This window comes from Streptomyces sp. NPDC001020 (genome assembly GCF_053599115.1).
Genome location: NZ_JBSFLQ010000023.1, coordinates 1 through 56,947, shown reverse-complemented (window position 1 = coordinate 56,947; position 56,947 = coordinate 1). Strand labels below are relative to the sequence as shown.

Annotated in this window: 49 protein-coding genes and 8 pseudogenes (1 of these 57 cut by a window edge); 33 read left to right on the top strand and 24 right to left on the bottom strand. The window is 67.6% G+C overall.

Translation table 11 applies throughout. The features are described 5' to 3' along the window. Positions 1-155, bottom strand: the 5' portion of a protein-coding gene (locus ACWDEX_RS22355) for an SsgA family sporulation/cell division regulator (protein ID WP_450465508.1). It extends 316 nt beyond the left edge of the window; only the first 155 of its 471 coding nucleotides appear in the window; the start codon lies at positions 153-155; its stop codon lies off the left edge, out of view. 511 nt (positions 156-666) lie between these two features. On the opposite strand from ACWDEX_RS22355, the pseudogene ACWDEX_RS22350 reads away from it, so the two are divergent. The 3 genes and pseudogenes from ACWDEX_RS22350 to ACWDEX_RS22340 all read left to right on the top strand — a co-directional run. Then, positions 667-876, top strand: a pseudogene (locus ACWDEX_RS22350) (hypothetical protein); the annotation flags it as partial. Between the two features lie 101 nt (positions 877-977). Continuing rightward, the gene (locus ACWDEX_RS22345; RefSeq protein ID WP_450465507.1) at positions 978-1,208 is read left to right on the top strand and encodes a hypothetical protein; all 231 of its coding nucleotides are present in this window, start codon (positions 978-980) and stop codon (positions 1,206-1,208) included. Between the two features lie 65 nt (positions 1,209-1,273). Next, positions 1,274-1,579, top strand: a complete 306-nt coding sequence (locus tag ACWDEX_RS22340) for a fic family toxin-antitoxin system, toxin component (RefSeq protein ID WP_450465506.1) — start codon at positions 1,274-1,276, stop codon at positions 1,577-1,579. Between the two features lie 767 nt (positions 1,580-2,346). Here the strand turns inward: ACWDEX_RS22340 and ACWDEX_RS22335 are convergent. The 4 genes from ACWDEX_RS22335 to ACWDEX_RS22320 form a co-directional block, all read right to left on the bottom strand. After that, entirely contained in the window at positions 2,347-2,658 is a 312-nt protein-coding gene (locus ACWDEX_RS22335; RefSeq protein WP_450465505.1) for a replication initiation protein, RepL2, read from the bottom strand. Further along, entirely contained in the window at positions 2,655-3,107 is a 453-nt protein-coding gene (locus tag ACWDEX_RS22330) for a MarR family transcriptional regulator (protein ID WP_450465503.1), read from the bottom strand. The genes ACWDEX_RS22335 and ACWDEX_RS22330 overlap by 4 nt, the downstream gene beginning before the upstream one ends. 1,247 nt (positions 3,108-4,354) lie before the next feature. After that, positions 4,355-5,518: a ParB/RepB/Spo0J family partition protein gene (locus ACWDEX_RS22325; RefSeq protein ID WP_450465501.1), complete on the bottom strand. Its 1,164-nt coding sequence runs from the start codon at positions 5,516-5,518 to the stop codon at positions 4,355-4,357. Further along, positions 5,515-6,780, bottom strand: coding sequence for a ParA family protein (locus tag ACWDEX_RS22320; RefSeq protein ID WP_450465500.1), 1,266 nt, complete (start codon positions 6,778-6,780; stop codon positions 5,515-5,517). The genes ACWDEX_RS22325 and ACWDEX_RS22320 overlap by 4 nt, the downstream gene beginning before the upstream one ends. A 286-nt stretch (positions 6,781-7,066) precedes the next feature. Between ACWDEX_RS22320 and ACWDEX_RS22315 the strand changes: the two are divergent. From ACWDEX_RS22315 to ACWDEX_RS22305, 3 genes and pseudogenes are all read left to right on the top strand, one after another. Continuing rightward, positions 7,067-7,190, top strand: a pseudogene (locus tag ACWDEX_RS22315) (transposase); the annotation flags it as partial. Between the two features lie 33 nt (positions 7,191-7,223). Next, positions 7,224-7,817, top strand: a complete 594-nt coding sequence (locus ACWDEX_RS22310; protein ID WP_450465499.1) for an IS110 family transposase — start codon at positions 7,224-7,226, stop codon at positions 7,815-7,817. Next, entirely contained in the window at positions 7,759-7,998 is a 240-nt protein-coding gene (locus ACWDEX_RS22305) for a hypothetical protein (protein ID WP_450465580.1), read from the top strand. Before ACWDEX_RS22310 ends, ACWDEX_RS22305 begins: the two co-directional genes overlap by 59 nt. Before the next feature lie 136 nt (positions 7,999-8,134). Here the strand turns inward: ACWDEX_RS22305 and ACWDEX_RS22300 are convergent, their stop codons facing one another. Together ACWDEX_RS22300 and ACWDEX_RS22295 are read right to left on the bottom strand one after the other, a co-directional pair. Further along, the gene (locus ACWDEX_RS22300; RefSeq protein WP_450465497.1) at positions 8,135-8,344 is read right to left on the bottom strand and encodes a hypothetical protein; all 210 of its coding nucleotides are present in this window, start codon (positions 8,342-8,344) and stop codon (positions 8,135-8,137) included. Between the two features lie 14 nt (positions 8,345-8,358). Then, positions 8,359-8,418 (bottom strand): annotated as a pseudogene (locus tag ACWDEX_RS22295) (hypothetical protein); the annotation flags it as partial. A gap of 377 nt (positions 8,419-8,795) precedes the next feature. Here ACWDEX_RS22295 and ACWDEX_RS22290 point away from each other — a divergent pair. Together ACWDEX_RS22290 and ACWDEX_RS22285 are read left to right on the top strand one after the other, a co-directional pair. Further along, a pseudogene (locus tag ACWDEX_RS22290) lies at positions 8,796-9,237 on the top strand (transposase); the annotation flags it as partial. 354 nt (positions 9,238-9,591) lie between these two features. Continuing rightward, positions 9,592-10,370: pseudogene (locus ACWDEX_RS22285) on the top strand (hypothetical protein). Between the two features lie 525 nt (positions 10,371-10,895). On the opposite strand, the gene ACWDEX_RS22280 reads toward ACWDEX_RS22285, so the two are convergent. From ACWDEX_RS22280 to ACWDEX_RS22270, 3 genes and pseudogenes are all read right to left on the bottom strand, one after another. Further along, positions 10,896-11,054, bottom strand: coding sequence for a hypothetical protein (locus tag ACWDEX_RS22280; protein ID WP_450465579.1), 159 nt, complete (start codon positions 11,052-11,054; stop codon positions 10,896-10,898). A 3-nt stretch (positions 11,055-11,057) separates the two neighbouring features. After that, positions 11,058-11,114: pseudogene (locus tag ACWDEX_RS22275) on the bottom strand (hypothetical protein); the annotation flags it as partial. An 8-nt stretch (positions 11,115-11,122) separates the two neighbouring features. Next, complete coding sequence (locus ACWDEX_RS22270; protein ID WP_450465578.1) at positions 11,123-11,419, bottom strand: N-acetyltransferase family protein; 297 nt, start codon at positions 11,417-11,419, stop codon at positions 11,123-11,125. Between the two features lie 581 nt (positions 11,420-12,000). Between ACWDEX_RS22270 and ACWDEX_RS22265 the strand changes: the two are divergent. The 4 genes and pseudogenes from ACWDEX_RS22265 to ACWDEX_RS22250 all read left to right on the top strand — a co-directional run. Then, positions 12,001-12,681 (top strand): annotated as a pseudogene (locus ACWDEX_RS22265) (transposase); the annotation flags it as partial. A gap of 744 nt (positions 12,682-13,425) precedes the next feature. Continuing rightward, complete coding sequence (locus ACWDEX_RS22260; protein WP_450465496.1) at positions 13,426-14,544, top strand: bifunctional DNA primase/polymerase; 1,119 nt, start codon at positions 13,426-13,428, stop codon at positions 14,542-14,544. Beyond that, positions 14,541-16,088: a DNA primase family protein gene (locus ACWDEX_RS22255; protein WP_450465494.1), complete on the top strand. Its 1,548-nt coding sequence runs from the start codon at positions 14,541-14,543 to the stop codon at positions 16,086-16,088. Before ACWDEX_RS22260 ends, ACWDEX_RS22255 begins: the two co-directional genes overlap by 4 nt. Positions 16,089-16,272: 184 nt before the next feature. After that, positions 16,273-16,656 carry a DUF6009 family protein gene (locus tag ACWDEX_RS22250; RefSeq protein ID WP_450465492.1) on the top strand — a complete coding sequence of 128 codons (384 nt, stop codon included), beginning with the start codon at positions 16,273-16,275 and terminating at the stop codon, positions 16,654-16,656. Between the two features lie 189 nt (positions 16,657-16,845). On the opposite strand, the gene ACWDEX_RS22245 is transcribed toward ACWDEX_RS22250, so the two are convergent. From ACWDEX_RS22245 to ACWDEX_RS22235, 3 genes are all read right to left on the bottom strand, one after another. Beyond that, positions 16,846-17,790, bottom strand: coding sequence for an alpha/beta fold hydrolase (locus tag ACWDEX_RS22245; protein WP_450465491.1), 945 nt, complete (start codon positions 17,788-17,790; stop codon positions 16,846-16,848). 225 nt (positions 17,791-18,015) lie between these two features. Then, positions 18,016-18,780: an MBL fold metallo-hydrolase gene (locus tag ACWDEX_RS22240; RefSeq protein WP_450465490.1), complete on the bottom strand. Its 765-nt coding sequence runs from the start codon at positions 18,778-18,780 to the stop codon at positions 18,016-18,018. A gap of 169 nt (positions 18,781-18,949) precedes the next feature. Next, positions 18,950-19,255, bottom strand: a complete 306-nt coding sequence (locus tag ACWDEX_RS22235; RefSeq protein WP_450465489.1) for a hypothetical protein — start codon at positions 19,253-19,255, stop codon at positions 18,950-18,952. Positions 19,256-19,582: 327 nt separating this feature from the next. On the opposite strand from ACWDEX_RS22235, the gene ACWDEX_RS22230 reads away from it, so the two are divergent. Then, the gene (locus ACWDEX_RS22230; RefSeq protein WP_450465488.1) at positions 19,583-20,326 is read left to right on the top strand and encodes a MarR family transcriptional regulator; all 744 of its coding nucleotides are present in this window, start codon (positions 19,583-19,585) and stop codon (positions 20,324-20,326) included. Between the two features lie 48 nt (positions 20,327-20,374). Here ACWDEX_RS22230 and ACWDEX_RS22225 read toward each other — a convergent pair whose 3' ends face one another. From ACWDEX_RS22225 to abc-f, 4 genes are all read right to left on the bottom strand, one after another. Next, positions 20,375-22,528 carry an AfsR/SARP family transcriptional regulator gene (locus tag ACWDEX_RS22225; RefSeq protein WP_450465487.1) on the bottom strand — a complete coding sequence of 718 codons (2,154 nt, stop codon included), beginning with the start codon at positions 22,526-22,528 and terminating at the stop codon, positions 20,375-20,377. A gap of 704 nt (positions 22,529-23,232) precedes the next feature. After that, positions 23,233-23,817: a hypothetical protein gene (locus ACWDEX_RS22220; RefSeq protein WP_450465486.1), complete on the bottom strand. Its 585-nt coding sequence runs from the start codon at positions 23,815-23,817 to the stop codon at positions 23,233-23,235. A 432-nt stretch (positions 23,818-24,249) separates the two neighbouring features. Further along, a complete protein-coding gene (locus tag ACWDEX_RS22215) occupies positions 24,250-24,813 on the bottom strand; it encodes a CGNR zinc finger domain-containing protein (RefSeq protein ID WP_450465484.1) in 564 nt (187 codons plus the stop codon). Positions 24,814-25,014: 201 nt separating this feature from the next. Next, positions 25,015-26,649 (bottom strand): ribosomal protection-like ABC-F family protein, encoded by a 1,635-nt coding sequence (gene abc-f, locus ACWDEX_RS22210; protein WP_450465483.1) that lies wholly within the window; start codon positions 26,647-26,649, stop codon positions 25,015-25,017. Between the two features lie 474 nt (positions 26,650-27,123). Here abc-f and ACWDEX_RS22205 point away from each other — a divergent pair, with 474 nt between their 5' ends. The 3 genes from ACWDEX_RS22205 (at position 27,124) to ACWDEX_RS22195 (ending at position 30,535) form a co-directional block, all read left to right on the top strand. Continuing rightward, positions 27,124-27,846, top strand: coding sequence for a molybdopterin-dependent oxidoreductase (locus ACWDEX_RS22205; RefSeq protein WP_450465482.1), 723 nt, complete (start codon positions 27,124-27,126; stop codon positions 27,844-27,846). Then, a complete protein-coding gene (locus ACWDEX_RS22200) occupies positions 27,794-28,522 on the top strand; it encodes a cytochrome b/b6 domain-containing protein (protein WP_450465481.1) in 729 nt (242 codons plus the stop codon). Before ACWDEX_RS22205 ends, ACWDEX_RS22200 begins: the two co-directional genes overlap by 53 nt. A gap of 393 nt (positions 28,523-28,915) precedes the next feature. After that, positions 28,916-30,535 carry a tannase/feruloyl esterase family alpha/beta hydrolase gene (locus tag ACWDEX_RS22195; RefSeq protein ID WP_450465480.1) on the top strand — a complete coding sequence of 540 codons (1,620 nt, stop codon included), beginning with the start codon at positions 28,916-28,918 and terminating at the stop codon, positions 30,533-30,535. 336 nt (positions 30,536-30,871) lie between these two features. Here the strand turns inward: ACWDEX_RS22195 and ACWDEX_RS22190 are convergent, their stop codons facing one another. Together ACWDEX_RS22190 and ACWDEX_RS22185 are read right to left on the bottom strand one after the other, a co-directional pair. Further along, complete coding sequence (locus tag ACWDEX_RS22190) at positions 30,872-33,619, bottom strand: AAA family ATPase (RefSeq protein WP_450465575.1); 2,748 nt, start codon at positions 33,617-33,619, stop codon at positions 30,872-30,874. Positions 33,620-34,309: 690 nt separating this feature from the next. Beyond that, positions 34,310-35,374 (bottom strand): alpha/beta fold hydrolase, encoded by a 1,065-nt coding sequence (locus ACWDEX_RS22185; protein ID WP_450465479.1) that lies wholly within the window; start codon positions 35,372-35,374, stop codon positions 34,310-34,312. A 462-nt stretch (positions 35,375-35,836) separates the two neighbouring features. Here ACWDEX_RS22185 and ACWDEX_RS22180 point away from each other — a divergent pair, with 462 nt between their 5' ends. From ACWDEX_RS22180 to ACWDEX_RS22155, 6 genes are all read left to right on the top strand, one after another. Then, positions 35,837-36,697 (top strand): Bax inhibitor-1/YccA family protein, encoded by an 861-nt coding sequence (locus ACWDEX_RS22180; RefSeq protein ID WP_450465573.1) that lies wholly within the window; start codon positions 35,837-35,839, stop codon positions 36,695-36,697. A 152-nt stretch (positions 36,698-36,849) separates the two neighbouring features. Then, positions 36,850-37,815 carry an RNA polymerase sigma factor gene (locus ACWDEX_RS22175; protein WP_450465477.1) on the top strand — a complete coding sequence of 322 codons (966 nt, stop codon included), beginning with the start codon at positions 36,850-36,852 and terminating at the stop codon, positions 37,813-37,815. 529 nt (positions 37,816-38,344) lie between these two features. Next, a complete protein-coding gene (locus ACWDEX_RS22170) occupies positions 38,345-39,196 on the top strand; it encodes an alpha/beta fold hydrolase (RefSeq protein WP_450465476.1) in 852 nt (283 codons plus the stop codon). Positions 39,197-39,245: 49 nt separating this feature from the next. Beyond that, positions 39,246-39,692 carry a VOC family protein gene (locus ACWDEX_RS22165; protein WP_450465474.1) on the top strand — a complete coding sequence of 149 codons (447 nt, stop codon included), beginning with the start codon at positions 39,246-39,248 and terminating at the stop codon, positions 39,690-39,692. 156 nt (positions 39,693-39,848) lie between these two features. Next, positions 39,849-41,291, top strand: coding sequence for a dihydrolipoyl dehydrogenase family protein (locus tag ACWDEX_RS22160; RefSeq protein ID WP_450465472.1), 1,443 nt, complete (start codon positions 39,849-39,851; stop codon positions 41,289-41,291). Between the two features lie 196 nt (positions 41,292-41,487). After that, on the top strand, positions 41,488-42,111 hold the full coding sequence (locus tag ACWDEX_RS22155; RefSeq protein ID WP_450465470.1) for an HAD family hydrolase: 624 nt from the start codon (positions 41,488-41,490) through the stop codon (positions 42,109-42,111). A 116-nt stretch (positions 42,112-42,227) separates the two neighbouring features. On the opposite strand, the gene ACWDEX_RS22150 is transcribed toward ACWDEX_RS22155, so the two are convergent. After that, positions 42,228-43,145, bottom strand: coding sequence for a TIGR03619 family F420-dependent LLM class oxidoreductase (locus tag ACWDEX_RS22150; RefSeq protein WP_450465469.1), 918 nt, complete (start codon positions 43,143-43,145; stop codon positions 42,228-42,230). 603 nt (positions 43,146-43,748) lie between these two features. Between ACWDEX_RS22150 and ACWDEX_RS22145 the strand changes: the two genes are divergently transcribed. Next, entirely contained in the window at positions 43,749-44,222 is a 474-nt protein-coding gene (locus ACWDEX_RS22145; RefSeq protein ID WP_450465467.1) for a Dps family protein, read from the top strand. Positions 44,223-44,256: 34 nt separating this feature from the next. On the opposite strand, the gene ACWDEX_RS22140 is transcribed toward ACWDEX_RS22145, so the two are convergent. Beyond that, a complete protein-coding gene (locus tag ACWDEX_RS22140) occupies positions 44,257-44,916 on the bottom strand; it encodes a TetR family transcriptional regulator (RefSeq protein WP_450465466.1) in 660 nt (219 codons plus the stop codon). A 137-nt stretch (positions 44,917-45,053) separates the two neighbouring features. Here ACWDEX_RS22140 and ACWDEX_RS22135 point away from each other — a divergent pair, with 137 nt between their 5' ends. Beyond that, positions 45,054-45,938, top strand: coding sequence for an SDR family NAD(P)-dependent oxidoreductase (locus ACWDEX_RS22135; RefSeq protein WP_450465464.1), 885 nt, complete (start codon positions 45,054-45,056; stop codon positions 45,936-45,938). Between the two features lie 12 nt (positions 45,939-45,950). Next, a pseudogene (locus tag ACWDEX_RS22130) lies at positions 45,951-46,040 on the top strand (GNAT family N-acetyltransferase); the annotation flags it as partial. Between the two features lie 167 nt (positions 46,041-46,207). Here the strand turns inward: ACWDEX_RS22130 and ACWDEX_RS22125 are convergent. Next, positions 46,208-46,498, bottom strand: a complete 291-nt coding sequence (locus ACWDEX_RS22125) for a nuclear transport factor 2 family protein (RefSeq protein WP_450465463.1) — start codon at positions 46,496-46,498, stop codon at positions 46,208-46,210. Between the two features lie 954 nt (positions 46,499-47,452). Here ACWDEX_RS22125 and ACWDEX_RS22120 point away from each other — a divergent pair. From ACWDEX_RS22120 to msrA, 5 genes are all read left to right on the top strand, one after another. Beyond that, the gene (locus tag ACWDEX_RS22120; RefSeq protein ID WP_450465462.1) at positions 47,453-48,592 is read left to right on the top strand and encodes a radical SAM protein; all 1,140 of its coding nucleotides are present in this window, start codon (positions 47,453-47,455) and stop codon (positions 48,590-48,592) included. 133 nt (positions 48,593-48,725) lie between these two features. After that, a complete protein-coding gene (locus tag ACWDEX_RS22115) occupies positions 48,726-49,745 on the top strand; it encodes an alpha/beta hydrolase fold domain-containing protein (protein WP_450465461.1) in 1,020 nt (339 codons plus the stop codon). Positions 49,746-50,458: 713 nt separating this feature from the next. Continuing rightward, positions 50,459-50,953 carry a hypothetical protein gene (locus ACWDEX_RS22110; RefSeq protein WP_450465459.1) on the top strand — a complete coding sequence of 165 codons (495 nt, stop codon included), beginning with the start codon at positions 50,459-50,461 and terminating at the stop codon, positions 50,951-50,953. A 355-nt stretch (positions 50,954-51,308) separates the two neighbouring features. Further along, positions 51,309-51,950 carry a hypothetical protein gene (locus tag ACWDEX_RS22105; protein ID WP_450465458.1) on the top strand — a complete coding sequence of 214 codons (642 nt, stop codon included), beginning with the start codon at positions 51,309-51,311 and terminating at the stop codon, positions 51,948-51,950. A gap of 270 nt (positions 51,951-52,220) precedes the next feature. After that, the gene (gene msrA, locus ACWDEX_RS22100; protein ID WP_450465456.1) at positions 52,221-52,733 is read left to right on the top strand and encodes a peptide-methionine (S)-S-oxide reductase MsrA; all 513 of its coding nucleotides are present in this window, start codon (positions 52,221-52,223) and stop codon (positions 52,731-52,733) included. 4 nt (positions 52,734-52,737) lie between these two features. On the opposite strand, the gene ACWDEX_RS22095 is transcribed toward msrA, so the two are convergent. Beyond that, positions 52,738-53,556, bottom strand: coding sequence for a hypothetical protein (locus ACWDEX_RS22095; RefSeq protein ID WP_450465455.1), 819 nt, complete (start codon positions 53,554-53,556; stop codon positions 52,738-52,740). A gap of 380 nt (positions 53,557-53,936) precedes the next feature. Here ACWDEX_RS22095 and ACWDEX_RS22090 point away from each other — a divergent pair, with 380 nt between their 5' ends. Next, on the top strand, positions 53,937-54,311 hold the full coding sequence (locus ACWDEX_RS22090; protein WP_450465453.1) for a hypothetical protein: 375 nt from the start codon (positions 53,937-53,939) through the stop codon (positions 54,309-54,311). Between the two features lie 121 nt (positions 54,312-54,432). Here ACWDEX_RS22090 and ACWDEX_RS22085 read toward each other — a convergent pair whose 3' ends face one another. After that, a complete protein-coding gene (locus ACWDEX_RS22085) occupies positions 54,433-55,032 on the bottom strand; it encodes a TetR/AcrR family transcriptional regulator (RefSeq protein ID WP_450465451.1) in 600 nt (199 codons plus the stop codon). Positions 55,033-55,300: 268 nt separating this feature from the next. On the opposite strand from ACWDEX_RS22085, the gene ACWDEX_RS22080 reads away from it, so the two are divergent. Both ACWDEX_RS22080 and ACWDEX_RS22075 read left to right on the top strand, forming a co-directional pair. Next, entirely contained in the window at positions 55,301-55,681 is a 381-nt protein-coding gene (locus ACWDEX_RS22080) for a nuclear transport factor 2 family protein (protein ID WP_450465450.1), read from the top strand. A 140-nt stretch (positions 55,682-55,821) separates the two neighbouring features. After that, on the top strand, positions 55,822-56,793 hold the full coding sequence (locus ACWDEX_RS22075) for a quinone oxidoreductase family protein (RefSeq protein ID WP_450465448.1): 972 nt from the start codon (positions 55,822-55,824) through the stop codon (positions 56,791-56,793). The last annotated feature ends 154 nt before the right edge of the window (positions 56,794-56,947 follow it).

Genomic DNA, 56,947 nt, shown 5'->3' with positions numbered 1-56,947 from the left:
GACACGATCATGGGGGTGCCCGGGTCGAACCGGAAATCCGCACGTACGGGCTGCCTCGGGACTCCGTTCAGCACCCGACGGATGGCCAAGGAGAGCGCGGGCGGTTCCTCAGGCGCCGTCTGTCGTACCCGAAGGCCGGACTGTTCGCCGTTCATGACGGGGATTCCCTTCCGTGGTGCGAGGCCGTTGCCCCGACTCTCCTCCACGGAGGCGCCCCGCGGCATCAGTCACCTGACCGTGGGAACCGATCAGGTGAGGGCCACCCGCCGCCCACCGCACTGCTGACGGTTCCTGGCGCGTCTGATCCGCGACGCCCGGCGGAGCTCGGCACACAACTGCCGAGCCCCCGTCCCGCTCGCCTGACGCCTCTTCCCGGCCGGAGGGAGGAGGGAAGCAGTCCACATCCACATCTCGCGGTCTCATACCGAGCAGCGGGAGTCACACACTTGGTGAACGCGAACGGAGGGCGGCGGGTTCACGAGAAGTCGCGGTTTCCTTCACTGTCGGGCCGCCGGCGCCCGTCGGCGCCCCTGCTCGACGCCACCCGGGAGCCGCCGGTCGGCTTTCAGCAGAAGTACGTGCTTCCCGGCCCGTAGCCCGACATGGCCGCTTCAGCCGCCCACAGACCCGCCCCGCTGCCCGAACTGCGGACTCACCAGGGAGCGCCGCCGCACCTACACCGGGCAGCATGTTCTCCTCGAGCCCACGCCCCCAATGCCCGCGCACCTCGGACCTGGTGGACATCGCTGGCACATCGACGGCAACGACATCGCCTGGAAAGGCGGCCTCGACGAACCGCCTGGACGAGATCCGGCCTTGGCAGTGGCTGACCGAGGTCCGCGACGACAACAAGCGCCTCGCACGGCAGAAGGATGAGGCGAGCCGTCCCGAGGAGCTGCCTGACGTTGGCTGACCAGTCCGGCCGTCCCGCTTCCGAACCTGCTGTGGCGCCACGGGGCCGCTGCTACGCTGCCGCCATGGCGATGCGCATCGAGGTTCCGGTAGACGACGCGGCCTACGCTGCGCTCGAGGCAGAGGCCGAACGCGCCGGGCTCACCGTGCCCGAGCTCGCCGGGAAGGTCCTCGCCCACGACGCCGTCCGGCGCCGCTTCGTAGCGGCCGTGGGCGATTTCGTCGACGCCTGGGGCCCGGCCTTCGACGAGGAGTTCGGAACGGCTGGCGCCAGCGGTACCGGTGCCGCCGCGTGATCCTCACGATTGACCGCCCCTGGCTGCTTGACGCCGCACAGCGGTACCTCCGGACGGATCCCGACGTGACTGACTGGGGAAGTCTGGCGGCCGCCGTCGCGCGTCACGCCGACGAGGTCATGGGAACCCCCGTATACCTCGAGCCGCACCATCGGGCGGCCGCCCTCATGCACCTCCTCGTACGAGTGCCGGCGCTGGAGGCCCGGAACGAACTCTTCAGCGCGGCCGTCGCCGCGGCGTACCTGACTGCGTCAGGTATGACGGTCACCGTCGAGCCTAAGGACGCCGTCGCCCTGACCGCCCGGGTCCGGGCCGGGCTCGGCGTCCGCGACCTCGCATACGAGATCCGACGGGACTGGCTCGCAGGCTGACTCCGTGGGCGAGAGCACTCAAACCTCGCGCGGGTCGGCGGTGACGACCCGAATCCAGCGAGCTGGCTTCGCCCCCTCGCGATATGAGCGGTGACGTACAACAGGCACTGAGACCCGCGCGGCTCAAGGAGTACGAGGAGTGCTCCCCGCCGACGCGCCTCACCGTCCAACCCGGCCCAGATCAATCCGAGCAACAACGTGTCCAACTCGTCCCGTACCAGAGGATCAACATGGTCGCGGACGGATTCCCACCGCTGCCCAGCCCAGAAGTGCGCCTTGAACGAGCCACAAGTGTGGCAGGAACTCGTGTACGGCGAAGAAGGCGCTGTTGGGTCCCCGTGGCCACTCCCAGTCGCCCTCGACCGTCGGCGCGTCGTGATCCCACAGCCCCGTCTCGTCTGCATACCAGACGTTCCTCAGCCGCGGCAGCCGCTCCCGGGGCGGAACCCGCGGTCGATGTGACAGCGCTCGGCGTAGAACACCAGAGCCGCCTTCGCAGTGAATGGTTCGCTCGCGAACTCACCCCGGTCGGAACGAACACGGTTCCGGGAGAATCGCTCTGAGCGAAGAATCGAACTGTTCGATTCGAGTGAGCTCTCGCACTGACAAGTCCGATGGATACGACTTGTCCACTATCTGGTCGTGGCCCTCACGATTGGCCGACCAGCGATGCGCCAACTCAGGACATTGACCACACGGCAAGAATGGCGTCCTGAGGATCGTGCCTCATTGACGTGACGTACATCAGGTACGATCCGCGGGACGTCTCAGGTTGCGCGCCGGAGAGGAACGACGACGCTCTCCCCCAGTCGTCCCGGAGCAAGCCGGTAGTACTTGATGTGGCCCAGCTTCTCGGTCTCCTCAAGCCAGCCCAAGCCGATGACCTGCTTGCGCGTCCTGGAGAAGACCGGAGGAGCCATACCTACCAGCTTGGCCAGCTGTGCCGCAGTCTCCAACACCGCGCCGGAGCGGTCAGTCGGATGCAGGGCATACAGCATGACGACGAGGCGCTGGTTGGCGGTCATGCCGGCCGTTGCCTCCAGCAGCCTGAGGTTCTGCTGCTTGTCGTCGCTGGTCACTTTGCCTCCCACCGCGCAGGGGTGTTTTCGTCGAAGCCCGGGATGTACGGCGGATTGCAGGTCTTCACCGCTTCACGCTGCTCAAGTCCCGTTCCATGAAAGGCAATGTACGGGCTGATGCGGTAGAAGTTGTAGTTGCCGATACGGCCACGAACGATCAGGATGCGGTGTTTGGCCAACTTTCTGTTGATCTTTCCGACTGCATCCGTCGACATGCCCACTCGCTTGGCGATGTCGGCTCCGGTAGCTCTCAGCGGCTCCATGCCCTCAGGCGATACGCCGATCCACCACAGAACGAGGAACTTCTGGCTGGGCGTGAAAGCCGTCGACTCCGTGATGGCCTCTACCCGAGCTTTGTCCACCTGTGTATGCCTGCCGGAAAAGGCATACGGCGCATAGGGGACGGGCTCGCCGGTATCGGCGTCAACCAGTCTGCGTACTGCTCCCACAGGCCCTCCATGTGTGGGGCGTTGCTGCACTCTTCGTACGGGGCAGCCATCGGGCCGACCATATGAACCTAACGTACATGAGCAGGAGGTCAATCGACTCCGCCTGTAGGCCGTGTCGCTTGATCGGCACACCACGAGCGGCTGGTCATGCCTCGCAGTTCAGGCGCGCTCACGAGGCCTGGCCGTAAGGCAGAAGGCAGTCTGATCGCACAGCAGCACAGCTCCCTCCCCTACGGCCATTGCCAGGTCACCGGAGACGGCACGCAATCCTCTGCCCCCGCACCGACGAGCCGCCGCGGGGGCAGAGACATGTACGTGACGTCAATCTACTGCTGCTGTAGAACAGCGATGCCAGTTCTCTCAGACGGGGTGCCAGATCTCAAGGACCGCCTGCCGGATCCTCAGCACTGTATGGCAGTTGTCAGAACAGTGGTCACAGATCGAAAGAACCGAGTGACACGTCCGGGAGAACCGAGTACCCAGTTCCAGCAGCCGTCCACAACGGTCGGCCGAACTGCCTGGCAGTCCGCAGAATCTCGGTCGAAGTAGGCATTTCCGCAGGTCAGAGCACGTTTTGGCGCTGCGCTCTCTACTCGTGTAACTGGCGCGCCGTAGGCCACTCCCCCACCGGTGCTTTCAGCTCGGTGCCACGCCCTGGCGGAAGTCGTCGCTCGACCCCTCAGGTCAGGCGCCAAGGCCGGTATCCAGTCCGCGAGCCTCGATGATCCGCCACCACTCGTGCCGCACCACCGAAAGCCGGCCAGTACGCGCCTGCAGACGACAGTTCAGGCGCGCGTATGTCTCCAGCAACCCCGTGCCGGGCTCAGCCACGCCTCTGTGTTGTGGACGCCCGACAAACCGCAGCGGCCGACGGACCTCAGCCGTACGTCGGGGCACCGCAAGCCCGCCAGGGCTGAGGAGCTACCGACCCCCTGCCTGCTTGAAGCGGTAGTGCAAGGACGACCCGAGGTGGCACGCGCGTGGAGAGCGCTCGCACGGCCGGGGGGGGGCCGAACACGAGCGGCAAGAGCTGACCGAAGCCGAGGTCAACCGCCGGATCGGGGCCATGTGGAACAAACACCCTGCGACAGCGAGACCGAGGCATTCTGGAGCGAGTTCCTGCGCTCGCCTACGCGAACGCGATCTCAGCAGCATCCGCCTGGTCTGGTGAAGCAGAAACCCCTGTGGCCGACACGAGAGTTGATCGTGCCGGCCGCAGGGGTTCAGTGTGTTCCGCCAGTAAAGGCCTATGACTCCCCGCGCTCCTTGCGGTGCTTGATGAGGATGTCCAGCATCCGGTCGAACTCACCGTCGCTCATCTTGTGAATGAGGTGCATCGCGATGAACATGCCGTCGTGGTAGGGGAGTTGCCGAGCCGGTGACACGACTGCCTCGGCCAGGTCGGGCTCCGGCACAGAAGCACTGTCGGACCGAGGAACAGGAACAGTCTCCGCCGACTCGCCACTCCCCCCTCGCGAGGTGGCACCTGCCGGTTGGGCGTCCTCAGCCTGTGTCACAGGAGTGGACAGAACCAGCGTGGGTTGGCTCTCGACCTCATCCATGCGAGCAGACGGGACAACCGCCGAAGTGTCGGACCTTTCGGAGATCTCGGGCTCTGCGGACTCCGGCGCTGATGTCGTCCCCGCAGCGGCTTTCGGCTTCTCAACTCCCGTCGTCACCGCGGCAGGCGCCCGCCGTTCCGCTTCCTTGCGGGCGCGTTCGGCTTTGAGCTGCTCAAGAGCCATTTCCTGCTGGTCCTGGGGTTCCTTGGCCACAGCCCTCAGGAGCTCAACAGGCTCCTCGCCAACGACCGCCTGTAGTTCAGGAGTCAGGTTCAACAAGGCCAGGCGCTGCGATACCCAGCCCTGAGACTTCCTCAGCCGCTTGGCGAGCTTGACCTGTGATCCATGAAGGGCGAGCAACCGCTGCAGGGCACGAGCTTCATCCAGCGGGTCCAGGTCTTTGCGGTGAATGTTCGCGACGAGCGCCGACTCGAGGATGGCTTCGCCGTCGCTGCCCTGAGCGTCGTCGACCATGACGCTGAGATGTGTGAGACCGGCTTCCCGGGCAGCAGCCAGACGGCTGCTGCCATCGACGACGACGTGGGTCGTGTTGGGCTCCAGATCCCCTTCCCGTTCGGGATTGGCCTTGATGTAGGCATCACGGTTCATGACGGTGATGGCCTGCTTCTGGCCGTGCTCCTGGAGACTGCCCGCCAGTTCGGTGAGATCACCGAGTGAGGTACGGGGATTGTCGGGATTGGGGCTGATACGGGAGACAGGAAGTCGAGTCGGAGGAACAACGCCTTCCGTGGGCACCCCGGTAGCGGCGCCGATCGCCGCACGTCGGGCGCTGACGGGCCGGGCACCGCCTCCGAAACGTCCAGCTCCGAGCTGGTCGGCCTTGCTCACGAGATCTCCCGGGCCAGCGCACGCATGCCGACTGCCTGCTGCGAGGCGGGAGCGTAACTCAGCAGGGGCTGCTTCATGCGCACAGCTTCTTTCTGTTCCTTCAGGTCACTGATGAGACCGACCACACGTGGATCCTTTATGTCGATCCATCCCTGCAAGGAGGATGTGGCGATGTATCCGCGCCGGCCGTCATAGAGGTTGACGACGATGCCCAGGTAGTCGATGTCGATTCCGAGGTCGTTGCGGAGGTCCTCGATCTGATTGGTCAGCAGGTCGTAGGCGTCCGCGGAACTGTCCTCGGCCTGGACCACGATGAGGGCGCCGGATTGGCCGGGTCGCTCACCATCGCGGCGGCGGCCGTAGTAGGCGGCGGCGTCCATGCTGAGGCCCAGGCTGGGGGGACAGTCGACCAGGATGACGTCGTAGTCGGCCTCAAGTGGCATCAGCGCCCGCTCGAGGGCTGCTTCGCGAGCGCGTACGGCGGAGAGTCGTACGTCGAGGAGGAACGCGTCGTGGCAGGCGGGCAGCAGGTGCAGTCGTCCACCGAAGTGCTCGTCCTCGATGGAGACGATCAGGTCCCTGAGCTCCCCCTTGGGATCGCCCGCCATGTGGTTGGTGAGGCTGTCGCCGTTCATGGGCAGCGGTGCCGCGCCCAGCTGATTGGTGAGGTGGCATTGCGGGTCGAAGTCGACCAGCAGGACGCGCAGCCCGAGCCCTGGAAGCTTCTCGATGTCGAGTGGGTCGTTGCCGGAGTCTGCCGCGTCGCCTTCTGTCTTGCTGGCGCGAAGGGCGGTGGCCAAGGCTTTGGCCACTCGGGCGGGATACAGCCTGTTGGAGTCTTCCGACAGCGCCTCCCCCACACCGGCGGTGATGGCGGTCTTCCCGACGCCGCCCTTCTGGTTGCAGACCACGATCCGTCGAGTGACGTCGGGCCGCTGCACATCGGGAGCCGGGTTGGTGTCGAGCCAGAGCTGGACGGACTGGGCGAGCCCCTGGATAAGGGAGACCTTCCGGTCCTCCGCCATACTCCGGAAGTCCTCCCACTGCCCAGGAGGAAGGAAGGTGGAGAACGACTCGGCTCCGGCCGTGTCGACCGGCGCAGTCCCTGAGGCAAGGCCGCACCAGGCGGAGATCCCCTGCTCCACTGCGGCCTGGATCTCGACGCCGAGTTGGGCGGTTCTGACTTTGAGATTCTGCCGGAGCCATCCCGGCAGCTTGGAGACGACCTTTGCTCGGTCGCTCGAGGTGGCTGGCATACGCATGACGCTACCTTACTAACGCACTAGATCATCTGTTGCATCGACACGTTAGTTAGCACGACTTGGCGATGCGCTGACGCTCTCCTATCCCTATTACGGCGTAATAGGGAAGCCGGGTTCACAGGTCGGTTGCCTCCACAGCCCGGCAGCAAGTGTCCTGTCTCCGCGACAGTGGCCAGGCCTCACTTGCCTGGCCACGTTCGGGAACAGAACCACCCGGGACTACTTCCGCCTCGTTCCGCTCCCGCCTACTAGCATGCGCTGTCTTCCTGCTCGCTCAGTTCCGGCTGTTCGCAAGGTGCACGAAGACTTCGAAGCGGAGCTGACGAAGTTCAACGGCGAGAGGGACCACCTACACCTGCTGGTGCTATCCGCCGAAGGTCACGGTCTCCAAGCTCGTGAACAGCCTCGAGTGGCGTCTCCGTCCGCATTGACATGCTCCTCGGGTGACCGAGGATTCTGGCGGTCCCACGGATTGCTGTGCCGTTGCCGTTACGCGGCACGGATTCCCTGGGGTTTCCCTGGCTTCCTTGGACAGCACAGCGAGCACTCGGTGCCTGGCTGCGCGACTACTCACGCCAAAATCACCGGCATCGGCTGGTACTTCGAACTCGTCGACCCAGGCACCTGTCCCGCCTACGACGCGCGGGCTATTACGCCGTAATAGCCCGCGCGTCCTCCTCGGCCTGGCTGCCGGCGAGGGCAAACACCACGCCACCGCCGTCACTCCGGCCCGGGATAATGCCTTCGCCAAACGGCTACCCAACAGCGAACCCGAGCTCCGCGAGGTCTTGGGCAAGCTGCGGGCCAAGCACCGGGCCGGGCTCATCTTGGTCGACCAACCGGCTTCCATCGAGGCTCTGCCACTCGCGGCGGCCCGGGACATGGTTCCCTGGTCGTCTACCTGCTCGGACCGACGATGCAACGGGTCGTCGCCCTCTGGTCGAGCGAGGCCAAGACCGACACCCGAGGCGCGCCTTCGTGATCACCGACGCAGTCCGCGTCATGCCATACGCCAGCCGGTCGCCGTCGAGTCGTAGCGCGTTGCCGCCAAAGGCCCCGCAGATGGCCGAGTGCTTGGTCGAGGACAGCTTCACCGCTCTGTGCAAGCAGACCGTTGGGTTTCCCGGTATTGGCGCGGCCGCAGTCATCGTCAGCAGCCTGGTTGGCTCGCTCACCACCATCCTCGACCAACACAACATGCTGGCCGGCCGGGTCTAGGAACTGCTGGACAGCCCCCCTTCTCTGCCTCGCGAGACGCCGGGCCGACGTGCTCTTCGCCATGCTCCTCGACGGAACCTTCTACGAACCACACCCAGCAGCAGCGTCATGACCAGGCAGGCAGTCGAACCGGCACCTACCGGGTCTCTCCAGCGCCAGGAACATGAACCGCCACGTCGTAATTGGCGATCAGACCGGCCAGACCACGCGGACTCACACCCTTCACGTTCTGCTGCCCGGGATCGGCGCCAGCCGCCAGCAGCACCCGGATCGTCGACGGATCACCCCGATAGTTGAACACCGCAGTGAAGAGAGCCGTGTTGCCGTTGCGGTCGCCCGCATCCACGGTCGCCCGGCCGCCAGCAGTACCTCGGCAACCTCTGCGCCCTGGGACTGCGCGGCGAAGTGCAACGGAGTCATGCCCGCCTTGTCCGCATGACCGGGATCCGCCCCACCCTCCAGCGCCTCCCGCAAGCCCGAGGGGGAGTAGCACGTGGGCACGGTGGAGGATCGGGCGGCGCATGCACGGCGCGTACAGGCAAGGCTCCGCCTGAAGGCGGGCCGCGATCTATTACGCCGTAATAACTGATGTGAGGCCGAGAGGCGCTTCTCCGGCAACCTGCCCTCATGGCACAGCACACCGACTCCCCGAGATTTTCACCCGACCGTGGCCAGCCCGAGCGGACAGACCGCGTTCCAACGCTTCGGGGGCTCTGCCCTGCGTACCTATTACGGCGTAATAGGCGCGGTAGAGGCCTCTCGATCCGAGTCTCTGAAGCAATAGCTCGGTCCCCAAGTTGTGGGAGTTGTTCCAGCGGGTGGTACCGGAGGCGCCGTCGCGACCTCAGGGGGTGGCCGGCGTCGGTACGGTGACCGGGAGGTACTGGCCGCGATTGTGTTCGTAGCCACGCCGGGTTGTACCTGGCAGCAGGTGCCGTCGGCGTCGTTCGGGCCGTCGGGGGCGACGGCCCACCGCCGTTTCACGGAGTGGACGAAGGCCCGAGTGTGGGCCAAGCTCCACCGCCTGGTCCTCGACGAGCTCGGCGCACGCGGCGAGTTGGACTGGTCCCGCTGCTCGATCGACTCGGTGAACATGTGGGCCCTGAAAAAGGGGGAACCCGACAGGTCCGAATCCCGTCGACAGGGGACCAGGCCCTGATCCCGCTCGTGAAGGGCATCCCGCCGATCCGCTCGCGCCGCGGACGCCGACGGCGCAAGCCCGCCAAGCCTTATGCCGAGCCTGCACCCTCATCTGCTGCCGCAGGCTCTGCAGGGCACGTTCAAGTGCCCCCACGGGCGTAGAACGCCTTCGCCGCCCCACAGGTTGGCCGCCCATTTGTCGTCCTGCGTGCGTTTCACCGGCCGCTCCTCCTCGGTGGCAGGGGCAAGGGAGAACGGGGTGCAGCCAGCCGGGGGACGCAGGTGCCACGGTACGAGGCGTGGGGGAGGTGGCTAATCATCGGCCTGGCCGTCGGGATGTGCCCGTCAGAACCTTGACCGGGTGCCGCTTCGACGGAGGATGGGGAAGAGAGCGGGTCTGCGTGGTGAAGTGTGGGCCTCTGATAACTCCGACAGCAGGGAGCGTTTCTTCCGATGACCACACAGCCCGCATGTCCTGAGCGCAGCGGTCCCGAGACCGCCTCGGTCATGGATGTCTCGCCGTTCAAGCTTTCTCTCGTCAAAGCGGTGTTCAGGGACGTGACCTCGATGCACGTCTCTCGGTCGGCCGCGTGGGCCGCCGCGTCGGTGACGCGGACAGTGCTGACGGAGATCATCGACGGCGCGAGGAGAGCGGCGGAGGCGGAGGCCCGGAAGAAGCTGATTCCCGGGGACCTTCTCTCGGCGATCGACCGGAACGTCGAGCTCGAGGTGGGGAACAAGTGGTACGACCACAGCCCGACGTTTCAAGGCCTGACCGGCGTCCTGTACGACGCGGAGGGTGTCATGGTGCCTTCTCGTAAGCGCAGCAGGTCGCGCAAACCGAGTGCTGTGGTCGGCGCCCACAGGTTCGAAGCTGGGGTCAAGAAGCTGCTGCGGAGCCAGGGGGCGACGGCCCTCCCAGCGGTGGTCCGCGACCTGGACGGAATCGCGAGCGTGTTCCTGACGGACCTCGCCCGGGACGCGGCCATGGTCGTCCGCGAGGGCGGGGTCAAACGTTTCGGTACAGTCACCCTAGTGATGTCGGGCGAACCGGCCTCACCCCCGTTCCTCAAGGATTCCCCCGGGCCCTGTCCGCCCGCAGGGGGGACGGGCGGACCATTGGCAAGGATGACATCCTGGCCGCCACTACGATTCAGTTGTTCGGCGGCAACCTCAGACAGCGAGCCCTCACCGAAGCACGCGAGGCGACACAGAACACTTCGGTCGGCTGAGCGGGTGCGACCAACATCGCCGCATGAGATGGCCTCTTAAGCCGTGGCCTTGGGTTTTCGTTTGGTCGGGCGGTCTTGGAGGTGGGGGTGATGGTGACCGCTTCGGCCGGCGGGGCGGCGGGCTGGGGCAGGTGCTGTGATGAGCGCGTTTGAGGCCCCAGTTGGACCTCTTGCCCTTGACGACGCGGGGGAACGCACGAAGTCTGCGGACCGATAACAGCCGTCGGATGATCTCAGCGAGGGTGCGCTCCCAGGAAGCGGCGAGACGCTCAAGGGAAAAAGCCGCCTGGGCGGGGACCTGGCGGCGCACAACACGTAGAGAGCGGGTGAAGGACAGCCGGTCGGGGGCGATCCCGGCCTGGGCGGCGGCCTGGTGCATCACCTGGCGGGGTGCATAGTGGACCAGGAAGAAGCCTAGACCTCTTGCTCGACGCCGTCGGGGTACTTGGAGCGCAGGACCACGTCCGGGTCGCGCTGGTGGACCTTGATCTCGTCCAGCACTCCCTCCACTTCCCACCGCTCGTGTTACACAGCCCCCAGTTCGGCCGCCGGTGCCTGGCCGGGCGAGGACCGTGGTGAGCACAAGCGGATCGGGCCGATCTCCTCGTGGCCGAGCGATCGTTGCATCATCACGGTGTCGATCCAGCGGCCGTGCTTGTAGCCGACGCCGGCCAAGCCGCCCACGTTGGTGAAGCCGAAACAGCGGTGCAGCGCGACGGAGGCAGCGGTACCAGTATCGGCGATGACGGCGATTATCTGGCGTACATGGGTCTGAGAGCAGACGGCCAGCAGGGCGCTGCCGAGGCCTTGGTCCGTCCGGTCGGAGCAAGGTAGATCGATTTTTCGACAGTGTGCCGATAGGCAGGCTTGGCACGCCAAGGAACCGCGTAGGCATAGCCGACGATTTCGCTGGACGGCTCGGCGACCAGAAAGGGCAGCCCCTGGGCGGTGAGGTCGTCCAGCCACTGGGGCCAGACGACCGTCGGCGGCGGAGTCTCCTCGAAGGGGATCACGGTGGGGCGAACGTAGTGCGTGAAGATCTCGGCCACGGCGTTCAGAATGCGGGGCGATCGCCTCCAGGACGCGCGCCAGCCGGTCGTCGTTGAGCAGGGCAGTTTCTATCCCGAACACCTCCTGCACCGGCCAGACCCGGGCCCAAGCCCTGCCCCTGAAAAAAAGCGCCACCGGCGAGGTGAGCCGATTCGCGACCAGCGCCTCGATCACCTGCCCCCGCGTCAGGTGCGCTCGCTCCGCCGAGGGGCACAGTCAATCGACGATCCCAGCTACGTCCAGCCGGCACAGGAACTCGGCGACAGGCAGAGCGTTCAGACGTCTTTTCCACCACGGACGTCACCACACACTCCAGACGCTGGCGCTCGGACCGAGGTCGCTGGGACCGGGAAGTCATCGACACACCAACTCAACGAGACCAGATCGGCTTTGGACACCACTCCAACGACCAGATCATCCGATTCAGCGACCTGCGAAGTACGCGCCTAGAGCAGGCTCAGGCCCGAGCAATGCTCAGGACCTGTGGATCAGCTCGGGAAGGACGTACCTTCCCGAGTGATTGGTTGATAGGTCACCGAGCAAGACCAGTGTTCGCAGCACCGGCCGGGAAAGCACCTCCCTGCTCAGCGTAGTGAACGACGACGGCACCACCGCCAACGGCTCCTCCCTGATCGACGAGATCGTCCGGGAGGGCGCAAGAAGGATGTTGGCCGCCGCACTGGAGCTGAAGTCAACGCCTCTGTAGTCGAGTTCGCTGACCAGCGGGACGAACTTGGCCGTCGCCTGGTCGTGCGCAACGGCTATCACCAGCCCAGGAAGGTCACCACCGCGGCCGGCATGGTCGAGGTGAAGGCACCACGAGTGAACGACAAGCGCGTCGACGAGGCCACGGGCGAGCACAAGCGGTTCCGACAGTCGCAAGGAACTGGTCGCGCTCGAAGGCGGCTACCGCGAATCAGGCGAGTCCTGGGCGGACCTGCTGCGCGGCTGCGCCCGCCGAGGGATGCGCGCTCCGGTCCTGGCGGTCGGCGACGGCGCTCTCGGCTTCGGGAAGGCCCTGGCCGAGGTCTTCCCCGCCTCCCGGCACCAGAGATGCTGGGTGCACAAGACCGCCAATGTGCTCAATGCTCTGCTGAAGTCGGCCCAGCCCGGCGCCCGCAAGGCGCTTCAGGACATCTACAACGCCGAGGACTGCGACCACGCGGTCAAGGCGATCAAGACGTTCACCCAACTCTACGGCGCGAGGTTCCCCAAGGCCGTCAAGAAGATCACCGACGACGAGGCCGAGCTGCTGGCGTTCCTGGTTGAGGCGAGTGGCTCCGGACATGTCTCCCCTCCGAGGACCCTACGTAGTGCACAGCCCCCTGCTCTGAACACGAGAGCAGGGACTGAAAAGGTTCACACCGATCTACGGCGACGCCGCTTCAAGCGGCGGAGGAACCGGGGCGGACCGCGGTGCGGGCGGAGGAAGGGATTGAACCGGGGGACTGAAGGGGTCGAGAGACTCTCGGTCCCTGCTCGTCAGTCCCTGGGTATTTCCGCAGGTCAGAGGCGTTTTCTGGTTCCGTGAAGGGACTGTAGGGACTGAAGAGCGCAATTATGACGTAGACACAGGTTATGTATGTTCATATGCGCGCGCGCATACAACCACATATCAAGTACAGCTCATAATGGGCGAGTTGAGTCCCTCCAGTCCCTTCTGCGCTAGGAAAAACCGCCTGACCTGCAGAAACGTCCAGTGACTGAGGAGGGACTCCCCGCTCCGACAGCCCCTGTTGTTTAGTCCCTGAGGCGCTTCGGTCCCCCGACCGCTGCCAAATCGCCGAGTCTCGCGTGCGACCCGTGCCGTGTCCTTCGGTCCCTCGAGCCCTCTGGGTGCGAAACCCCCCAAGGGACCCAAGGGACCCAGGAAACTGGTAGAAACGGCACGCGGTCCCGGTGGACCTACTTTTTGACCTGATGGGCCATACACTCTTCTCGCATAGAGTCCCTTCGGTCCCTGACTGCGCGTCTGCCAGCCAGGTTTCCGTACAGTGAACGAGCAATGAGACGTGACGAGGACGGACCCGTGCCGCGCGAAGGTGAGAACCGCGAGAGTGCTGCCCGCGTCGAGCCCGCACCACCCCATGCAGCCGCCCGGTGGTGTGCTGCCCAGGGCTGGCCTGTGCACCCTCTGGCGCCAGGACGCAAGACCCCGGCAGGGAACTGTGCCGACTGCAGGAACAACAGGCACGACCCTGCTGACTGTGTCTGCTTGCCTGCGGGACGCCCTTGTCATGGCTTCCATGCAGCGACCACCGACCCGCACCTCATCGACCGCTGGTGGACCAGCAGCCCCGCAGCAGGAGTGGGGGTGGCCTGTGGTCCCGCAAACCTCGTCGTCGTCGACATCGATGCGCACGCCGCCCCCATGGCCGACCGATCGCGTCTGCTGCCCGGAATCCGGATTCCCGAACAGGTGAACCTCAACGGACTGGCTTCGGGTTTCGACACGTTGGCATTGCTGGCCGCTTATCGGGGCGCCGCCGACCCCGCACAGGACACCACAACGCTGCGTGTGCGCACCCCCTCGGGCGGCTTGCACGTCTGGTACAGCAACCCGGACCCTTCGACCCGCTTCCGCTGTTCGACAGGCTCAGGTCGCAACGCGGCGCTTGCCTGGCAGGTCGACGTGCGTGCCGACGGCGGCTACATCGTCGCTCCCGGCACGCAGACCCAGCAGGGCGTCTACCGGGCCGAAGGAACGGCCCGCAAGCCGGCCGTGCTCCCTGACTGGCTCAGGGCCGAACTCGTGCGCACGGGGCACCTCGTCGAGCCCCGGCCCGCCGCGGCACCCTGCGGCGAACCAGAAAGTACTCGTGCCCGTCGCGGAGCGCGGAAGGCGGCCACGGCCCACCAGGTGCTCGACCCGATGATCGCCGAGGTGGCCGGATGCGCCTCCGCTCCGGAGGGGACGGGGTTCTCGGAGAAGCTCAACCGAGCGGCATACACGGCCGGTGGCCTGGTCGGAGCCGGACACCTCGATCGCGCAGCCACGCGTGAGCGGCTTGTCCGTGTCGCCTGCTATGCCCGCCCCTGGCAGCAGACCAGGAATGAAACGATCGTCGACGAAGCGCTTGCCGTAGGGGCCGCTCGCCCTCTCCACCTCAAAGGACGTCCATGAGCAGCAGCGCCGAAGGCTCCCAGCGTTTTGATGCACAGGCTGTCGCTCAGCAGATACTCGACTTTCAGCTGGCGGAAGGAGCCACGCCCACTCGTCTGCCCACTCAGGCGACCTCCGAGATGCCTTCCCCGGTCCCTCGGCAGGCTGCCGTCAGCATGGCGCCACTGCCACCGTCGTTGTCGGACCGAGGCAACGCGAGGCTCTTCGCGCAACTCCACCGCGACCAGTTCCGCCACGTCGAGGGTCTGGGCTGGTTCGCCTGGGACGGTCACCGTTGGAAGCGGGGTGGGGGAGAGAAGGCAGCGCTCTGGGCAGCAGGGGAGATGGCCGAGGAGATGCCCGACAGCGACCCGCGCGGTGTGTTCAGCGACCGTGAGATCGCCCAGCACAGGCGGCGCACACTGTCCACGACGGGAATGAAAGCCTTGCTCACGCAGGCGAAGGCCTCGCCTGATCTCTCGGTGGATCCGGACAGCCTCGATGGCGATCCGTACGCTTTGTGCACTCCCGCAGGGGTAGTGGACCTGCACACCGGGTACCTGCGCAAGGCCGACCCCACACGTGACTTCCATTCCCGTGCCACCAGCGTCGCTCCCCAGAGCATGGAGACCCCGCGCTGGCATCGCTTCCTCGCCGACACCTTCGGGGACGACGACGAGGGCCGCGAGATGATCGACTTCTTGCACCTGCTGCTCGGCTACTCCATCACCGGTGACGTGGGCGCCCAGGTGTTGCCGTTCCTTCACGGCGAGGGCAAGAACGGTAAGTCGGTCCTGCTCGACATCATGATCCAGATCCTGGGTGACTACGCGGACGCCGCTCCGCCCGGCTTCCTGATGGACCGTGGCGCCTTCTCCGAACACTCCACGGAACTGACGGAACTGCATGGCCGCCGCCTGGTGGTCTGCAGCGAGCTCAAGCCGAACGACAAGTTCGACGAGGCCCGCGTCCGGCTTCTGACCGGCGGTGACAAGATCAAGGCCCGGCGGATGAGGCAGGACTACTTCTCGTTCACCCCCACCCATCACCTGTGGCTGCTGGGCAACCACCGTCCCGAGGTCTCCACGGGCGGCTTCGCCTTCTGGCGCCGCATCCGCCTACTGCCCTTCACCCGGACCGTGCCGGCCGCGCGCAGGATCGACAACCTCGCCTTCGAACTCGTCCGAGACGAAGGCCCGGGAATCCTGCAGTGGCTCATCGAGGGTGCGCAGCGCTATCTGGCCACCAGAGACCCTCTGGAGGGCCCCGACAGGGTCCGCATCGCCACAACCGCCTACGCCACCACAGAGGACCACATCGGGCGTTTCCTGGCCGAATGCTGCACGAGGGACGGTGACGCCGGCCGGGACCTTCGAGTGGAACAGGGCCTGCTGTACACGGAGTACAGCTCGTGGTGCAACGCCGGCGAGGGCATCAGGCCGGCGACCCCCCGGACCTTCGCCAACCGCGTCCGGCAGGAGGTGGGCGTGGCGACGCCGGCCGACATGATCAAGTCGAACGGCCGGAAGTACTACCCTGGCATCGCCCTGCTGGAGCACGCATGACGGCTGTCGTACACGGGCCATCGACACCACGCGACCTACACCCTTGTCGTCGCGCGCTCTACGATGGTCGGCAGGCCCCACATACGCCACGCACAGGGCGGTGCACGGGTCGGAGTGATATCGACAAAGGCCCGGCCACGTCTCCTTGGCCGGGAAGCACGCCGACGAAGGAGGGGCTGCAGCCATGAGTTCGCTGTTGACCGAGAGCGACCTCAGCCACGAGGAAGAGGTGGTGTGGCTGGAGAACCTCGAGGGGCTGGACTACGTCCGTCAGGCGCTGGACAAGACCCGGCGCCGCAACACCAAGCCTCCCTATGCCCGCGACGGGCGCATGGTGGGGTACGCGCTCCTGGATGACAACGCGACCCCCGACCCCGACAGCGGCCTGTACAAGCGCCGGGTTTTCTTCCTGCTGCCCCACGACCGGGACAGCCTCCCGGACGGTCTCTACCGCGAGGGAGCTCCCGGTGAAGCGGTCGATCCGCGCACCATCGCCCCGAAGAAGCCCGGAGCCAAGACTCCGAGATCACAGTGCGGCTCCGTGGTCATAGCGACATCCGCGCCGTGACGGGAGCCGCCGCAGGGGAGTGCGGGCGGGGACTGCCGACCTGATTCCCGGGGACCGTGTGTGCCACGAGACTGCGACCGGACACGACCGCAGGAGGGCCGCCCCCTGGAACGTACCGTCAGGGTGCGGCCCTTGCTCGATCAGCTTGCGGCGTCGCGGTGTTCGCGTCGGCCGCCTCAGCTGTGACGGCTACTGCGCTGTGTCGTTCTTCGAGTCGGTGGTCTGCAGAACGAAGTCGCGGACCGCATCACTGAAGGGCGCGGGTTCTTCGATGTGGCCCAGGTGACCGCTGTTCTCCAGGATGACCAGCCGGGAGTCGGGGATCAGTTCGTGCAGTTCCTTGGACCAGCGCGGTCCGCAGATCACGTCGTGCCGACCTACGATCACCAGGGCCGGTACGTCCAGTCCCTTGAGCGCGGCACGATCGTCGATGAGGTCCGGCGAGAGGTCCTCGTCCATTCCGGAGATGTACGCGGCCTGGATCGTGTTCCGGATCGGGGCGAACCGCTCCTCGTTGTCCCAGTAGTTCGCGAAGTACGACGGCAGCACTCCTCGGGCGACGGCGACGGTCGACTCGTCGTCGGAGATGCTGGACATCGCGCCGAACGCGGCGAGCACGTCGGCGAGTCCGGGGTGGTCGGCGTGCTTCGCCGCGAACTCCTGCACCCTGCGGCCCGCTTCCTCACCGTGCTCGGGCCCGGTGACCGGCGCGCCTCCGTACAGGACGACACCAGCGAGCCGCTCCGTGCGGTACAGAGCGTGGTAGGCCGCGACGAACGCACCGTGGGAGTGACCCAGAAGGTGCACCTTGGGCACGCCGAGGTGGTTGATCAGCACTTCGAGGAAGCGGCTGTAGCGGTCCCGGGTGTAGCCGTGCGGGTGGGAGGGGAGGCGGCCGGAGTCGCCGGTGCCGACGGGCTCCACGTAGACCATGGTCAGGTGCTGTTCCAGGAGCGGCATGCGCATGTACTCCCAGAAGATGCCAGGTCCGCCGGAGTGGACCACACAGACCGGGCCGCTGCCGTACACGTGGTAGCGCTGAGTGATGCCTCCGACCTCGAAGGCGTGAGCGCCGGGGGAGAGGGGGGCATCGGGAGACTGGGGGGCGGCAGCAGGTTTTGCAGGGGTGCTCACGTAACTCTCCGGTGGTGAGAAGGTTTCACTGGCACCGACATGGCACGGCGGGCGCCCCTGAAGTTCGGTTCGCTCGCTGTGATCCGCATCACACCTTGTGTGGGGCGAGTCGCAGAATCCCGAAAGCGCGTGGACGTACCGGCCCTGGCCGCGCTGGGAGCCCCGCAGTGCGCGGGGGAGAGGCCGGTCTTCTCGTCGTGTCCGGGGGCGGGTTCGGCTCGGCGGTCACTTCGTGGCGCGTTCGCGGGCCAGTTCGGCGGCCTGCCTGGCCGTTCCGCGGTACACCGGTCCGTGACCGGGCAGTACGGTGGCCGCCTCCACCTTCGCGAGCACGGACAGCGAGTCCAGGGCCCGTGCCCGGTCGGTGTGGAACATGCCGGGCAGCAGTTGCGGGCCGTAGACACGCGATGTGGGATGGGCGGTCACCAGGGCGTCGCCGCTGACCAGGATGCCGCTGTCGGGCAGGTGATACGCGCTGTGTCCCTTGGTGTGCCCCGGCGTGTGCACGGGCACGGGACCACCGGGCAGGTCGAGCCGACCCGGTGAGGGGAACGGCTGAGGTTCTGTGACCGGCACCTGCGCGGTACCGCCCGCTTTGAGGGCGTGCACGGCCCAGGGAACCACGCCGGGCTGCCAGGCCCGCAGGAGTACCTGACCAACGGTCACCTGGTTCAGGAAGTCCCGGCGAGCGTGGGGCACTTCCTGCTCGTGCATGAGCACCGGTGTGCCGTACGTGGTGCGCAGGTACTCGGCGGCCCCTATGTGGTCGTTGTGCGCGTGCGTGACGAGGACCGCGCTCACGGCTTCCGGAGCGAGCCCTACGGCGGCCAGGGAGGCGAGCACAGCGTCGCGGTCACCGGGATACCCGGTGTCGATCAGCGTGCAGGTGTCGCCGTCCGCGACGATCACCCAGTTGGTGTTGCTGCCGGAGACCAGATGGACGTTGTCGTCGACGCGGACGAGGGCGTCCGCGTGCAGGACTGTGTGCATGGCTTCTCCTCTTGCAGCGGTTGCCGCACCCGAATACGTGTGCGAGGACACAGGCTAACAACATGTTTGCTGTGCACCCGGGCGGCGCCCAGCACACATGTTCACTCAGGTGTCCCGGCGGAGGTAGCCGAGTATCTGGCCGGGCAGTTGGAGATCGTGGATGGTTCCATCAGCAGACGATGGTCTTCTGGTACGTCCCCCAGTTGATCACGTGGTAGAGCTGGTGCTTGTTCGTGATCGCCTTGCACCCCATGTCGGGGCCGTACTTCACCACGACGTTGACGTGCATCGTCTTGCCGCACGTGTTGTAGAGGTACACCTGCGTGTAACCCTCGGGGTGGGCGTACACGGTTCGCTGGATGCAGGCGGGAGCGGTGCTGCCAGAAGCTGCACTCGCAGCGGGGGCCACAGCTGCCCCGCCGCCGACCAGCGTTGCGGTTGCCGCCAGCGCAGCCAGATTCTTACGCATTCCCATGATCGATTTCCCCCTTTGATCGTCGAGGGCGGCGCGGGGTGGACCGCGCCGCCGGCTTGCACCACCGAGATTGCAGGGGAGCCGATGCCGGCTGCCAGGAATGGCGTGGGACTGAGGGCCTCATGGGACGTCCCACTCGCTGACCTGCTGGGACGGTTCTGTGTGTGAGATGGGCTGGGATGCGGTGGGACAGGCGGGCTGACCTGAAGGCCACCTGTGGTGGAGCCCGCCTGTAGTGGATGATTCTAATGCTTGGTCAGTTTGACTACTGGTATGGGGTGGAACATGTCACGTTAGCGCGAATTACCCGATTCGCTTGACGAGCGGGTGCGGAGACTGGTCGTTCAACTGCGCCGGCTGAAGGACCACAGCGGGCTGAGTCTGTTGTCGTTGCAGACCAAGACGGGCTACAGCCGCGCCTCCTGGGAGCGCCATCTCAACGGGAAGGCGCTGCCGCCGCGGCAGGCGGTGGAAGGGCTGGCACGGGTCGGCGGTGTCGACCCGACACGGCTTCTGGCGCTCCACGAAGTGGCTGAGGAGGCATGGCGGCAGGAACCCCATACGTCGGAGACGGCAGAGCCACCTCAGGCGCGGGATACGCAACGCACCGTGTCCGAGCTGCTGACCGGGGCTGGTGGTTCGGCTGCTGGTGAACGCCAATCTCCGGCGCGACCTGTCCGCATATCCTCCGGACATATGACCGGTGATGCCGTACTTGACGATGAGGATCTGCTGCACAAGGCCACTACGCCCTCGCCGCGTAGCCGAGGCCGGCCTGCCCCCTTGCATCCCTCGGACTTGGATGTCCTGCGCTATGTACTGGACTGCCCTGGCACGGGAACGAGCGCTCTCGCTCGCGAACTCGGGCTGCATGCAAGCAACGTCAGCACCACCGTGCGAGGCCTGGTCACCCAGGGCCTGATCCGCCGCGAACCCGATCCGCACGACCGTCGGGCCGTACAGTCGACCTACGACTGGCTGCGGGCCGCCGAGGCCAAGGACGAGTCAAGATCAACTACTGGCGACTTCTGGGCCTGCCTCGGCGCCCTCAGGACAACGCCACCGAACTGACTGCCTGAGCATCATGCTCAGCTACCTGTCGGTTGGTTCGCCGTTCGTTCACGGCACACCTCGAAGCGCGGTGATCCCCGTCGTCAGTGTTCCGGACTCGAGACACGTCTCCAGCGCGGCGGTCAGCTGCCGGATCGGGTCCACTCGGGGACAGTGGCTCACGTCCTGGACGAGAGCCGGCAGGATGTACCGCTCGGCGACAATCCACTGTGCGGCTTCCGCCTGGTCGTCGAACCGCTGCGGGCGGACGCCGGGACGTGGGGGAGGCAGGAGCACATCGGTGTTGTGCGGGGCGATCAGGGTGGTCGCCGCGTCGACGGTGTGGAGGTAGTGCTCGAACATCCGGGCACGCGCCTCGGAGAGTGTGTCCTGGCCATCCACATCGCGGCTCAGTTCGGCCGCGTAGACGCGCAGCAGAGCGTGGCAGGTGTACCGGCCGGGAGTCTGTTCCACGACCATGTGCCGGTCGATGAGTTCGGCCATGTGCTCGCGTGTCGTCCGCAGGTCGGTCCCCGACAGGCTGGCGGCGGCGGGCAGCGCGATGTCGCGGGAGGGGTGGAGACCAAGCAGCCGGAACAGGGTCGCGGCACCGCTGCTCAGTGTCTCGTAGGAACGCGAGAAGACAGTGCGGACATCCGTACGGGCGTCGCCATGGCCGGAGAAGGCGATGAGGCTGTCCCGGTTGTCGCGGAGGTCCTCGGCGAGTGAGGTGAGCGGGAAGTGCGGGTGCGTGAGGGCTCGCGTGCCGAGCAGGGCGAGGGTCAGGGGCAGACCGCCGCACAGGTCGACGATCTCCTCCGCCGTCGCCAGTGTCCCTCTGATCCGGTCGGTGCCCAGCCGGCGCTCCAGGAGTTCCAGGCCTTCCTGCCGGGTCATGGGGAGCAACGGGAGAAGTCGGGCGTTGTCGGTGACGGCCAGGCCCTCGAGCCTGCGTCGGCTGGTGACGATCGTCAGGCAGCCGGGAACCCCGGGCAGGAGGGGACGTACCTGTTCGCAGTCGAGGGCGTCGTCCAGGACGATCAGCAACCGACGCCCCGCCAGTGCGCTGCGGTAGACCGAGTCGAGTGCCGCGTTCCCGGGTGCCGGGTCCGGCATCGCACCGAGCGCGCCGAGTACCTCGGCCATCGCCAGGTTCGGGTCGAGAGGCGGCTCCGAGGCATGGTGTCCTCGCAGGTCGATGTAGATCTGCCCGTCGGGGAAGTGGTCGGCGACCAGGTGGGCCCAGTGCACGGCCAGCGTCGTCTTGCCGACACCCGCCATGCCGCAGATGGCCACGGTCGTCGCCGGCGGGTGGCTCTCGCCTTCCAGAGGCAATGACATCAGGCACTGACTCAACGCTTCCCGGCGCCCCGTGAAAATCGGGTGGGCCGCGGGAAGTTGTGCGGGCCGCATGAGCGGGTCGGCCTGCGGCACCGGATTGCTCTCCGCACGCGGAACCCTGCGACGCAGCAGGTGCTGCTGGGCTGAACGCAGGTCAGGGCCGGGCTCGACACCGAGTTCCTCGGCCAGCGTGCGTCGGATCCGCTCGAACTGCTGGAGTGCTTCGGCCTGCCTGCCGGTCGCGGCGAGGGCGGCGATGATCCGGGAGTGGATGGCCTCGTCGAAGGGGTGGCTGTCGACCGCGCGGCGCAGTGCTGTCAGGATCTCCTCTGTCAGCGCGGGTGCCGCCGTCAGGACCACGTCGGCAGCCTCCTTCGCCGTCGCGACGTATTCGTGTCCCACTGATGTGAACAAGGGGTGCTGTGCCACGTAGGTGCCGGTCGCGACGGTCGGGCCGCGCCACAGGCCCAGCGCCTCGATGAAGTCCTGTGCGGCCTTCGAGGGGTTACCGGCCTCGATCATGAGTTGTGCCTGTGCGCGAAGGTCCCGGAAGCGAAGAAGGTCCGACGTGGAGGAGTCCACGAGGAGCCGGTATCCGTCCGTGGCCCGTACGAGGCGCTTGGCCTGGGTCCGGTTGTGCAGCTCGGGCTCCAGCGTTCTGCGCAGAGCACCGATGTGACGGTGCACCACGTTGACGGCACTGGGTGGCGGATCTTCATCCCACAGGATGTCCACGGCCTCGCTCAATGTGAGCGGCCCCGGGGCTCGGAGCAGCAGCAGCGCGAGCAGGGCCCTCCTCTTCGGCGGGCCGATTTCCAACTCGGTGTCGCCGCGCCGGGCACACACGGTACCGAGAATCGAGTAGCGCACTGTTGCGTCCATCTGGCGGCTGCCTCGCTGTTCCTTCCATGTCAGGCGCGTTGAGCGTCGACCTTGAGTAACCATTCTAACTGGTTATTGTGGGTGTCTCGTCTGTGGGGTGCCGTCCGTCAAGCGGGTGCCGTAGAACGATGGGAGGGATGGGCGGGCCGACGATCACGTCCTGCGCGCAGGCGTTCCGTGTGCCGTCTGCTGCTGGCACGCACGTTCGGCACTCCGCCGACCCGAAGATCCCACAGGTGTCACCGCAGTTCCCGGCGACCAGAGGTGTGACCTCGTGGCAGTGTGCCCATTTCGACGTCATGGACACGATGGAGCTCAGCCGCGATGTGTGCCGGAGCGGCATCGGTCTGATGAGCAAGCTGCTGTTCGGGCCCGTCCGGCCGCCGACCTGCCGGCGACGGAAACGCGGGCAGCGACGCAGTCTCCGATGGCCTTCGCACTGCGGGCGCCGGGCTCGGCGGACGGCCGGACGACTTCGCGGTGAACGGCCTCGGAGGGCGGGGGAGTGGTCAGCGGTTCGACCGGGACGTCGAGACGTGTGCCGTGACTGGCGGGAATGGTGTCGAGGGATATGACGCACGGCCGTCGGGGGGTGGCGTGTGGCCCGCATGTGTCTCTCGGGGCTCTGCCGGTCGGCGATCGACCGGGACATGCAGGCGCGCGTCAGTCGGCGTTGCCCGACGCGCCGACCCCTTCCTCCGAGGTCACACGCCCTGCGGCTCCGCGAGGGTGTACATCACCGATCGCTGCTGCTTGTGGCGTCGGACCCGCCCCTTGGCGACGAGTGACTCGAGGGTGTTACGGACTACCTGTGGGGTGGGTGACCGGTCCGGGTGCTTCTCCATGAGTTCGTCCCGCAGTTCCTTCGCGAGACGCGCCTCGTCGTAGGTGGCGAGCAGGTTCAGCAGGAGGTCTCCGAGCAGAGGCTTCCGCGACCTACCCTTCGCGGCGGCCTTCGCCGTCGTGGCCCCGGTCGTCGTGGCCCCGGTCCGCCCGGCCGTGGACCGCGCCGCGCGCCGCGCCGGTGCCTCGGCGGAGGCGGACCGCACGCCGGACTTCGCCCGTGCGGGGACCGGTTCCTCCTGCGCCTGCTCGGGCAGGGGAGAGACGTCCACCGAACCCTCGTACCGCTCGGCGAGAGCCAGGATGTCCACCAGGAGGGCTTCCTCCTGCTCCAACATCTTGATCTTCTCGGCCAGTTCCCGCTGTCGGCGACGGTTCTCTTCCAGGTCCGACCCGGCTTGCTCCACGTACCGCGATCGGAGCGTGGCGGCTGATTGGCTGGTCACAACCGTTCACTCCCTGTTAATCGATGACGTTGCGCATGCTACCTACGCCGAGGCGTCCGTGCAGAGGAACTCTGACGACACGTGACAGCTCCTCAGGGCCGCGTTGCTCGTGACGGCACTTGCCTGTGCACCGGCTTCAGATGAGATATGCCCCCTGAAGTGTGTCACCGGACCGTCCGCGATGACCGGTCTCGGCGGGATTGTGGGATTTCGCGGCAATCTTCATTTCCATCATAGGGAAGACGTGGGGATGTGGGTATGCTCCGTGCCGGTAAGTCACACCCCGGCCGCATCCGATCGCCGGTACACGGAACGAGAAGGTGCCTCGCACCCCGCGTGGGCCGGTGTGCGCCTCATGGGCCGACCCCGGGGACAACGGTGTGGCCGACGTTCATACGGCCGTACGTCGGCGGCACCGAGGCGAGTGGCCGGTCAGCGGGCGGCGGAAGCCGGGGTGTTCTTTTTGCGGGCGCGGTAGGCGGCCGCCTTGATCTTGTTCCCGCAGAATTCCATGCCGCACCACTGGCGCCGCATGCCCCGGGAGCAGTCGAGGTAGACGCGGGTGCACCCGGGGCTACCGCACTCCTTCAGCAGACGTACATCGGGCCCGCCGAGCAGTTCGACGGCGTGCCGGGCCACGGTGGAAAGGGCCTGTTCGGGCGTCGCCGCCGTCCGGCGCCCGGGCGGGGTGAGCTGAGGCGCCGCCGAGGGTCCGCGTGCTGCGGTGTTCACCGCGGCGAGCGCCTTCTCGTCGTACCGCTTCCCGAGGCGTCGGGCCGTCACCAGCCGGTGGATAGCCTCCCGGATGATCTTCGCCTGCTGAAGGTCGACTTCCTCGGCCGGAGTGACCGAGTCGACCAGGCCCGATTCCCGGTACCAGGCATCGAGTCGCTCTGGCGTTGTGAGCATGTCGATGGGAGTCGAGTGCCGGGTGCACAAGGTCGCCGCGAAGTCGAGTGCGGGGTCTCCGCACACGAATACATGGTTACGTTTCATGTAACCATTTTGAAGGGTGACGTTGATCGGGTGCAAGGAGTACGCTGCCGTCGTACCGGGCGGTGAAGACCGCCAAGAACCGCCGGGGTCCGGTGCGGCGGCGGACGGGCGTGGTCCGAAACAACTACGACAACGTGATCGATTCTCGGCGCTGTGGCATTGCCGGTGCCTACGGCGTCGGCAATGCCACAGCGGGGCGGATCACACGCCGGGGGCTGCGGCCTCCTTCAGCGTGCCGTCGGCCAGCCGCAGCCAGCGCTCCACCCGGATCTCCGCGAGGAACCGCTCGTCATGGCTGACGACCACGAAGGCCCCCTCGTAGGAGTTCAGCGCGCTCTCCAACTGGCCGGCGCTGACCAGGTCGAGGTTGTTCGTCGGCTCGTCGAGGAGCAGCAGCTGCGGGGCCGGTTCGGCGCACAGGACGCAGGCCAGGGTGGCGCGCAGCCGTTCGCCTCCGGAGAGCACGCCGACCGGGAGGTGGGCCCGGGCGCCCCGGAAGAGGAAACGGGCGAGGATGTTCATCCGCTCGGCCTCGGGCCGCTCCGGCGCGAACGCGGCGAAGTTCTCGGCCACGGTGCGGTCCAGGTCCAGCAGGTCGAGGCGCTGCGAGAGGTAGGCGATACGCCCGTCGGCCCGCTTGATCTGTCCGCCGTCCAGGGGGAGATCGCCGTTGATCAGGCGCAGCAGTGTGCTCTTGCCGGCGCCGTTGGGACCGGTCAGCGCGATGCGCTCGGGCCCCCGGATGGTCAGGTCGATGCCCTGTTCGGCGAAGACGGCCTCGCCGCCGTGCCGCACCTGCATCTCCTCCCCGAGGAAGAGGTTGCGCCCTGCGGGTACACGAGTGTCGGGCAGATCGAGGGTGAGGCGCTGCTCCGTTCGCACTGAGCGCTCCGCCTCGTCGAGCCGGGCCTTGGCCTCGCTGACCCGGGCCGCGTGCATCTGGCCCGCCCGGCCCGCGGACTCCTGGGCACCGCGCTTCATGTTGCCGGCGAAGATGCGGGGCAGGCCGGCGTTCTTGAGGTTGCGTGCGGCGTTGCTGGCGCGGCGGTCGGCGCGTTCGCGGGCCTGCTGCAGCTCCCGCTTCTCCCGCTTGAGCTCCTGCTCGGCGTTGCGGACGTTCTTCTCGGCGACCTCCTGCTCGGCCCGTACGGCCTCCTCGTACTCGGTGAAGTTGCCGCCGTAGAAGCGCAGTTCGTCGTGGCCGAGTTCGGCGATGCGTTCCATACGGTCGAGCAGGGCCCGGTCGTGGCTGACGAGGAGCAGGCAGCCCTTGAAGTCCTCCAGCACGTCGTACAGCTTGTGGCGGGCCGCGGCGTCGAGGTTGTTGGTGGGCTCGTCGAGCAGCAGCACGTCCGGCCGCTTCAGCAACTGGGCCGCCAGGCCGAGGGAGATGATCTGGCCGCCGCTGAGGGTGCTCAGGTTGCGGTCCAGGGTGAGGTCGGCCAGGCCGAGGCGGTCCAGTTGGGCGCGGGTGCGCTCCTCGATGTCCCAGTCGTCGCCGATGGTGGTGAAGTGCTTTTCGTCGACGTCCCCGGATTCCACGGCGTCGATGGCCTGGATGATCGGGGCGACACCCAGCACCTCGGAGACCGCGACATCGCCGATCAGGGGAAGAGTCTGCGGGAGGTAGCCGAGAGTGCCGCTGACGGACACTGACCCGGTAGCGGGTTTGAGTTCGCCCGCGATCAGCTTGAGCAACGTGCTCTTGCCTGAGCCGTTGGGGGCGACGAGGCCGGTGCGGCCGGAGTTCACGGTGAAGGACAGGTCGTGGAACACCGGGGTGTCATCGGGCCAGGTGAAGGACAGGTTCGAACAGACGATGGATGCGTCGGACATGGGAAGACCTTGAGATCAGCGGCGACAGAGACACCTCTGCCCCGGTTAGACAGGGGAACGTGGATGCGACTCAGCGGCCACGAGGCGGTGCTCCTCGGCACCGGCCGGCGGCCGTCAGGTCCGGGTCTCACCCGGAGATGTCGTCGTCACTCACCATGTCTGGTCGGCTGCTCCTAGCTGCACGGTTCAACGTCCCGGCCAGTCTAACAGCTCGGATTTGGCTGCGTAGGGGCACCTACGCAGGCGTGAGATCACACGTTTGGGTAATTCCGCACGACGGGAACGGCGGGCACCTTCACGATCTGCCCCTTCGTCGATGTCGTTGACAGTCCGCGAAACGGCATGCCACTATCGTCACCAGTTAAAGTGGTTATACGGGTAGGGGCGGGCGACGCCACTTGGACACATGTGTGTCGATCGCGACGGGAAGCGCGTCGCCGGACCGTCGCCACGTACGTCGAAGGAGCAGGGAACATGGCAGAAAAGCCGAGACAGCGCGCCGACGGCGCACCGGTGGGGCGGCGCGCCCTGCTGGGCATGCTCGGCGCGGGGGCCGCGGGGCTCGCCGCCGCGCCGTACCTGCAGCGCGGTTGGGAGGGGTTTCTCGGGGCGGCCTCCCAGGTCGATTCGACCGGGCTCACCGGCCTGCTGCCCAACCCGGGCGGCTTCCGGTACTTCAGCGTCGTCGGTTCGGTGCCGCACAAGGACGAGACGAACTACGCGCTGACGATCGGCGGCCTGGTCGACCGGCGGAAGACCTACTCGCTCCCCGAGCTGCGAGCGCTCCCGCAGACGCGGGTCGTCCGAGACGTCGTGTGCACTGATGGCTGGCGCGTGGACGACACGCCCTTCGAAGGGGTGAAGCTGGCCGATCTCCTTGACGCCGCCGGGGTGCGCTCCGAGGGCCGGGCGGTCCGGTTCACCTGCTTCGACGGCGCCTACAGCGAAAGCCTCACCCTGGAACAGGCCCGCCGCTCGGACGTCCTGGTGGCGCTGAACATGCAGGACAAGCCGATCACCCACCAGCACGGCGGCCCGGTCCGCCTGTACGTGGCGCCCATGTACTTCTACAAGTCGGCCAAGTGGCTTTCCGGCATCGAGGTCACCGACAAGGTGATCCCCGGCTTCTGGGAGGAGCGCGGTTATGCGGTCGACGGCTGGCTCGACGACGCCGACCGGCGCGATGACGCCGCCTGAGCGGCCCGATCGGGTCCGCCGGTTCAGCACCGCCGAACGCATGGTCCACCGGGCCACCGGCTGGCTGATGCTGTTGTGCCTTCTCACCGCGGCCTGCCTGTATCTGGGCCCCATCGCCCAGCTCGTCGGCCGGCGGCCCTTGATGGCCATGGTCCACAAGTGGTCGGGCATCCTGCTGCCGGTGCCCTTCCTGCTGGGACTGCTGTCCGCGGATTTCCGCGCGGACCTGCGCAGGCTGAACCGTTTCGCGGTGTACGACAGACAGTGGCTGCGGGCCGCCCGCAGGCGCCTGAAGTCACCGCAGGCGCGCCCGGCGGGCAAGTTCAACGCCGGACAGAAGCTCTACGCGGGCTGGATCGCCGGTGCCGTGCTGGTGATGATGTTCACCGGTCTGCTCATGTGGTTCATGGGCCTGCTGCCCTTCATCTCCCGCACCAGCGCGATCTTCGTCCACGACCTCCTCGCCTGGGCGATCACGATCGTCCTGGTCGGGCACACACGCAAGGCCCTCGAGGACCCGGAGGCGCGGCTGGGTATGCGCACCGGATACGTCAGCCGCTCCTGGGCGGAGCGGTACCACTCCCGGTGGCTGAACGAGGGCCGCGCTCGCGACGTCCCGGGCCGGGCGGGCGCGCATTCGGCGGCGCGACCGTCACGCCACCGCCGAATGACGTAAGCGATCCGGCCGACATGTGTCTGCTGAACGTGTGTGTCCGGTGCCCCGACCGGTGTGCACGTCGCCGGCCAGCCTCTTCTCCCGGGGCCCATGCCGCCGGGGCTGTGCGGTGGTTGTCGGACTCTCCTGCACGGGCGTCCCGCAGTTGACCGTCAACTGACGGATGTGCTGACGGAGTGTCCACGGTCAAAGTGGGTGGAGTCGACCTGGGTGCAGTCCTCGGCGCACGAGCCGCGCTTCACCCTTGTCGTACCCGGCAACCGTCTTGGCTTCATCACCTCTTGACCGGTGACACATCTTCGTGCCCACCTCTTCCCGATTCCGCTGAGCCGTAGACACATGTTCATGTGTCGTTGCTTCAGGCAGGCACCTACTTTCTGGATAGGAACGTCAATGAGACGACTTCTGACCGTCCTCGCGGCCGGCGTGCCGCTGGCCGCGGCGGTGTACCTGCCGACCGCCTCGGCGGACACCGGCGGCTCCACCTCCGCTCCGCGCACCTGTTCGACGATCTCCGTGAAGGCGCCGGCCGGGACCAAGGTGGAGAACGTGACCTCGGTCAGCCGCCCGGCCGGGACCGTCGACGTGCCCGCGGTCTTTCCGCTGGACGCCGTACACGTCCCCGACGTCCCGGCCTACTGCGACGTGACCGTCACACTGACCCACCCGGGCGACGGCGACCACGCCAAGGTGAAGGTCTGGCTTCCCCAGAACTGGAACGGCCGCCTGCAGACGACCGGCGGCAGCGCCTTCGCCGCAGGTGACTACGGCGCGGGCCTCGCGGGCGCGGTCAAGAACGGCTACGCCGCCGCGACCACCGACGCCGGCGTCGGCACCTATCTCGACACCAGCTGGGGCCTGAACAGCAAGGGCCAGGTCGACACGGCGCTGCTGAAGAACTTCGCCTCCCGCTCCGAGCACGAGGCCGCGGTCGTCGCCAAGGAGGTCATCGGCGACTTCTACGGCCGGGCCGCCTCCTACTCCTACTTCAACGGCTGCTCGACCGGCGGACGCCAGGGCTACATGGAGGCCCAGCGCCACCCCGACGACTACGACGGCATCCTCGCCAACGCGCCCGCCATCAACTGGGACGAGTTCGAGGTCGCCACCCTGTGGCCGCAGGTGGTGATGAACGAGGAGAAGACCTACCCGACCGGGTGTGAGTTCGACGCCTTCAACACGGCCGCCGTCAAGGCCTGCGATGCGCTCGACGGCGTCGAGGACGGTCTGGTCGAGGACCCGAACCGCTGCGACTTCGACCCCCGCAAGCTGATCGGCACCACGCTCGAGTGCGATGGCAAGCAGGTGACCGTCACGGCGGCCGACGCGGCCGTGGTCCGCAAGATCTGGGACGGCCCCCGTACCGCGTCGGGCAAGAAGCTGTGGTCCGGCATCCCGATCGGCGCCGACCTGAAGTTCCCCAACCTGGCGGGCACCCTGCCGGACGCCGACGGCAACCTCAAGGGCGTGCCGTTCCCCGTTCCCGCCTCCTGGGTGTCGACATGGCTGAAGAAGCAGCCGTCGTTCGACGTCTCGACGATCACCTACAGCCAGTTCACGCGGCTGTTCAAGCAGTCCCAGGCCGAGTACGACAAGGTCATCGGCACTGACGACCCGGACCTGTCGGCCTTCCGCAAGTCCGGCGGCAAGCTCCTCACCTGGCACGGCCAGCTCGACCAGCTCATCCCCACCCAGGGCACGGTCGAGTACCGCAAGCAGGTCGAGCGGCGGATGGGCGGCGCCCAGCGGGTCAACGACTTCTACCGTCTCTTCCTCGCCCCGGGCACGGCCCACTGCGGCCTCGGCGCCGGCCAGACCGACGACCTCGGCGCCCTGCGGGCCTGGGTCGAGCACGGCAAGGCCCCCAGGACGCTGACCGCCACCCTGACCAACTCCACCGGCCGGCAGGTCACCCGCGACCTGTGCGCCTACCCCCTGGTCTCGCGCTACCAGGGCCACGGTGACCCGGCCGCCGCCAGCAGCTTCCGCTGCGCCCCCGCTCACCGGCACTGAACTGCTCCACGAGTCACCCGAGTAAGACCCATGAGTACCGACACCGCGACACCCGGGACGACCACGGTGGCCGGTGGCGTTCCTCGCTGCTGAGGCCGTACGCCACGGGCAGCGGCGTGTTCTTCATCGCCCAGGCCGGGCTGCTGGGCCGGAAGGCCGCCAACCGCGCACCGCCTGAGCCTCTGGAAGTTTGTCCCGGTCCGCACCCACGAGGGCGCGGACCGGGACGTTCTTGTTTCACCCCGCCGCCGCGCCGTCGCCCTCGGCTTCCCGCGCGGGCGGACTCACGACCGCGCCGGGCTTGCCATGTGCTCGGCCGGCCGAGTATCCGCGCGGTCACACATCCCGGTCGGCCAGAGCCGTGCCCAACGCGTCGCGCAGCGCCGCGCGGGAGGTGATGCCCAGTTTGGGAAACACCCGGTACAGATGGGAGCTGACCGTGCGCGGGGACAGGTGCATCCGTTCGCCGATCTCCCGATTGGTCAGGCCACTGGCGGCGAGATCGGCGATCCGGTGCTCCTGCCAGGTCAACGAGGCCAGGTGCGCGGAGGAGGCGCGGGTGGACAGGCCGGAAGCACGGAGCTCGGCGCGGGCCCGCCCGGCCCAGGCCGAGGCCCCGAGCCGTTCGAAGGCCTCGGCCGCTCGGGTCAGCACAGGGCGTGCGGCCCTGGGGCCCTGCGAGTGTCGGAGCCGGATGCCGTGGGCGAGCCGGATCCGCGCCAACTCGAACGGGAAGCCCGCCTGGGCCGAGACGGCCTCCACCCGCTCGTACATCTCGACGGCCTCCTTCTCCTCGACCGCCGTGATCGCCAGTGCCCCGTAGGTGATCAGAGCCAACCGGGGCGAGATGGCGGGCAGGTCCGCCTCCTTCGCGGCCAGAGCGTGTCGGCGGGCCTGTTCCACGCGGCCCGTGTGCACCGCCGCTTCGACGAGGTCGAGCAGTGTGCGTGAGGCCTGATGGGCACAGGGCTCGAACGAGCCGGGAGACGTGATGCCGATCGCGTACAGGTAGGCGGTTTCGTAGTCGCCCTCGCTCAGCGCCGCGATCGTCCCGACCGCGTCGGCGATCTGGGTGAGGAATCCGACGCCGCGCGGGCGTGCCCAGGAGTCGACGACGCTCAGCAGTTCGCGCGCGCGTTCCACATCGCCGCGCAGGGCGGCGAGGAGGGCCAGGTACGCGCGAGTGTGGTGGGCGAAGAGCGCGTGCTGGTGCGCCGTAGCCAGTTCCAGACCTCGTCGTCCCGTGCTTTCCGCGGCGTCCCATTCACCGACGGCCACCTGGTCGAGCATGATCAGGTGCAGCATGGTCAAGCCGCTCGACATGGCCCCCGTCCGCAGCTCGCGGTCCGCGGCGCGCTGGAGGTAGGGGCGGTACTGGCTCAACGCGTCGACGTGGTAGGCCGCCACACCCAGACGCGTGACCTCCCACGGTTCGAGGTTCGGGAGGTCGGCCAGAGCGCTCTCCACCCGCTCGTGCACACCGGCACCATGACGCACCACGTCGCTCCAGGCGTCGAGATAGATCAGTGCTCTCGGCGGAACCAGGTCGCCCAGCGATTCGACGAGTTCGCGGGCCTCCTGCCAGGACGCCTGGTCGCCCGCGTACTGGCAGATGGCGATCAGCAGAATCACCAAGCGGGTCAGTATCTCGTCCGGCCCGCGCACCCCACTGTCGCGCATGCTCTCGATGGCCGTCACGACCCGGCGGCGCGAGGACCGTACGTCCCCGTCCTGGTACAGCGCGAGGTAGGCGGAAGTCACCACCGACGAAGGCGATTCGCTTCTGCCGGGCGCGATGTCGGAGTGTGCCAGTCGCTGAGCCTGGTCCAGCAGGGCGGCCTGTCCGGCGATGAAAGCCGCGTCGCCCAGCCGCCTCGACCGGTCCTCGCGGTTCTCGCTCAGCTCCGCGGCGCGGGTCAGCCAGGTCATGGCCGCGAGCGCGCCGCCGCGTCGGATCGCGGAGTCCGCCGCCGCCTCCAACTCGGCCGCGACCTCCTCGTCGGGATCCACCGTCGAGGCCGCCAGGTGCGTGGCGCGCCGCTCGATGTCGCCCTGGTGCACCCGTGCGAGGGCCGCGTGCGCCGCGCGCCGCTCGTTGGGAGTCGCTGTCTGGACGACGGTGGAACGCACCAAGGGGTGGCGGAAGACGAAGTCACCGCTGAGGGGGTCGACGTCCAGGAGGCCGGAGAACGCCGCCTCGTCGGCATCCATCATGCGGTACCGCGTGCCGCCGCCCGCGCGGCCGGCTTCCCTTCCCGCCCCGACACCGTCCAGGGCGCCGCGCAGCAGTTCCGCGCGCACGGGGTCGCTGAGGCCCTTGATACGTGTCCCGTATACGTGCTGGAGCCGACGGGGCAGCGGGACGCCCTGGTAGCCGGACAACTCGTCGGCGCCGCGCCCGGTCTGTCCGCCGCTCAGGAAGGGAGGCAGCTCCAGCAAGGCCAGTGGATTGCCCTGGGCCTCGTCCAGGACCACCCGGCGGATCTGTGGGTCCAAGCCGGGGTGGCGTGTGTCCAACAGCCGCTCCGAGTCCTGTTCCGACAGGGGCGGCACATGCAGCTCCGGGAGGGCGGCCGTGTCGAACCGTGACGGGATCTCGGAGCGCAGTGCGATGACGAGCTTCACCGAGCTCCCGGTGAGCCGGCGTCCCGCGAACCCGCACACCTCCGCGCTGGAGGCGTCAAGCCACTGGCCGTCGTCCAGTACCAGCAGGAGAGGTCTCTGTGAGGCCGCGAGGGACAGCAGATCGAGGACGGCGATGGCGAGGGTCATCACCGATGGGGGCTTGCCTGCGCTCCGTCCGAAGACGACGTCGAACGTCGCGCGGTGCGCGTCGTCGAGCCGGTCGATATGGGAGAGCAGGGGGTGCAGGAACTGGTGCAGACCGGCGAACGGAAGGTCCGACTCCGCCTCGACTCCGGCAGCCCTGATCACTCTGTGGTCTTCCCGCGTCGCGAGATGGGCGACGTGATGGAGCAAGGCGCTCTTGCCCACGCCCGTCTCACCCCGCAGCACCAGGGTCTGTCCCCCGGAGTCGCTCACGAACGCGGACAGTGTTCCCCGCTCGCTCTCACGGCCGATCATTGCTCCGCCGAGTGACTCCACGGCCCCGCTCCCTTCACCGCCGGACCGCCTTCGGTCCGATCACACCCGTGCCGGCCGGCCGCGCCTGCCGTGGGTACGGGCGCACTTCACGTCGGCCGTGCTTCCGGCGCCGCCTTGCGGCCGAAGGCCGGTCCCGCTCGCGAAGGGCGGCGGGATCGACGAATTCCGGAAGGCCGTCCGAGTGGCTGACCGCGCACACATACGGATCGCGACTGGTTTTCACACGTACACACACGTTCACACACGTCCACAGATTCGGAGACGACCGGGGAAGGGACGTACAGGCCTGTGTCCGCCCAGGGGCAGAGGTGTCAGCACTGCCCTGTTCTCTTCCTCTGTTCTATCCGAATCTAGCCACGCAGAGTAGACGCCCGTCACCGCTCACGTCATCCGGAAAGCCGGAAAGTTCGCATGATGGGCACCTTCCGCGATGTCGGAATGGACATCCTGCCCGGTATTCAACAAATATGTCCCCCCGTGGAGTGCGAGACAGCTCTGATCACCCGCTGCGTGTTGTTGTGTTTCGCCGTGGCTTGATACTGGCGGGTGTTTCACCCGCCCGATCGCCGGAACACTTGCAGAGGTGTCCCGTCGGGGACCGCTGAGCATCCCCATCCCTTGCGCGTCGCAGGAGCCGGGCCGTGGGGAAGCGGCCGGCTCCTGACTCCGTCAGAAGTGGTCCACGTCGACGACGGCCTGGGCGAACGCCGTCGGCGCCTCCTGCGGCAGGTTGTGGCCGATGTCGATCAGCGTGCGGTGCTCGTACTTCCCGGTGAACTTGTCGGGGTAGCCGGACACGTTGCCTGGCGTCGTGAACGGGTCCTTCTCGGGGTTGATGGTGATGGTGGGCACCGTGATGGTCGGTGCGGTGGCCAGCTTGTCCTCGTAGCGGTCGTAGCGGCTTTCTCCGTCGGCCAGGCCCAACCGCCAGCGGTAGTTGTGGATGACGATGGCGGGGTAGTCGGGGTTCTCGAAGGCGGCCGCGGTGCGCTCGAAGGTGGCGTCGTCGAAGTTCCAGGTCGGCGAGACGAGATCCCAGACGAGCCGGGTCACCTGGTGGCGGTGGGTCTTGTCCTCCATGGCCTTCTTGCCGCGTTCGGTGGCGAAGTAGTACTGGTACCACCAGGTGTGCTCGGCGGTCGCCGCGATCGGTTCGAGTTGGGCCTTGCGGTTGGTGATGAGGTAGCCGCTCACCGAGACCAGGGCCTTGACGCGCTCGGGCCACAGGGCCGCGAGGATGTCGCCCGTCCGCGAGCCCCAGTCGAAGCCGGCGATCACGGCCTTGTGGATCTTGAGGGCGTCCATCAGCGCGATGATGTCCAGGGCGATCACCGACTGCTGGGCGTTACGGAACGTCCGGGAGGAGAGGAATCGCGTCGTGCCGTGGCCGCGGAGGTAAGGGACGATCACGCGGTAGCCCTGTTCCGCCAGCAGAGGGGCGACGTCGACGTAGCTGTGGATGTCGTAGGGCCAGCCGTGCAGGCAGATGACCACGGGGCCATGGGCGGGGCCCAGTTCGGCGTAGCCGACGTCCAGCAGACCGGCCTTGACCTGCTTCAGTGAGGGGAAAGAGGTGTGCGTGCCAGGGGTGATGGTCGGCACGACGGGCGCCTTGCGTCCGTGGTTCGGGGCGGTGCTGGAGGCGCTCGAAACGCCCTGCAGGCCTGCCGGTGAGACGGCGGCCGCTCCCGTGCCCAGTCCCATCGCCTTGTTGAAGCTACGCCTGTTGATCATGTGAAGCCTTCCGTGTGTTTCCTGCGCGTCCCTGCTTGGTGAAGGTGTCGGGACACGCGCTGCGTGGTCGTTCCGGGTGTGTTTGCCTGCGCGACGACCCTGACACACCTATTTGTTACAGATCAGGATGGTGACGATCGATGCGGTGAGCGACTTCGATTCACGATCGGACTGGGTGAGCGTGTCACCTGAGGCCTACCGACAGCCTCACTCTTCTCCGTGTCCGTCGCGTAAGCATCAGTCACTTGACGGTCGCGTGCGGCCCGACTTCGTCAGAAGTCAAAGGCGGTCGCGCCGACTGCCCGTCACCAGTTGAACTGGTGATAACGGTTGCGATGGAGGGCGTCACCTGTCAGAGTGGTTACTAACGGCAGGATGGTGCAGGCCAGTGGGCGCACCGCCCACGAACTCATCCGACTCACGACACGGGCCGCGAAGGACCGCGGCCCCGAAGGGAGCGTCATGCGCAGCAGCAACCCGGTCTTCTCCCGGTTGGGCTTCCGCCGCGAGGACGGCGCCCGGCAGTCCCAGCCGGTGGGCGTCGGAGCCTTCGGTGCGGAGCCCCCCGACGCGGATTTGGCCAACCCCCTTGCCGAGTCGGCGAACTTGTACCTCGTCAAGGACGCCCAGGCCGACCGCGCCACGATGACCATCGACGACGTCGTGGTCCGTACCGGCGCCACGCTCGGCACCGTCGTGCTCACCGCCGTCCTGTCCTGGGTCCTGCTGCCCGTCGACAGCACCGGGATCGGCCGGTCCTACGGCATCGGCGTCGCCGCCGCCCTGGTCGCGTTCGTCCTCTCCATGATCCAGGCGTTCAGGCACCGGCCCTCCCCGGCGCTGATCCTCGGATACGCGGCCTTCGAGGGGGTCTTCCTCGGCGTCGTCTCCAGTGCCACCTCGGCCTGGATCGCACCGGGCGTCGTCATCCAGGCGGTCCTGGGCACCATGGCCGTCGCCGCGGGTGTGCTCATCGCCTACAAGCAGCGCTGGATACGTGTCAACCAGCGGTTCTACGGGTTCGTCCTGGCCGCGGCGACCGGCTTCCTGCTGCTGATGCTGGCGGATCTGCTGTTCTCCGCCTTCGGTGCCGGCAACGGCCTGGGCTTCCACAGCGGCGGCCTCGGTATCCTGTTCGGTGTCATCGGCATCGTGCTCGGTGCGGCCTTCCTGGCATTGGACTTCAAGCACGTCGAAGACGGTATCGCCTACGGTGCTCCCCGCGAGGAGTCCTGGCTCGCGGCCTTCGGTCTCACCACCACCCTGGTGTGGATCTATCTCGAAATCCTCCAGGTACTGTCGATCCTTCAGAGCGACAACTGACACCGAGGTGCCCGGCCCCACAGCCGGACGGGTGACAGGCCCGGCGAACGGCGGCTGACAACGTCGGGCGACAACGAGACAACATCGCCCCCCGACACATACCGCCTTCTCGGTGCCGGCCGCGGGAGCGATCGAGCGGAAGGGGCCAGGCCATGAGTACAGCGCCAGGGGACGCCGGGCGCGCCGAGGACGCGGCACTGACACTGGCGGCGCAGAAGGGCGACGTGGCCGCACTGGGAATGCTGCTGGAGCGCCACCGTCCCGGAATGCGGGCGGTCGCAGTGAGCCTCCTGGGCCCCGGACCCGACGTGGACGACGTGATGCAGGACGCCGCGGTGGTGGCCCTGCGGGACATCGGCGACGTCCGTGATCCGGCCGCCGTCGGCCCGTGGCTGCGGATGGTGGTGCGCAACCGCAGCCGCTCGGCGCTGCGCAACGCGCGGCGGACCGAGCCGCTGGAGGAGGTACCGCTGCCGCCGTTGCTGACCACGCCCGAGCAGGTGCTGGACCGGCACGCCATGCGGGACTGGATCTGGGAGGCCATAGAGGAACTGTCCCCGGCGCTGCGACTGCCGGTCGTACTCCGTTACTTCTCCACTGGCGTCACGTCGTACCGGCAGATCGCCGACGCATGCGCGATACCGGTCGGTACGGTCCGCAGCCGGCTCAGCCAGGCACGGGCGGCGCTCGCCCGGGCCCTGCAAGCCACTGCGTCCGGGGCGCACGACGACGTCCGGCGGCGAAACGAGGCCAGCTGGCAGGAGGCGCACGAGACCCTGGCCGCCGCGGAACGCGGCGAGTTCGGCAAAGTGGTCGCGGACCGCTACTCACCCGACGTGTCCCTGCTGAGCGGCGGAGAGCGGCTCGGCGGAGCCAGGTTTCTCCTGGCGGGTATGGACTGTGACCTGTCCGCCGGGGTCCGTCAGCGCCCCGCGAACGTCATCGCCGGACGGTCGCTGATCGTCTGGGAGATGGACCTCATCAACCCGCCGGACGCGCCGGACCACTGTCCGCCCGGCGTCGCCTGGATCATGACCCTGGACAGCGGGCGGATCGATCGGCTGAGTCTGTATCACGCGTCGCGTCCCGTCCCCGAGGGCGAGGGCCTCGCGGTCTGAGCCGTCCTTTCCGGTCGGCGCCGCACCCTTCGGAGCAGGGGATACGCGTCGGTTGACGCGACGCGGCTGATTTCCTGCTCCCTTTCCGACAAGCGCAGTCGAGGCCCTTCGCTTGTCGGACGTATCCCCATGCCGCGATGGCGATCGGCGACTCCGGTGGCGAACTGGCTGCCGCCTACAGCCGTGCCAGTGCGTGTATGTGCCAGGTGCAGATGGGTCGAATGGCTTAACACCTGGCCGGGTGTGTGTCATGGAGGGACCGGAACGTGTCCCGACTGACCGTCATGTGACTGTCGCCGGGCGGTGGCGCCGCGGACGAAAGTAGCGCCGTAACGGTCGTCCGGCGAAGGTGTGCCCGAACAAGTTGCGTCACCGTCTTGACTGGTGACGACATGTTCTGGCAGATTAGTCACCAGTCAGAGTGGTGATGGTAAGGATGGCGAGCCACCGCAGGTGGCCGGATCGGACTGCGCTACCTCGGCGACAGGCGGTCCACAGCGTTTCCACGTACTTCTGGAGAGGGTTTCTCGTGTTCAACATCAAGCGTGCAGGCAAGCGGCGGATTCTCACCGGTGCCGGGGCGGCCGTCACGGCCGGTGTCGCGTTCGGGGCTTTCACTCTGGCCGGAAACGCGAACGCCGATGCCGGCCAGTCGGCCGGCAAGGGCCAGGCCAAGCCCACCATCGTGCTGGAGCACGGCGCCTTCGCGGACGGCTCCAGCTGGAACGGCGTGGTCGCCCGGCTGCGCGCCGACGGCTACCCCGTCATCGCGGCCGCGAACCCCCTGCGCGGCCCCCACAACGACGCCACCGCGCTGCGTAGCATCCTCGACCACGTCAAGGGTCCCAAGATCCTTGTCGGCCACTCCTACGGCGGCTCCGTGATCAGCGAGGCCGCCGCGAACGACCCCCAGGTCAAGGCCCTCGTCTATGTGGCGGCGTTCCTGCCCGCACCCGGCGAGACGGCACTGGAGCTGACCAACAAGTACCCCGGCTCCACGCTCCCCGACGCCCTCGACCCGGTCCCCTTCACCGCCGCCGACGGCACCAAGGGCACCGACCTCTACATCCAGCAGGACAAGTTCCGCCACCAGTTCGCCGCGGACGTTCCCCGCAACGAGGCCGCTCTCGCCGCCGCCACCCAGCGCCCCATCGCCCAGGCCGCGCTGGAGGAGAAGGCCACCGTCGCCGCCTGGAAGACCATCCCTAGCTGGGACATCGTCACCACGCAGGACCTGAACATCCCGGCCGCCGCGCAGCGCTTCATGGCCAATCGGGCTCACGCCCACACCACCGAGGTCGCCGCCTCGCACTCCGTCGCCGTCTCCCACCCCGGCGCCGTCACCCGGGTCATCGAGCAAGCCGCGCGTGCCACCCGATAGCGAGTCAGCGCCACCCGACAGTGAACGTACGGAAAGCGAGAGAACTGCCATGGACCTGAAGCTCGAAGTCGTCGTCATCCCCGTCTCCGACGTCGACAAGGCCAAGGACTTCTACGTCGACCAGCTCGGCTTCCGCCTCGACGCGGACTTCCCGATCAACGACGGTTACCGGGTCGTGCAGGTGACGCCGCCCGGCTCGGGCTGCTCGGTCATCTTCGGCGAGGGCCTCACCCACGCGGAGCCGGGAACCCTGCACGGCCTGCACCTCATCGTCACCGACATCGAGGAGGCGCGGAAGGAGCTGGAGAGCCGCGGCGTCGACATCAGTGAGCCGTTCCAGGACGTCACGGGCATCTTCCACCATCCTGGCAACGCCCACCGAGTGCCCGGACTTCACCCCGAGCGCGCCAGCTACGGCTCCTTCGCGTCGTTCGCCGACCCCGACGGCAACGAGTGGTTCCTGCAAGAAGTCACCGAACGCGCGCCCGGCCGCTGACGCCGCGCACGGCGACACCCACGGGGCGGCCGCCACAGCATCAACCCCGGCCGCCCCGGCCGCCCCGGCCGCCCCGGCCGCCCCGGCCGCCCCCCGCCCCGGCATCCCGGACCCCACCCCACCCACGACACCCCACATTTCACACCTGGAGCACCCGTGACGACCGAAGACATCCGTACCTACGACGTCGTCGTGATCGGCGCGGGACCTGTCGGCGAGAACGTCGCCGACCGCACCGTCGCCGCGGGCCTGAGCACCGTCATCGTCGAGAGCGAACTCGTCGGCGGCGAATGCTCGTACTGGGCCTGCGAGCCCAGCAAGGCACTGCTGCGCCCCGCGCTGCTGCGCGCCGACGCGAGCCGAGTCCCCGGGCTGAACCCGGCGGTGGCCGGGCCGCTGGACACCGCGGCCGTGCTGGCACACCGCGATCGCATGTCGGCACACTGGGACGACGAGGACCAGGTCCAGTGGCTGAAGTCGGCGGGCATCGACCTGCTGCGCGGACACGGCCGGCTTGCAGGACCCCGCCGCGTCAGCGTGCACACCCCCGACGGTGACATGGTCCTGCTCCAGGCCCGGCACGCCGTGGCCGTGTGCACCGGAAGCCGCGCCGCGGTGCCGCACCTGCCCGGGGCCGACGACCTGCACCCCTGGACCAGCCGGGAGGTCACCAGCGCGAAGGAGCCCCCCGGGCGGCTCGTCGTCGTGGGCGCGGGCGTGGTCGGCACCGAGATGGCCACCGCCTGGCAGGCCCTCGGCACCCGGGTCACCCTCGTCGCCCGCGAGAGCGGACTGCTGCCCCGCATGGAACCCTTCGCGGGCGAGCTGGTCGCCGCACGGCTGCGTGCGGCTGGTGCCGACCTGCGCTTCGACACCACCGTCCACGCCGCGGTACGGGAGGGCGGACCGGACGGCGACATCCACCTCACCCTGTCCGACGGCACCCGACTCACGGCCGACGAACTGCTGTTCGCTACCGGCCGCGCACCGCGCACCGACGACATCGGCCTGGAGACCATCGGCCTCACACCCGGCGAGTGGCTCACCGCGGACGACACCCTGACCGTCACCGCCGTCCCCGGCGACTGGCTCTACGCGGTCGGCGACGTGAACCGCCGCGCCCTCTTCACCCACCAGGGCAAGTACCAGGCCCGCATCGCGGGCGCCGTCATCGCCGCCCGCGCGCACGGCACACCCCTCGACACCCGGCGCTGGGGCGCGCACACCAGCACCGCCGACACCGTGGCCGTCCCGCAGGTCGTCTTCACCGACCCCGAGATCGCCGCGGTCGGCCTCACCACCGCCGAAGCCGAACGAGCCGGCCGCCGTGTCGACGTCGTCGACTACGAGATCGGCCACCTGGCCGGCGCGGTACAGCACACTCCCGACTACCGCGGCACGGCCCGCGTCCTCATCGACCCCGAGCGGCGAACCGTCGTCGGCGCCACCTTCGCCGGACCCGGCGTCGCCGAACTCCTGCACTCCGCGACCATCGCCATCACCACCGAGGCACCCCTCGACCGCCTCTGGCACGCCGTCCCGCCCTTCCCCACGATCAGCGAGGTGTGGCTGCGACTGCTGGAGACATACCGGGGCTGATCCGGCACACCCACGCCGGAACGCGCCGTGCACGGGCTGAACTCCCGGCACGGCGGCGCCCGGAGCCGGACGCCCACGCACCCGCAGGGACCGACCGACTCCCCACTCCGCTACGTTTCTCCCCGGCGCACACATGTGTGTCGTTCCCGCCGCCCTCGGATCAGCTGTCCCGCGAACCGACGTCTAAGGTTTCTCCATGACCTACCGCAAAGGCCTCGTCCTCGACTTCGGCGGGGTGCTGACCACACCCCTGGTCCCGGCCGCACTCGCCTTCGAAAAACGCGAGGGACTACCCGAGGGCACCTTGCTCAACACCCTCTACCTGAATGAGGAGATGATCCGGAGGACCGAGGAACTGGAACGCGGCGCGATCACTCAGACCCAGTGGAACACCGACGCTGCCGAACGACTCGGCGTCACGCCCGGCAACCTGCTGGGCCGCATCTTCGCCGACCTGCGCCCGCAGCCCTCGCTCATCGCGACGGCCGCTGCCGCGCGCCGGTCCGGAGTGAAGGTCGGGATCCTCTCCAACTCGGTCGGGAGGGAGCCGTGGAATCTCTACGCCGGATACGACCTTGACTACGACGCCGTCGTGATCTCCGAGGACCACGGCCTGCGCAAGCCGGAACCGGAGATCTTCCAGCTCGTGCTCAAGGAGCTCGACCTGACCGCCGACCAGTGCGTCTTCGTCGACGACACCGAGCAACACCTCCCGCCCGCCGCGGAGCTGGGCTTCGCCACGGTGCACGCGAGGGAACCACGGCGGACGATCACCGAACTGGAGAGCCTGCTCGGCGTGCCCCTGGCCGGCGGCAACTGACCGGTCCGCGCGGACCGCTCGCGTCACCGCCCGGCGCGGCGGCCCGAAGCCGCGCCGGGCGGTACGGGCCACCGGCATCGTCGGTGGTGGGGGAGAGGCTTCCCGGGAGCGCCCCGTCAGCCCTTCCGTACGCCTTCGATGAAACGACCGGCCATGTCCACGCGTTCGTCGAGGGTCGCGGGCGACTGCCCGAAGTCGATGAAGAGTTCGTGCACGCCCGCCTCGGCGGCGGCGCGCGCGTAGTCGACGTACTGGCCGAGCGTGCCCGACCACGGAACCTGCTCCGGCTCGGCCTCCACACCCGTCAGCTCCGGGTTCACCCGCAGCGCCATACGCAGTTCGGCGGGGTTCCGGCCGGCCCGCTCGGCCTCCTCGACGACCGTCTTCCACATACCCATGAGGTGGGGCAGCGGCATGGCCACGGGCAGCCAGCCGGCGGCCCGCCGGGCGACCCGGCGCAGCCCGGCGGGGGAGAACGCGGCGAGCAGGACGGGGGGACCGGGCCGCTGCTCGGGCTTCAACCCGACGACGGTCTCCGGAACGGTGAACAGCGGGCCCCGATGGGCGAATTCGTCCTTGGCCCAGTACGCCTCCAGGATGTCGAGCGTCTCGTCGAGCCGGGCGCCCCTGCCTTCCCAGGGCACGCCCACCGCCGCGTACTCGTCGGGCATCCAGCCGAGACCGAACCCGACGTCCAGGCGCCCGCGGCTGAGCACGTCCAGGGTGGTCAGCGACCGGGCGAGCATCAGCGGGGGATGCCACAGGCCGTTGAGCGTGCTGGTGCCCAGCCGGACACGGCTGGTGTGGGCGGCGGCGAAGGCCAGGCTCGTCAGCGGGTCCATGTGGTTCTCGTAGACCCGTGGCATCACCCCGTCCTGGCTCGGGTAGGGCGCGCTCGGCGAGCGGGGCGCGAGCACCCGGTCCCCCGTCCACAGGGAGTCGTACCCCAGCTCTTCGGCGGTCAGACTGACACGCACGACACCGTCCGCGTGGGCGTCGGTACCGAAGGTGGGGAGGGCCAGACCCAGTCGCATGTTTTCTTCCTCGGGGTGCGGTGTGGATGGAGCGTGCCGACGAAGTGCCTGTCGCAACTGCCCGCTACCGGGTGAACGAAACAAACGGACCGCATGGTTCAGGCCGACCGCGAAGGGGCCGGGTCAGGTGTCGTGGGAGTTGTCCGACCCCGGACGACGGGGGAGCGGACGCGGGTCCAGTCCCCTGACGTCTGCCCGCGCAGAAGCGGGCGACAGTCCGTGGTGCGTGAGGCCTGAGGGTGGCGCTATTACGCCGTAATAGCGCGCTGCTGGACGGGGTGCGGGCGACGGTCGGGGCCGTGCTCTTGACGATGGTCTCGCACTGGAAGGCGGCGTGCGTGTCCGGTCCCGTCGGCGAGGGAGCAGTCGATTGACTGAGTCGCAGGTGCCGGCACTCGGGACCCGAGTGATGATTTCCGACCGTCAACTGACCGATGACCGACGGCGGGCGGACGGGTGAGAGTGGGGGCGTCGTCCCGGCCTTCGACCCAAGAAGTCGCCGGTTGTTCCGGGGGCGAGTCCCTGCGGTCCCTGACCGGCTCCGCAGAGCGGCGCACGCCGCGGAGGTGACGTCCCGGGCAGAAGCGAAAGGAATCCACTGTCATGACCGTCATCAACAGTCCGCTGCGTGACGAGGACCGCGAGGTCGTGGGGAAGGCTCTGCAGGCGACCCTGGTCGACCTGCTCGATCTGTCCCTGGTGGCCAAGCAGGCGCACTGGAACCTGTACGGTCCGCGTTTCCGCTCCGTCCACCTTCAGCTCGACGAAGTGGTCGTCAGCGCACGCGACTTCGCCGATACGGTCGCCGAACGCGCTGCCGCGCTGGGCGTCAGCCCGGACGGCCGGGCCGCCACCATCGCCGCGACCAGTGGCGTGCCCGCCTTCCCGGCCGGCTGGCGGCAGGACACCGAGGCCATCGACGCCCTCGTCCAGTCGTTCGCCGCGGTCATCGGAGGGGTGCGGGAACGCATCGAGGAGACCGCCGCCGCGGATGCGGTCACCCAGGACCTGCTGATCGGGCTGGCCGCCGAGTTGGAAAAGCAGAGCTGGATGTTCCAGGCGGAGAACCGCGCCTGACCCGCGACTCGTGGACCGCTTGGACCGGGAGGCGTCAGGCGTTCGCGGAAGTCTGCGCTTTGACTCCGGTGAGGAAGGCGGTGAGGACCCGGGTGAGCTGAGGTTCGAGGTCGACGATGGCATGGGGGAGTTCGCTCTCGTAGAGCCGGCGCAGGTTTTCGCCGGGAGTGGCCATGTGCCACAGAGCTCCCGCCATGCTGGTCGCCGTGGCGACGGTGTCGACCGCCTGCTGCCGGGTGAGTCCGAGTAGGCGCTCGAGCTCACCGCAGATCAGGTCGACCTCGCGGAGTGTCGACTGTTTGAAGGAGCGCACCGAGTCGATCGACACGTTCCTCTCCAGGTTCAGCGGGGCGTGGGCGAGCAGGTCGCAGAACAGGGGGCGCAAGACCAGGGTGCCGGCGAGCACCCGGGCGACTTCGGCGGGCGTGCTGTGCGTGTGGTCCTCGAGTTCGCGCCGTACGTCGGCGGACCATAGCTGCCAGCCCTGGGCGGTCAGCTTGAGGAAGATCTGTTCCCTGGTCTCGAAGTAGCGCAGCAGCGCGGACTTGTGCATGCCGATGGCCGCGGCGATGTCGGTGAGTGTGATCGTCCGTACGCCGTGCTCCGCGGCCAGCGCGTAAGCAGCGTCAAGGATTGCCTGTTCGCGCGCCTGCTTGGCTTCTGCGCTGCGCGCACGCTGGATGACCTCACTCATGGAGAACATCCTAGGCCGCAGTAACGAGACGATGTTGCGTTACTCGGAGCAAGGTTAACGCAACCTCGTCCGCTGCTGGGAAAACGCCTTAACGCTACGCTGTTGCATTAATAGCGCAACGGTGTTTCACTAGAGTCATGAATGAAGAGAGTCCCAAGGTCTGGCTCATCACTGGCACCTCGCGCGGCTTCGGTCGCGCCCTGGCCGGCGCTGTCCTCGAGGCAGGCGATCGCGTGGTGGCCACGGCCCGTCGGCCGCAGGCCCTCCAGGAAGCCTTCGGCCGGTTCGGCGACCGTTTCCTCCCGCTGCCCCTGGACGTCACCGATCCGGAAGCGGCCCGCGAGGCCGTCGCAGCGGCCGTCGCGCACTTCGGGCGTCTCGACGTCCTCGTGAACAACGCGGGCTATGCGAACCTGTCTCCCATCGAGACAGCGGACGACGACGACTTCCGCGCCCAGTTCGAGACGAACTTCTGGGGCGTCTACAACGTCACCAAGGCCGTACTCCCGACCATGCGGAAGCAGGGATCGGGCACCGTCGTGCAGTTCTCCTCGATCGGCGGCCGAGTCGGCGGACAGCCCGGCCTCGCCTCCTACCAAGCCGCCAAGTTCGCCGTCGACGGCTTCAGTCGCAGCCTCGCGGCGGAGACGGCTCCCTTCGGTATCCAGGTGATGACCGTCGAGCCGAGCGGCTTCGCCACCGACTGGGCCGGCGCCTCCATGACCGTCCACGAAGTACCGGACGCCTATGACCAGACCGTGGGCCTGATGAGCCGACTGTTCCAGGACGATTCCACCCCCGCGGCCGGAGACCCCGAGCGTGCCGCCGAGATCATCGTGCGCACCGTGCACGCCGGCTCGGTCCCCAGCCACCTGCTCCTGGGCGTGACCGCGGTGGGCCTCGCGCTCGACTACTCCCGCCGCCAGCTCGACGAGGCGACGGCCTGGGAGAACGTGAGCCGCTCGGCCGACTTCGGTCAGCCCTACCCCGCTCAGCTCCCCACCGGGAAGGCAGCTACCTGACCCCTGCCACCCCTGCACGCGACCGCAGCAGGGGCACCCGTGTACCCATGGATCGGTTTCGAGCCGAACTCGCCGATGCGCTCCTACCGTCTGGCGGGCTGAGCCGCTGACGGCACCGACGCGTCGATTCAGCGACACCTCCGACCGCGCGAGTGGACGAACTCCTGACGGCCGACGGCCGGGTTCCCGTCGTCGCCGCAGGTGATTCCTCGTTGCGGCTGGTCTGAGCTGTGGGTGAGGCTCGAAACGAGCCGGTCCCGGAGGGAGGACTATCGCTGTGCGGCAGCCTGGCGCAGATGGCGGCTTACATCGCCGACCAGGTTGATGCGGACCCGCCGCTCCACGAAACGCCACTGCCCATCACGGCGCTCGAAGCGGTCATGGTACCGACCGCCGGCGATGGGTTGCAGCGGCAGGTCGGGCAGCGCCTGCAACACGGTGACGTACGAACGCGAGACGGCCGTGCCTGCCTGTTCGTCGACCTCGATGGCAACATTGGTGGTGACATGTTGGGTTCGCGGCGTGCCGTCGGCGTAGACGATCAGTGTGTCCTGGAACATCTTCTCGATCGCGTCGCGCCCCTCACCGGCTCGCCACTGCCCGTGAAGGCGGCGTCAGCGAGAAGGATGCCGAGTCCTGCGAAATCGCCGTCGTCCACGAGCTCGGCGTAACGTACGACCAGGTGCTCGATAGCCCGGTGGCTCGACATCGGGTCGGTGGGCATGTGGGTGGATGTGGGCATGGTCTCCTCCAAGCGAGACGGGCGACCCTCAGGGCGCGGCCCCGGCCGGAAACAGGCGGCAAACCGGGCGGCTGTCACACGTAGCTTGGCATGTTGGATTGTGCCTCAGGAAACGCGAAACCTGCTGTGCCCTCACCGTCCTGTCCGGTTCGGTGCACGACATCTAGCGCGTGTTTCGAAAGTCCCGCCTGCCCCGCGACGCCTGGCACGGCACTCCCCGCGTCACCGACGTCGTCAAAGCCGTCCGCACCCTGCGCCTCAACACCTCAAACCGAGGTTGAAAAATGCTCACTGGCCAAGTGAAGGCATCAATCCACTGGACTCGAACTTTCGGTGTGCTAGAGTCACCGGCATGCTCATTGAGGTTGACAGACCGTAGTCACGCGACGCCCGTCATGGCGTCGGCTTGCGCCCCTCATAACGCGCATCCCAATCATCGCATTCGTGGATGAAAAACGCGTGGAAGCGTGGCGCCCTCTTCGGCTGTTTCCCCTTGCTTCCCTTATGCGCGTTCTCCTGGGAGTACTGGGGTCAGGGATTCCTTCATTGATTACTGCCTAAAACAAGCCTCTGACGGCTTCGGCGCTGTGAAATGCAGAACGACTGCAGGCACAGCGATTGCGTGTGACGCTCCACCGCATGGGTAATCGAAATCCCTCCTCTGTAGGTTGTGCACATCAACTGATGACGAGCCATCACCATGTCAACATCACACGCGACCGCGCACAGCGGCCGCAAGTCACACTTGCCATCCCCCCCATCCGGCACTCGAATGGCATCGATCCAGGACCATCTGACGTCCGTGGGCGCACCCCCGTTCCGTTACAGTCAGCTCGTCACCGCCATGCGCCGTGGGGACGCGGATACCTTCGAGGCCGTCCACGAACTGCCTGCCGACCTTCGCGGCAGCCTTGCCGAACAGTTCGGGCCACGTCTACTCCCCATCGTCCCGGTTTCCTGTCAGTCAGAGGATCATGTAGAGAAGGTTGTCTTCGAGTCGGATCGAGGAACACGATTCGAAACAGTTCTCTCCCGCTACAGAGCCGGATGGTCCTCGATCTGTGTTTCGTCCCAGGCAGGGTGCGGACTGGGGTGCACTTTCTGTGCGACTGGGGCCGGCGGCCTCACCAGAAATCTGACGGCTGACGAGATCTACGCGCAGGTCGTGCACCCGCACTGGCGACTGCAGGACAAGGAGCTGCCGGACAGCGTGGCGTTCATGGGCATGGGGGAGGCGCTGGCCAATCCCCATGTTTTCGATGCACTCACCTTGCTGTCGGACAACGGTTACGGCGGTATTTCACCGCGTCGCGTGACCGTTTCCACCGTGGGCTTCGCGCCAAATCTCCGCAGGCTCACCAGGGAACACCCGCAGGTCACGGTAACCCTGTCGGTGCACTCGCCGTTCAGGGACGAGCGAGCTCAACTCATTCCGCTGGAAAAGCAGTTTCCCCTGGACGAAAATCTGGCGATTCTGGACGAGCACGCGGCTTCTGCTCGCCGCAAGATCTACCTCGCCTACCTGCTGATAGCCGGTGTCAACGACACTGACGACCACCTGCGCCGGCTCGCCAGGCTCGTGGTCTCACGCTCAAGACCAGAACTGTTCCATGTGAGCGTGATCCGGTACAACAAGGCAGTGGGAGCGGATCCCTCCTACCGTTCGCCGTCGCCGAGACACGTCGAGCGGTTCGTCGCCGGCTTGCGAGCACTCGGTGTCCACGCCACCAGACGACGTCAGCTCGGTTCATCCATCGACGCCGCCTGTGGCCAACTGCACGCCCGCTACATTGCTTCCACCACGCCCGGCGGCTCTCTCAACAGTTTGCTGCCGAAGGCTCCCAACAACGACCGACTGCTGCAGATCACCCGGACCGATCGGTCAGAGTCCCACCCGACCCCGACTGAGTAAGGCAGGAGGGCAGAAGGCCGCAAGCAGCGCACCAGGACACGCAGTCTCCGCCACCCCACAAGTTGTCCGACCTGACTTACAGATCTGTCACTTCCATCGACGGCCCATGTCGGCCACCTCGAACGAAAGACATATGAACAGCAAACGAAGTCAATGGCAGCGCATGGCACCACCCGTACCCTTCAGCGCCGAACTCGCTGCGGAGTTAAAGCACTTGGATCCATCGCAAGAAAACACGCTGGTGTCGGCTGACGACATCCCCCGATGGCGTGCGCAACTCGCAACGGCGGACCCTACACTCGATCAGCTGCGCGACCAGGGAAGGTTCGAGATCCAGGAGTTCCTCGCGCCCGGTCCGGACGGAGCACCGGACGTCTCACTCCTTGTCGCACGCCCCACCGGCCTGCGCAAAGAGGCGCCAGTTGTCTATCACATGCACGGCGGTGGCATGATCGGCGGATCCAACCGCACCGGCATGCAGACCATCCTCCAGGAGTGGGCCGAGCCCCTCGAGCTGGCCGTCGTGTCCGTCGGCTATCGGCTGGCACCTGAAGACCCGTACCCAGCGGCGATAGAGGACTGCTATGCCGGGTTGGTATGGCTCGCCCGACACGCCGACACACTCGGCGTGGATCCTCAACGTGTCATCATCGCAGGCGGCAGCGCCGGTGGGGGCCTCACTGCTGCCTTGGCCCTCATGGCCCGCGATCGGAACGGCCCCGGCATCCTCGGCCAGCTGATGATGTGTCCCATGCTCGATGACCGCAACGACAGTCCTTCCGCACACCAGATGACCGGCCTGGGCGTGTGGGACCGCCACGCCAATGACCTGGGCTGGACCGCTCTTCTCGGCAAGGACAGGAACAGCTCGCAGGTCTCGTGCTACGCCGCGGCCGCCCGCGCAACGGACCTGTCCCAGTTGCCGCCCGCCTATATCGATGTCGGGGCTGCAGAAACCTTTCGCGACGAATGCATCCAGTACGCGACGCGTATCTGGCAGGCAGGCGGAGACGCTGAACTGCATGTCTGGGCAGGTGGCTTCCACGGCTTCGACCAACTGGCGCCACACACCGAAGTGTCCCGAGACGCCCGCCGGACCCGCTTCCGTTGGCTCTGCCGTCTGCTGAGCCGCGAGGTTCGCCAGGCATCCTGACCCTCCTCCACGGCCGTCGCGAGGAGGGCCTGGGCGCAGTTGAAGGAGCTGGTGGAGTCCCTGAAGGTCGGCGACCCGAACGCCCCCGACACCTTGCCGACCCGATGACACGTCACCGGTCCACGAGTCCCACGAGGGCTTGGAGCAGGCCCACCACGTCGTTCGCCGACGTCGACGACTCCATGCGGATCGCCGGGAGGAGATCTTCGGTTCGGTGGGTCGTCATCGCCTACGACGACGGGGGCGACGCCGTCCGCGTCCTCCGGCTGTGCCGGCGGCCATGTGCCTCAGTTCTGTGGTGGACACCGAATCGCCGCCGGGCGATTCGGTGTCCACCCATGTCCCGCTATGTGGGACATGGGCTACCGGGTGAACCCGGAGCGTGTGAACACCCGTGGGTGGCGTCCGCCCGCTCGTCTGGTTCGCCTGATCGGGCCTTCTGTCGCGCCTTTGGCGAAGCCTCTACTCCTCAGCGGCGGCCTTCACCAGGGCTTCGCGCAGCTCGGCATCGACGGCCATTCCGGCGGCGTGGTCGTGGGCCGGCCTGACAGGTTCGTCCCCGGTCGTGCCCACCGGCAGAAGTCCGCGCGCGGATGGCGGACCGTGCGGTAGCGCCTCAGAACCTGCGCACATGCACTCCGTGAGCGCAAACACTCCGTATGGTGTCTGTTCGTGTCACGGCACGTCGGTGACCAATGCATACGTTGGGGGGCATGCTCGGCCGGGGTTCTCCGGCTAGCCTCGATGACATTGCCGGCAACAGTCCGAGGACGAACATGCAGCTGCACTTGAACCACCCTCTGGAGCCTGACAGCGCGCCTCGGTTCGCAGCCGCCATCGTCGAGGCCGCGGACGACATCAGTGGCGTGCAGCTGGACTACACTCCCGCAAGCATCGATCTGGTGGAGGACATCGTCGACGGCTTCCGAACCGACGGCGCCACCGGTGAAGAGATGGCCGAGTCACTTGTGGCCTTCGGCTGTTACATCGGTGAGATCCTGACCCGTTACGCCGGTGGGGCCTGGCACCACACAGCGGATGTCCTCTCCGTTGCGCCCCTCGTCGTCCAGTTGCCCGACGTGCGGGAGTGTCGCCCCATCGACTGGGTCTTCCGCAGACTCGAAGCCGGTGCCGATATCAGCATCCGCGAGCTGTACACGGCGGCTCTTCCGTCGGACGCGCCCGAGGCGAACGGCTCTCGCGGCTGAGACCCCGGCACACAGGTGCTTCCGGCTGTGCGGGTGTCACGCACCCAAACAGTGGCGGACAACTCCGTACAGACTGCCCTTGCCGGTCGCCGTGGCCGCTCGCACGTCGTCGAGCGTCGTCTCGTCGGCTCCCTTCTGTCTGCTCAGGAGCGCCGCGGCGACACGATGCGCTGACGGGCGTCGCCACCTGGCTCGTGGGATGCGCGGTCCGGGAACTCGAGCGGACCTCAGGACAGGAGCAGGAGCCTTCCGGTGATCGCCCGCCACGCGATGTTGGTGGGTGCCCGCGCCAGCACACAAGGTGTTCATACATACCGTTGGTCAGGACGGCGCACTGCAAATACATGTCAACACCTTGTGTGGCGCACCTTTCCTCCTGACCGCGCCCTCCCGGGTGGGCGACCTCATCGCCCTCTTCGGCCTTCCTGGCTACGGGGATTCGGGCGGCCACGCGGGCGTCGTCTTCGACCCGAAGGCGACCGTGCGGACCGCCCTCTACCAGGGCGGCACGCTCCTTGCCGAAGGGGATGACTGGATCAACGCCGACGTCAAGCCCGGCAGACTCCCCTACCGTCTGGTGGCGGACACCACGCGCGACCTGCCGGACCGGCCGTACTCGACCCACACGCACACCGAGTGGGACTTCGTCTCGGGGCACGTGAGCGATACGGCCCTGGAAGCGCTGCCGCTGGCCCAGGTGGACTACGCGGTGACCACGGACCTGTCCGGGAAGGCGCGGCGGCACACCGAGGTGACAGTGACTCCGGCACACCTGCCCGGCGTCACGGCGGACCGATTCCGTTCCGTCACGCTCGATGTCTCCTACGACGACGGGACCACCTGGCACCGGACGGAGCCGGTACGCGGAAGCGAGGGCCGGGGCTTCCGCCTCGACGCTCCCGCGAACGCGCGGTTCGTGACGCTGCGGGCGGCTGCCCGGGACGGGGCGGGCAACGCCGTGACCCAGACCGTGGTCCGGGCGTTCGGCCTCAGATGACGGAAGTGAGGTGAGTGCGCGGCGCGTGCCGCCGCGAGCGCGTGTGCCCCCTACCGGGGACCCTGGTCCATGTGTGCGTCCCCGGTACGGCGCGCCGGATGCCGTCGCCGTTCTTCGATTCGCGCGTCACCTATTTGACCGGTGATGAGGGGCGTGTCAGTCTAGGGGGGCGTCGCCTTCTCCGGAAGGGTGACGCGCCCAGGGCCGACCGGCCGACCCCGCGAGGTCGGCCGGAGGCGACGTGACATGTGAAGAGGACGGTGACAGGCGATGGCCGGCAGCGAGGAGAGGGCCGTACTGGCGGGCGGCTGCTTCTGGGGCATGCAGGACCTCATCCGCAAGCAGCCGGGCGTCCTGGCGACGCGGGTGGGATACAGCGGCGGTGACCTGGCCGACCCGACATACCGTCACCACGGGGGGCACGCCGAGTCCGTCGAGATCGTCTTCGATGGGGAGGTCACCGATTACCGGACGCTCCTGGAGTTCTTCTTCCAGATCCACGATCCGACCACGAAGAACCGGCAGGGCAACGACATCGGGGACGACTACCGCTCCGCCGTGTTCTACCTGGACGACGAGCAGCGGCGAGTGGCCGAGGACACCATCGCCGACGTCGAGGCATCGGGATTGTGGCCGGGCCCGGTGGTCACCGAGGTCACTCCGGCAGGCCCGTTCTGGGAAGCCGAGCCCGAGCACCAGGACTATCTGCAGCGCTACCCGGACGGCTACACCTGCCACTTCCCGCGCCCCGGCTGGCGGCTGCCCAAGCGCGGGAAGTCCTGAGCGGTCAGCGCGACAGCGAGGTGGCGTCTCCCATCACGACGACGGGGTCCTTGGCGGGGTCGAGAGCCTGGAGAAGCTCCTTCATGTGCTTCTCGGCGATGCTGATACATGCCTGGGTGGGGCCCCCGTGGTCGACGTGGACCCAGACGCCTCCGCCCTTGGCGGTGCCCAGCGGCCGGGTCCAGTCCAACGGTGAGGTGCCGGGCTCACGGTTGTAATCGATGGCGACGACGTAGTCGAAGGAGCCGGCCAGCGGTTCGCCCTCGAACCCGGTGCCGTTGACCGAGAAGCCGCCGGAGTGGTCGTAGGGCAGACGGGTGCCCGGATCGGGCAGCAATCCGCCCGCCGCCGTGAGGCCGTAGACACCGATCGGCGAGCGCAGGTCTCCCAGGTGGTGGTCGTCGCTCCAGCCCTTGAACGCGTTGTGCGCGGGCCAGGAAACGGCGGCCGGCTTCCACCCCTCATCCGTGCGCTCGTAGAGCCGGACAGTCGAGGTGGATCTGGAACGGCCGTCGCCGGTGACGAGCAGGACCTGGCGAGTTCCGGACGGTATGTCGGCAAGCATGGCCGGTCCCACCCCGGGCAGAGCACGGTGCGCCGGCGTGTGCCGGACCGGCGCGGCGGAAACATCCGGGCGGCCGGCGGCGACGGTGGTCCGTACGGGATCGGCGGGCCGGGACGTCGAGCCGGTGTTCCCCTCGGCGTCGCAACCACTCAACGCGACCACGGCGCTGACGACGAGGACGGTGCCGTACCGGGTCCACGGACGGGACGAGCGGGCGGGACGCAGGCGCCGCGTTCGGGAGATACGTGTGTTACTCACACCTGGACAACGGTCTGGAACCCGCCTCGGGTTGCCTCCGGACATGACAGCTTCGCCGCCCCGTCCGAACAGACCTTCCGTTCCAGTCAAATCGCGCCCCTTCAAAAAGCAGTCAATTGACCGATGTGTGTGCCGGACGCCGACGAGAGAGTGTGAACCCATTCCTACGGCGCCGTCGTGCGTCGTGTTTCCGCACGGAGGTATTCGTGATCACGTTCGGCAGGAGAGGGGGGTCGGCTCGCGGCCCGCACCTGGAACCGCCGCCCCTTCCCCGGCGCCCGCTCCCGGGCGCCCGCGCCCGCAGGCCGGTTCTGACCGTGGTGCGGGATCACGGCCCTTACGACCGCCCAGTCGCTCTGCGGACGTTGGTGAGGTCGCCGATGCCCGGGGATGTGCGCGGCGCACTGGTCACCGCGGTGGGCCGCTTCCCCGGCAGCCGGCTCCAGGCCGTCTGGGCGCCGCTCACCTCGCCCACCCGTATACCGCCGGGCGAGATCCTGCTGTCCTGGGTTCCGGCCCGCGAGGGTCGGATGGACGTCACTGCCCACCTCGGGCTCGAGGGCGCGCAGGTGCTGCTCGCCACCTGGCCGGGGTTGAGCGGTGACTGGTCGGACATCGTCCGCCCCACCGTCGCCGAGGTGCGCGAGCTGCACGCCGCGCTGCGTCTGGCCACGGTCGTGCTGGACCGCCTGACCGGCACCTCACCTGCAGGGACCGAAGGGGCCGGAAATCCGGATTACTTTCCCGGAGCGTGAGCCGAGGACGATCTCCGCGCACATACGGCCGAGCAGCTTGTCCACGTCGCCGATCGTCTCCACGGGTCACGGCCCGCGTCAAGTGCCGTTGCGGGAACGCCGTTCCCGGTAAGGGACGGCCTCAACTCCCCTCGATGCCACGCGCTTTGAGGTGGTCGACCAGAAGGTCGAACACTGCTTCGAGGTGTGTGCTGTCTCCGGTGGACCGGAGGATCTGGACACCGCCCTGGATTCCGGCGATGAACGCGGCCGCGGCCCGATCGGCGTCGAGTGCCGGGTCGATGAGGTTCTCCGCCTGCATCGCGGTGATGCCCTGCTGGATCAGTTCCTGCCAGCGGGTGAGCAGGGAAGCGGCCACCTCGGCGGCGCCCGGAGTGCTGCCCACCTGGTCCATCAGGGTGCCGAGCGGACAGTTCGCCCCCTGCGCCCGGTAGCGGGCCACCACGGCGTTCCGCCAGCGCGACCAGGCGGGCCAGGAGGTCAGCGCGCCGAGGTGGGGCTGCTGGTCGGCGATCACACTTTCCGCTTCGAAGTGGGCGACGGCGAGCAGGAGTTCTTCCTTCCCACCGGGAAAGTAGTGGAACAGCTGTCCCTTGCTGGTGCCCGTGATCGCCCTGATGTCGTCCAGCGTCACGGTGCCCGGGGCGTCGCCGCGCAGGTGTGCCGAGGTCCCCTCGATGATGCGCTGCCGGGTGGCGCGGCCTTTCGCAGTCAGTGCCATGCGTTCAGAATACGTAGCGCCTGGAACCGTTGGTCCATCAGATGGCCGCTAAATGCCTCAGTAGACGGCTGCTGAATGCCCCAGTTCCGGCGAGATTCTTCGGGAATCGACCGCCAGAATTTCTGGACTTGCTGGTCCAAAAATGGCGTCCTAAGGTCACCGTCGTAACGCGCAAGCCGCCGGTGCCGGCGGGACACCGTCGTCCCTTCATGGCCGTGGGCCGGCATCGGCGACAACCGACACTCAGCAACCTTCGGAGACCCCTGTCATGGCTGCTACCGACAACAACACACTGGTCCGAGACTTCGTCGAGACCTTCAACGCACAGGACGCCGACGCACTCGCGCCGTACCTCGCCGACGACGTCGTCTTCACCGCCTACGGCGACGGTCCGGTCAACGGCAAGGAAGCGGTGATCGCCCTGTGGGAAGGGGTGTTCGCCAACTTCGGACAGGTCCAGTTCGAGACCGTCCACCAGGCGGTCAACGGCGACATCGTCATCGCCGAGCAGATTCACGGGCTCGCACTGCCCGGTGGGAAGCTCGCCCCGGTGATGAACATGGCGGTCTACGAGCTGTGCGACGGCAAGATCACTGCCTGGCGCGACTACACCAACCCCGCCTACGCGTCCACCCTGCTGCGGGCCTGAACCGCCGCCGGCCGAGAACGCGGCCCGGCCGCGGGCTGCGTCGAATCCGGGACACGTTCCCGTGCACCGGTAACAACAAGGTTTCCCCCATCCAGCCGCCGGTGTCCCGGCGGTCGTACCGACAGGAAGAGGTGTGCGCCATGCGCGCTGTGGTCATCGAAGAGCTGGGCGGACCGGAGGTACTGCGTCTCCAGGAACGCCCTGACCCCGAGGCGGGGCCGGGTCAGCTCCTGGTGGACGTCGACTTCGCCGGCGTCAACTTCATGGACACCGGCACCCGTGTCGGGTTCGGTCTGCCCACCGGTCTCCCGCTCGTCCCCGGAGTCGAGGGCGCCGGCCGGGTCACTGCGCTCGGCGAGGGCGTCAGCGGCTTCGCGGTCGGCGACCGGGTGGCCTGGGTCTCGGTGTTCGGCAGCTACGCCGAGAAGATCGTGGTCCCCGCCGACCAGGCCGTCCCGGTCCCGGACGACATCCCGAGCGACGTGGCCGCCGCCACGATGATGCAGGGGCTCACCGCGCACCACTTCGTCACCGAGTCCGCGCCACTGGCCGAGGGCGAGACCGCGCTCGTGCACTCCGCGGCCGGTGGCGTGGGGCGCATGGTCACCCAGTTGCTGAAGCTGCGTGGCGCACGGGTGATCGGCCTGGTCTCGCGTGAGGAGAAGGCCCCGATCGCCAAGGCGGCGGGCGCGGACGAGGTCCTGGTCTCCTCCGGCGGCGACTTCGTGGGCCGGGTCAAGGACCTGACCGGCGGCGAAGGTGTGCATGCGGTCTTCGACGGCGGCGGGGCCACCACGTTCTGGCCCTCGATCGAGGTACTGCGGCGGGCCGGCACGCTGGTCTACTACGGACCGCTGATCGGCGACATCCCCACCGTGCAGATGTTTGACCTGCCGAAGAGCGTCAAGATCACGTATGCGGTCTACGCGGACCACATCCACAACCGCGAGTTGCTGCTGCGGCACACCGGTGACCTGTTCGACAAGATCCGGGAGGGCAAGCTGCGGATCGACATCACCGGCCGTTATCCGCTGGGCGATGCCAAGCAGGCCCACGCCGACATCGAATCGCGACGCACCTCCGGCAAGCTGCTGCTCGACCCGGGTCTCTGATGTTCTGTCGCATCGAAGGTTGAGTGTTCTCACTCGACCTTGGTGGACCGATGAGTTCGCCGAGGTTCATCTCCGGGACCACCACCTTGTCGTAACGCCGCAGCACCGTGCCCAGATTCCCCGGGAACGGGTTCAGGTGCCGCAGGTGCGCCTG

Coding starts and splice junctions, on each gene's coding strand:
- ACWDEX_RS22200 (WP_450465481.1), top strand. CDS start 27,794: ATGCGGTCGACGGCTGGCTCGACGACGCCGACCGGCGCGATGACGCCG.
- ACWDEX_RS22190 (WP_450465575.1), bottom strand. CDS start 33,619: ATGATCGGCCGTGAGAGCGAGCGGGGAACACTGTCCGCGTTCGTGAGC.
- ACWDEX_RS22215 (WP_450465484.1), bottom strand. CDS start 24,813: ATGAAACGTAACCATGTATTCGTGTGCGGAGACCCCGCACTCGACTTC.
- ACWDEX_RS22085 (WP_450465451.1), bottom strand. CDS start 55,032: ATGGCACTGACTGCGAAAGGCCGCGCCACCCGGCAGCGCATCATCGAG.
- ACWDEX_RS22345 (WP_450465507.1), top strand. CDS start 978: ATGGCGATGCGCATCGAGGTTCCGGTAGACGACGCGGCCTACGCTGCG.
- ACWDEX_RS22115 (WP_450465461.1), top strand. CDS start 48,726: ATGAACAGCAAACGAAGTCAATGGCAGCGCATGGCACCACCCGTACCC.
- ACWDEX_RS22090 (WP_450465453.1), top strand. CDS start 53,937: ATGCCCGGGGATGTGCGCGGCGCACTGGTCACCGCGGTGGGCCGCTTC.
- ACWDEX_RS22110 (WP_450465459.1), top strand. CDS start 50,459: ATGCTCGGCCGGGGTTCTCCGGCTAGCCTCGATGACATTGCCGGCAAC.
- ACWDEX_RS22320 (WP_450465500.1), bottom strand. CDS start 6,780: ATGCGTATGCCAGCCACCTCGAGCGACCGAGCAAAGGTCGTCTCCAAG.
- ACWDEX_RS22155 (WP_450465470.1), top strand. CDS start 41,488: ATGACCTACCGCAAAGGCCTCGTCCTCGACTTCGGCGGGGTGCTGACC.
- ACWDEX_RS22075 (WP_450465448.1), top strand. CDS start 55,822: ATGCGCGCTGTGGTCATCGAAGAGCTGGGCGGACCGGAGGTACTGCGT.
- ACWDEX_RS22225 (WP_450465487.1), bottom strand. CDS start 22,528: ATGGACGCAACAGTGCGCTACTCGATTCTCGGTACCGTGTGTGCCCGG.
- ACWDEX_RS22240 (WP_450465490.1), bottom strand. CDS start 18,780: ATGCACACAGTCCTGCACGCGGACGCCCTCGTCCGCGTCGACGACAAC.
- ACWDEX_RS22180 (WP_450465573.1), top strand. CDS start 35,837: ATGCGCAGCAGCAACCCGGTCTTCTCCCGGTTGGGCTTCCGCCGCGAG.
- ACWDEX_RS22125 (WP_450465463.1), bottom strand. CDS start 46,498: ATGTTCCAGGACACACTGATCGTCTACGCCGACGGCACGCCGCGAACC.
- ACWDEX_RS22145 (WP_450465467.1), top strand. CDS start 43,749: ATGACCGTCATCAACAGTCCGCTGCGTGACGAGGACCGCGAGGTCGTG.
- ACWDEX_RS22165 (WP_450465474.1), top strand. CDS start 39,246: ATGGACCTGAAGCTCGAAGTCGTCGTCATCCCCGTCTCCGACGTCGAC.
- ACWDEX_RS22135 (WP_450465464.1), top strand. CDS start 45,054: ATGAATGAAGAGAGTCCCAAGGTCTGGCTCATCACTGGCACCTCGCGC.
- ACWDEX_RS22195 (WP_450465480.1), top strand. CDS start 28,916: ATGAGACGACTTCTGACCGTCCTCGCGGCCGGCGTGCCGCTGGCCGCG.
- abc-f (WP_450465483.1), bottom strand. CDS start 26,649: ATGTCCGACGCATCCATCGTCTGTTCGAACCTGTCCTTCACCTGGCCC.
- ACWDEX_RS22250 (WP_450465492.1), top strand. CDS start 16,273: ATGAGTTCGCTGTTGACCGAGAGCGACCTCAGCCACGAGGAAGAGGTG.
- ACWDEX_RS22205 (WP_450465482.1), top strand. CDS start 27,124: ATGGCAGAAAAGCCGAGACAGCGCGCCGACGGCGCACCGGTGGGGCGG.
- ACWDEX_RS22140 (WP_450465466.1), bottom strand. CDS start 44,916: ATGAGTGAGGTCATCCAGCGTGCGCGCAGCGCAGAAGCCAAGCAGGCG.
- ACWDEX_RS22260 (WP_450465496.1), top strand. CDS start 13,426: ATGAGACGTGACGAGGACGGACCCGTGCCGCGCGAAGGTGAGAACCGC.
- ACWDEX_RS22175 (WP_450465477.1), top strand. CDS start 36,850: ATGAGTACAGCGCCAGGGGACGCCGGGCGCGCCGAGGACGCGGCACTG.
- ACWDEX_RS22120 (WP_450465462.1), top strand. CDS start 47,453: ATGGCATCGATCCAGGACCATCTGACGTCCGTGGGCGCACCCCCGTTC.
- ACWDEX_RS22150 (WP_450465469.1), bottom strand. CDS start 43,145: ATGCGACTGGGTCTGGCCCTCCCCACCTTCGGTACCGACGCCCACGCG.
- msrA (WP_450465456.1), top strand. CDS start 52,221: ATGGCCGGCAGCGAGGAGAGGGCCGTACTGGCGGGCGGCTGCTTCTGG.
- ACWDEX_RS22235 (WP_450465489.1), bottom strand. CDS start 19,255: ATGGGAATGCGTAAGAATCTGGCTGCGCTGGCGGCAACCGCAACGCTG.
- ACWDEX_RS22185 (WP_450465479.1), bottom strand. CDS start 35,374: ATGATCAACAGGCGTAGCTTCAACAAGGCGATGGGACTGGGCACGGGA.
- ACWDEX_RS22255 (WP_450465494.1), top strand. CDS start 14,541: ATGAGCAGCAGCGCCGAAGGCTCCCAGCGTTTTGATGCACAGGCTGTC.
- ACWDEX_RS22080 (WP_450465450.1), top strand. CDS start 55,301: ATGGCTGCTACCGACAACAACACACTGGTCCGAGACTTCGTCGAGACC.